Source organism: Massilia orientalis, from assembly GCF_030411975.2.
Classification (GTDB): Bacteria; Pseudomonadota; Gammaproteobacteria; order Burkholderiales; family Burkholderiaceae_D; genus Telluria; species Telluria orientalis.
On sequence record NZ_JASNRB020000005.1, the window covers coordinates 114,265 to 170,225 of the forward strand.

At 65.9% G+C, this 55,961-nt stretch carries 56 protein-coding genes and 1 other RNA gene (2 of these 57 only partly in view); 22 read left to right on the plus strand and 35 right to left on the minus strand.

Annotation, left to right across the window (positions count from 1 at the left end; all coding sequences use genetic code 11):
- The 3 genes in view from QPK29_RS08970 to QPK29_RS08980 are tightly spaced (at most 34 nt apart) and all read left to right on the plus strand, a layout consistent with a single transcriptional unit that may run on beyond the window.
- On the plus strand, positions 1-677 hold the 3' portion of the coding sequence (locus QPK29_RS08970) for an SGNH/GDSL hydrolase family protein (protein ID WP_371768672.1). 502 nt of this gene lie to the left of the window's left edge; only the last 677 of its 1,179 coding nucleotides appear in the window; the start codon falls outside the window, past its left edge; its stop codon occupies positions 675-677.
- Between the two features lie 4 nt (positions 678-681).
- Entirely contained in the window at positions 682-1,518 is an 837-nt protein-coding gene (locus tag QPK29_RS08975; protein ID WP_371768673.1) for an AraC family transcriptional regulator, read from the plus strand.
- 34 nt (positions 1,519-1,552) lie between these two features.
- On the plus strand, positions 1,553-2,449 hold the full coding sequence (locus tag QPK29_RS08980) for a DMT family transporter (RefSeq protein ID WP_371768674.1): 897 nt from the start codon (positions 1,553-1,555) through the stop codon (positions 2,447-2,449).
- Here the strand turns inward: QPK29_RS08980 and QPK29_RS08985 are convergent.
- The gene (locus QPK29_RS08985; protein ID WP_371768675.1) at positions 2,419-2,724 is read right to left on the minus strand and encodes a hypothetical protein; all 306 of its coding nucleotides are present in this window, start codon (positions 2,722-2,724) and stop codon (positions 2,419-2,421) included. The genes QPK29_RS08980 and QPK29_RS08985 overlap by 31 nt on opposite strands.
- Before the next feature lie 137 nt (positions 2,725-2,861).
- Here QPK29_RS08985 and QPK29_RS08990 point away from each other — a divergent pair, with 137 nt between their 5' ends.
- Positions 2,862-5,033 carry a putative bifunctional diguanylate cyclase/phosphodiesterase gene (locus tag QPK29_RS08990; RefSeq protein ID WP_371768676.1) on the plus strand — a complete coding sequence of 724 codons (2,172 nt, stop codon included), beginning with the start codon at positions 2,862-2,864 and terminating at the stop codon, positions 5,031-5,033.
- A 10-nt stretch (positions 5,034-5,043) separates the two neighbouring features.
- On the opposite strand, the gene QPK29_RS08995 is transcribed toward QPK29_RS08990, so the two are convergent.
- On the minus strand, positions 5,044-5,502 hold the full coding sequence (locus QPK29_RS08995; RefSeq protein WP_082577011.1) for a RidA family protein: 459 nt from the start codon (positions 5,500-5,502) through the stop codon (positions 5,044-5,046).
- Positions 5,503-5,699: 197 nt separating this feature from the next.
- Between QPK29_RS08995 and QPK29_RS09000 the strand changes: the two genes are divergently transcribed.
- From QPK29_RS09000 to yidD, 5 genes are all read left to right on the plus strand, one after another.
- Positions 5,700-6,563: a prepilin peptidase gene (locus tag QPK29_RS09000; protein ID WP_371768677.1), complete on the plus strand. Its 864-nt coding sequence runs from the start codon at positions 5,700-5,702 to the stop codon at positions 6,561-6,563.
- A 24-nt stretch (positions 6,564-6,587) separates the two neighbouring features.
- Positions 6,588-7,229 (plus strand): dephospho-CoA kinase, encoded by a 642-nt coding sequence (gene coaE, locus QPK29_RS09005; RefSeq protein ID WP_371768678.1) that lies wholly within the window; start codon positions 6,588-6,590, stop codon positions 7,227-7,229.
- Positions 7,230-7,302: 73 nt separating this feature from the next.
- On the plus strand, positions 7,303-8,058 hold the full coding sequence (gene zapD, locus QPK29_RS09010) for a cell division protein ZapD (protein WP_056122871.1): 756 nt from the start codon (positions 7,303-7,305) through the stop codon (positions 8,056-8,058).
- A 9-nt stretch (positions 8,059-8,067) separates the two neighbouring features.
- Positions 8,068-8,250 carry a DNA gyrase inhibitor YacG gene (yacG, locus tag QPK29_RS09015; protein ID WP_371763541.1) on the plus strand — a complete coding sequence of 61 codons (183 nt, stop codon included), beginning with the start codon at positions 8,068-8,070 and terminating at the stop codon, positions 8,248-8,250.
- A gap of 6 nt (positions 8,251-8,256) precedes the next feature.
- Positions 8,257-8,814, plus strand: coding sequence for a membrane protein insertion efficiency factor YidD (gene yidD / locus QPK29_RS09020; RefSeq protein WP_371768679.1), 558 nt, complete (start codon positions 8,257-8,259; stop codon positions 8,812-8,814).
- Here the strand turns inward: yidD and QPK29_RS09025 are convergent.
- From QPK29_RS09025 to argJ, 3 genes are read right to left on the minus strand one after another with little or no spacing between them, the layout of a single operon-like run.
- Positions 8,735-9,157: an NUDIX domain-containing protein gene (locus tag QPK29_RS09025; RefSeq protein ID WP_056122865.1), complete on the minus strand. Its 423-nt coding sequence runs from the start codon at positions 9,155-9,157 to the stop codon at positions 8,735-8,737. The two genes, yidD and QPK29_RS09025, sit on opposite strands and share 80 nt — an antisense overlap.
- The gene (locus QPK29_RS09030; protein ID WP_371768680.1) at positions 9,150-10,055 is read right to left on the minus strand and encodes an ATP-binding protein; all 906 of its coding nucleotides are present in this window, start codon (positions 10,053-10,055) and stop codon (positions 9,150-9,152) included. Before QPK29_RS09030 ends, QPK29_RS09025 begins: the two co-directional genes overlap by 8 nt.
- Before the next feature lie 4 nt (positions 10,056-10,059).
- Positions 10,060-11,310, minus strand: a complete 1,251-nt coding sequence (gene argJ, locus QPK29_RS09035; RefSeq protein ID WP_371768681.1) for a bifunctional glutamate N-acetyltransferase/amino-acid acetyltransferase ArgJ — start codon at positions 11,308-11,310, stop codon at positions 10,060-10,062.
- Positions 11,311-11,619: 309 nt separating this feature from the next.
- Between argJ and QPK29_RS09040 the strand changes: the two genes are divergently transcribed.
- Entirely contained in the window at positions 11,620-12,681 is a 1,062-nt protein-coding gene (locus QPK29_RS09040) for an AI-2E family transporter (protein ID WP_371768682.1), read from the plus strand.
- 56 nt (positions 12,682-12,737) lie between these two features.
- Positions 12,738-13,748 carry a MerR family transcriptional regulator gene (locus QPK29_RS09045; protein WP_371768683.1) on the plus strand — a complete coding sequence of 337 codons (1,011 nt, stop codon included), beginning with the start codon at positions 12,738-12,740 and terminating at the stop codon, positions 13,746-13,748.
- Here QPK29_RS09045 and QPK29_RS09050 read toward each other — a convergent pair.
- Both QPK29_RS09050 and secA read right to left on the minus strand, forming a co-directional pair.
- A complete protein-coding gene (locus tag QPK29_RS09050) occupies positions 13,745-14,524 on the minus strand; it encodes a COG4705 family protein (protein ID WP_371768684.1) in 780 nt (259 codons plus the stop codon). The two genes, QPK29_RS09045 and QPK29_RS09050, sit on opposite strands and share 4 nt — an antisense overlap.
- Positions 14,525-14,623: 99 nt before the next feature.
- Complete coding sequence (gene secA / locus QPK29_RS09055) at positions 14,624-17,407, minus strand: preprotein translocase subunit SecA (RefSeq protein WP_371768685.1); 2,784 nt, start codon at positions 17,405-17,407, stop codon at positions 14,624-14,626.
- 246 nt (positions 17,408-17,653) lie between these two features.
- Between secA and QPK29_RS09060 the strand changes: the two genes are divergently transcribed.
- The gene (locus QPK29_RS09060; protein WP_371768686.1) at positions 17,654-18,154 is read left to right on the plus strand and encodes a DciA family protein; all 501 of its coding nucleotides are present in this window, start codon (positions 17,654-17,656) and stop codon (positions 18,152-18,154) included.
- Positions 18,155-18,241: 87 nt separating this feature from the next.
- Here QPK29_RS09060 and lpxC read toward each other — a convergent pair whose 3' ends face one another.
- The 19 genes from lpxC to mraZ form a co-directional block, all read right to left on the minus strand.
- Positions 18,242-19,177, minus strand: coding sequence for a UDP-3-O-acyl-N-acetylglucosamine deacetylase (lpxC, locus tag QPK29_RS09065; protein ID WP_056122841.1), 936 nt, complete (start codon positions 19,175-19,177; stop codon positions 18,242-18,244).
- Between the two features lie 71 nt (positions 19,178-19,248).
- Complete coding sequence (locus tag QPK29_RS09070) at positions 19,249-20,130, minus strand: DMT family transporter (RefSeq protein ID WP_371768687.1); 882 nt, start codon at positions 20,128-20,130, stop codon at positions 19,249-19,251.
- Between the two features lie 10 nt (positions 20,131-20,140).
- Positions 20,141-20,590, minus strand: a complete 450-nt coding sequence (locus tag QPK29_RS09075; RefSeq protein ID WP_371768688.1) for a GNAT family N-acetyltransferase — start codon at positions 20,588-20,590, stop codon at positions 20,141-20,143.
- Positions 20,591-20,592: 2 nt separating this feature from the next.
- Entirely contained in the window at positions 20,593-21,096 is a 504-nt protein-coding gene (locus QPK29_RS09080) for a peroxiredoxin (RefSeq protein WP_056327962.1), read from the minus strand.
- Positions 21,097-21,307: 211 nt separating this feature from the next.
- Positions 21,308-22,507 carry a cell division protein FtsZ gene (gene ftsZ, locus QPK29_RS09085; RefSeq protein ID WP_056122832.1) on the minus strand — a complete coding sequence of 400 codons (1,200 nt, stop codon included), beginning with the start codon at positions 22,505-22,507 and terminating at the stop codon, positions 21,308-21,310.
- Between the two features lie 217 nt (positions 22,508-22,724).
- Positions 22,725-23,957: a cell division protein FtsA gene (gene ftsA, locus QPK29_RS09090; protein ID WP_056122830.1), complete on the minus strand. Its 1,233-nt coding sequence runs from the start codon at positions 23,955-23,957 to the stop codon at positions 22,725-22,727.
- 21 nt (positions 23,958-23,978) lie between these two features.
- On the minus strand, positions 23,979-24,806 hold the full coding sequence (locus QPK29_RS09095) for a cell division protein FtsQ/DivIB (RefSeq protein ID WP_056122827.1): 828 nt from the start codon (positions 24,804-24,806) through the stop codon (positions 23,979-23,981).
- A gap of 9 nt (positions 24,807-24,815) precedes the next feature.
- Entirely contained in the window at positions 24,816-25,790 is a 975-nt protein-coding gene (locus tag QPK29_RS09100) for a D-alanine--D-alanine ligase (RefSeq protein WP_371768689.1), read from the minus strand.
- On the minus strand, positions 25,787-27,184 hold the full coding sequence (gene murC, locus QPK29_RS09105) for a UDP-N-acetylmuramate--L-alanine ligase (protein ID WP_371768690.1): 1,398 nt from the start codon (positions 27,182-27,184) through the stop codon (positions 25,787-25,789). Before murC ends, QPK29_RS09100 begins: the two co-directional genes overlap by 4 nt.
- The gene (gene murG, locus QPK29_RS09110) at positions 27,181-28,263 is read right to left on the minus strand and encodes an undecaprenyldiphospho-muramoylpentapeptide beta-N-acetylglucosaminyltransferase (RefSeq protein ID WP_371768691.1); all 1,083 of its coding nucleotides are present in this window, start codon (positions 28,261-28,263) and stop codon (positions 27,181-27,183) included. Before murG ends, murC begins: the two co-directional genes overlap by 4 nt.
- Positions 28,260-29,477 (minus strand): putative lipid II flippase FtsW, encoded by a 1,218-nt coding sequence (gene ftsW, locus QPK29_RS09115; RefSeq protein WP_056122820.1) that lies wholly within the window; start codon positions 29,475-29,477, stop codon positions 28,260-28,262. Before ftsW ends, murG begins: the two co-directional genes overlap by 4 nt.
- Positions 29,477-30,973: a UDP-N-acetylmuramoyl-L-alanine--D-glutamate ligase gene (gene murD / locus QPK29_RS09120; protein WP_371768692.1), complete on the minus strand. Its 1,497-nt coding sequence runs from the start codon at positions 30,971-30,973 to the stop codon at positions 29,477-29,479. Before murD ends, ftsW begins: the two co-directional genes overlap by 1 nt.
- Before the next feature lie 15 nt (positions 30,974-30,988).
- A complete protein-coding gene (gene mraY / locus QPK29_RS09125) occupies positions 30,989-32,158 on the minus strand; it encodes a phospho-N-acetylmuramoyl-pentapeptide-transferase (protein ID WP_371763524.1) in 1,170 nt (389 codons plus the stop codon).
- A 4-nt stretch (positions 32,159-32,162) separates the two neighbouring features.
- Positions 32,163-33,626, minus strand: coding sequence for a UDP-N-acetylmuramoyl-tripeptide--D-alanyl-D-alanine ligase (locus QPK29_RS09130; protein ID WP_160409754.1), 1,464 nt, complete (start codon positions 33,624-33,626; stop codon positions 32,163-32,165).
- Between the two features lie 2 nt (positions 33,627-33,628).
- Positions 33,629-35,161 (minus strand): UDP-N-acetylmuramoyl-L-alanyl-D-glutamate--2,6-diaminopimelate ligase, encoded by a 1,533-nt coding sequence (locus QPK29_RS09135; protein WP_160409631.1) that lies wholly within the window; start codon positions 35,159-35,161, stop codon positions 33,629-33,631.
- Complete coding sequence (locus tag QPK29_RS09140) at positions 35,161-36,930, minus strand: peptidoglycan D,D-transpeptidase FtsI family protein (RefSeq protein ID WP_056122806.1); 1,770 nt, start codon at positions 36,928-36,930, stop codon at positions 35,161-35,163. The genes QPK29_RS09135 and QPK29_RS09140 overlap by 1 nt, the downstream gene beginning before the upstream one ends.
- Positions 36,927-37,199: a cell division protein FtsL gene (ftsL, locus tag QPK29_RS09145; RefSeq protein WP_371768693.1), complete on the minus strand. Its 273-nt coding sequence runs from the start codon at positions 37,197-37,199 to the stop codon at positions 36,927-36,929. The genes QPK29_RS09140 and ftsL overlap by 4 nt, the downstream gene beginning before the upstream one ends.
- On the minus strand, positions 37,196-38,170 hold the full coding sequence (gene rsmH / locus QPK29_RS09150) for a 16S rRNA (cytosine(1402)-N(4))-methyltransferase RsmH (RefSeq protein ID WP_371768694.1): 975 nt from the start codon (positions 38,168-38,170) through the stop codon (positions 37,196-37,198). Before rsmH ends, ftsL begins: the two co-directional genes overlap by 4 nt.
- 8 nt (positions 38,171-38,178) lie before the next feature.
- On the minus strand, positions 38,179-38,607 hold the full coding sequence (mraZ, locus tag QPK29_RS09155; protein ID WP_036229930.1) for a division/cell wall cluster transcriptional repressor MraZ: 429 nt from the start codon (positions 38,605-38,607) through the stop codon (positions 38,179-38,181).
- A 477-nt stretch (positions 38,608-39,084) separates the two neighbouring features.
- On the opposite strand from mraZ, the gene QPK29_RS09160 reads away from it, so the two are divergent.
- On the plus strand, positions 39,085-40,035 hold the full coding sequence (locus QPK29_RS09160; protein ID WP_371768695.1) for an AAA family ATPase: 951 nt from the start codon (positions 39,085-39,087) through the stop codon (positions 40,033-40,035).
- Here QPK29_RS09160 and QPK29_RS09165 read toward each other — a convergent pair.
- Entirely contained in the window at positions 40,032-40,937 is a 906-nt protein-coding gene (locus QPK29_RS09165) for a LysR family transcriptional regulator (RefSeq protein ID WP_056122789.1), read from the minus strand. The genes QPK29_RS09160 and QPK29_RS09165 overlap by 4 nt on opposite strands.
- Before the next feature lie 101 nt (positions 40,938-41,038).
- On the opposite strand from QPK29_RS09165, the gene QPK29_RS09170 reads away from it, so the two are divergent.
- Together QPK29_RS09170 and QPK29_RS09175 are read left to right on the plus strand one after the other, a co-directional pair.
- Positions 41,039-41,290, plus strand: coding sequence for a DUF2783 domain-containing protein (locus QPK29_RS09170; RefSeq protein ID WP_056122785.1), 252 nt, complete (start codon positions 41,039-41,041; stop codon positions 41,288-41,290).
- A 4-nt stretch (positions 41,291-41,294) separates the two neighbouring features.
- Complete coding sequence (locus QPK29_RS09175) at positions 41,295-42,284, plus strand: SLAC1 anion channel family protein (RefSeq protein ID WP_056122780.1); 990 nt, start codon at positions 41,295-41,297, stop codon at positions 42,282-42,284.
- 7 nt (positions 42,285-42,291) lie between these two features.
- Here the strand turns inward: QPK29_RS09175 and QPK29_RS09180 are convergent, their stop codons facing one another.
- The 3 genes from QPK29_RS09180 to QPK29_RS09190 all read right to left on the minus strand — a co-directional run bounded on the left by QPK29_RS09180 (position 42,292) and on the right by QPK29_RS09190 (position 45,003).
- Positions 42,292-44,007 carry a methyl-accepting chemotaxis protein gene (locus QPK29_RS09180; protein ID WP_371768696.1) on the minus strand — a complete coding sequence of 572 codons (1,716 nt, stop codon included), beginning with the start codon at positions 44,005-44,007 and terminating at the stop codon, positions 42,292-42,294.
- A 90-nt stretch (positions 44,008-44,097) separates the two neighbouring features.
- Positions 44,098-44,526 (minus strand): SgcJ/EcaC family oxidoreductase, encoded by a 429-nt coding sequence (locus QPK29_RS09185; protein ID WP_371768697.1) that lies wholly within the window; start codon positions 44,524-44,526, stop codon positions 44,098-44,100.
- Positions 44,527-44,544: 18 nt separating this feature from the next.
- Complete coding sequence (locus tag QPK29_RS09190) at positions 44,545-45,003, minus strand: hypothetical protein (protein ID WP_371768698.1); 459 nt, start codon at positions 45,001-45,003, stop codon at positions 44,545-44,547.
- A gap of 103 nt (positions 45,004-45,106) precedes the next feature.
- Between QPK29_RS09190 and QPK29_RS09195 the strand changes: the two genes are divergently transcribed.
- Positions 45,107-45,937 carry a HipA domain-containing protein gene (locus tag QPK29_RS09195; RefSeq protein ID WP_371768699.1) on the plus strand — a complete coding sequence of 277 codons (831 nt, stop codon included), beginning with the start codon at positions 45,107-45,109 and terminating at the stop codon, positions 45,935-45,937.
- A gap of 2 nt (positions 45,938-45,939) precedes the next feature.
- Here QPK29_RS09195 and QPK29_RS09200 read toward each other — a convergent pair whose 3' ends face one another.
- The 3 genes from QPK29_RS09200 to rnpB form a co-directional block, all read right to left on the minus strand.
- Entirely contained in the window at positions 45,940-46,443 is a 504-nt protein-coding gene (locus tag QPK29_RS09200; RefSeq protein WP_056122767.1) for a hypothetical protein, read from the minus strand.
- 81 nt (positions 46,444-46,524) lie between these two features.
- Positions 46,525-48,018 (minus strand): glycerol kinase GlpK, encoded by a 1,494-nt coding sequence (glpK, locus tag QPK29_RS09205; RefSeq protein ID WP_371768700.1) that lies wholly within the window; start codon positions 48,016-48,018, stop codon positions 46,525-46,527.
- Positions 48,019-48,048: 30 nt separating this feature from the next.
- An RNA gene (gene rnpB / locus QPK29_RS09210) (RNase P RNA component class A) lies at positions 48,049-48,388 on the minus strand.
- Between the two features lie 124 nt (positions 48,389-48,512).
- Between rnpB and QPK29_RS09215 the strand changes: the two genes are divergently transcribed.
- Complete coding sequence (locus QPK29_RS09215; protein ID WP_056122761.1) at positions 48,513-50,213, plus strand: thiamine pyrophosphate-binding protein; 1,701 nt, start codon at positions 48,513-48,515, stop codon at positions 50,211-50,213.
- A 53-nt stretch (positions 50,214-50,266) separates the two neighbouring features.
- Here QPK29_RS09215 and QPK29_RS09220 read toward each other — a convergent pair whose 3' ends face one another.
- Positions 50,267-50,968 (minus strand): YjjG family noncanonical pyrimidine nucleotidase, encoded by a 702-nt coding sequence (locus tag QPK29_RS09220; RefSeq protein ID WP_371768701.1) that lies wholly within the window; start codon positions 50,966-50,968, stop codon positions 50,267-50,269.
- 54 nt (positions 50,969-51,022) lie between these two features.
- A complete protein-coding gene (locus QPK29_RS09225; RefSeq protein WP_156403648.1) occupies positions 51,023-51,229 on the minus strand; it encodes a hypothetical protein in 207 nt (68 codons plus the stop codon).
- A 206-nt stretch (positions 51,230-51,435) separates the two neighbouring features.
- On the opposite strand from QPK29_RS09225, the gene ftsY reads away from it, so the two are divergent.
- The 5 genes from ftsY to rpoH form a co-directional block, all read left to right on the plus strand.
- Positions 51,436-52,575 carry a signal recognition particle-docking protein FtsY gene (gene ftsY, locus QPK29_RS09230; protein ID WP_371768702.1) on the plus strand — a complete coding sequence of 380 codons (1,140 nt, stop codon included), beginning with the start codon at positions 51,436-51,438 and terminating at the stop codon, positions 52,573-52,575.
- An 8-nt stretch (positions 52,576-52,583) separates the two neighbouring features.
- A complete protein-coding gene (locus QPK29_RS09235) occupies positions 52,584-53,249 on the plus strand; it encodes a cell division ATP-binding protein FtsE (RefSeq protein ID WP_371766186.1) in 666 nt (221 codons plus the stop codon).
- Positions 53,246-54,166, plus strand: a complete 921-nt coding sequence (gene ftsX / locus QPK29_RS09240; protein ID WP_371768703.1) for a permease-like cell division protein FtsX — start codon at positions 53,246-53,248, stop codon at positions 54,164-54,166. The genes QPK29_RS09235 and ftsX overlap by 4 nt, the downstream gene beginning before the upstream one ends.
- Positions 54,167-54,357: 191 nt before the next feature.
- Positions 54,358-55,038, plus strand: a complete 681-nt coding sequence (locus tag QPK29_RS09245) for a hypothetical protein (RefSeq protein ID WP_371768704.1) — start codon at positions 54,358-54,360, stop codon at positions 55,036-55,038.
- Between the two features lie 420 nt (positions 55,039-55,458).
- Positions 55,459-55,961, plus strand: partial view of an RNA polymerase sigma factor RpoH gene (gene rpoH, locus QPK29_RS09250; RefSeq protein ID WP_056122746.1) — the 5' portion only. 388 nt of this gene lie beyond the right edge of the window; the window shows 503 of its 891 coding nt (coding positions 1-503); its start codon is at positions 55,459-55,461; its stop codon lies off the right edge, out of view.

Consider the following 55,961-nt stretch of genomic DNA (forward strand, 5'->3'; position numbering starts at 1 on the left):
TGAGCGCCGTCCTGGTCGAGTCGGCACAACCCGCCCGCACCATCGTCGCGCTCGGCGATTCGATCACGGACGGCAACGGCTCGACGCCGGACGCCGACCGCCGCTGGCCGGACATCCTGGCCGAACGCCTGGCGCCGCACGGCGTCGCCGTCGCCAATGCCGGCATCTCGGGCGGACGGCTGGCGCGCGACGGCATGGGCGTGAGCGCCCTCGCACGCCTCGAGCAGGACGTATTGAGCCAGCCCGGCGTGTCGGATGTCATCGTACTGCTCGGCATTAACGACATCGGCTGGCCCGGCAGTCCGTTCGCGCCGGCCGAGCGCCCCGCCACGCTGGAGGAACTCGCGGCCGCGTACCGGCAACTGGTCGCAGCAAGCCACGTCCGCGGCGTACGCGTGACGGCGGCGACATTGCCGCCGTTCGAAGGCGCCCTCGCCGGCACGCCGTACGCCGGCCACTACAGTCCCGACAAGGAACGCCTGCGCCGGCAGTTGAACGACTGGATCCGCACGGCCGGCGTGTTCGATGCCGTCGTCGACTTCGACGCCGTCCTGCGCGACCCTGCCCGGCCGCGCCGCCTGCGGGCCGACTTCGACTCGGGCGACCATCTGCATCCGGGCGATGCGGGCTACCGCGCCATGGCCGGGGCGATCGACATCGCTCCGCTGGTACACTGAACGGATGCCCAAGTCCAGGAAGAACGCCGATTTCAGGATCGTCCGTGCCGCAGTGCCGGGGGTGCAGGCCGTGGAAGCGCGCAGCGACCACGTCTTCGCGCGCCACAGCCATGACCAGTACGGCGTCGGCCTCATGCTGGCCGGCGGCCAGACGTCGAGCAGCGGACGCGGCCAGGTGGAGGCGCTGGCCGGCGACATCATCACCGTGAATCCGGGCGAAGTGCACGACGGCGCCCCGCTCGGCGGCGCGCCCCGCGCGTGGCGCATGCTGTACCTGCCGCCGCAACTCGCCGATGCCGTCGCGGCCGACCTGGGCGAAGGCGCCCGCCGCGATTACGCGTTTCACCAGCCGGTCGCCCACCATGCCGCGCTGGCCGGCTGTTTCCGGCGGCTGTACGCGGCCGTCACCGGCGACGCGACCGCCCTCTTGCGCGAGCAATTGCTCCTCGAATTGCTGCATGGGCTGCAAGGCGATGCGCCGCGCAACGGGTCCGCATCGGCGACGGCCGCGATCGCGCGGGCACGGGCGATGATCGACGACGCGCCGGCCGCCGCACCCAGTCTCGCCGACCTGGCGGCGGCCTGTGGGCTCAGCCGCTTCCAGCTCGTGCGGCAATTCGCGCGGGCGACGGGGCTGACGCCGCACGCCTACCTGATCCAGCGCCGCATCGACGCGGCCCGTGCGCTGCTGGCGCGCGGGTCGACACTGGCGGACGCCGCGGCCGCCAGCGGCTTCGCCGACCAGAGCCACATGACGCGCCTGTTCATCCGCACCTATGGCATCACGCCCGGCGCGTACGCCTGCAATTTCGTTCAATACCCATTGAAAGGCGGCCGCTAACCTGCGTTCCCATGTCGATGACGAGGAGAACGCCGTGTCCGATAAGACCCTGGGTTACTGGTACCTGACGCTGGCCATGGTGCTCGTCGGCAGCACCGTCGTGGCCAGCAAGATCGCCGCCGCCGGCCTGCCGCCGTTCACGGCCACCGCCCTGCGCTTCGCGCTCGCGCTACCCTGTTTTCTGGTGCTGCTGCATGTATCCGGCGAGCGCCTGCCGCGGCCGGGCTGGCGCGACGGCGCCCTCCTCGTCGTGCAGGGGCTGGCCGGCACGGCCGGGTACACGGCGCTGTTGATGGCCGGGCTGCGCGCGACCTCGGCGCTCGATGCCGGCGTCATCCTCGGCACCCTGCCCGTCGTGTCGGCCGTCGTGGCCGTGCTCGTGCTCGGCGAGCGGCCGCGGCCCGCGCTGGTCGCGACCGTGCTGCTCGCGGGCGCCGGCCTGTTCGTGCTGCAGCCGGCGGGCCGCGGGGCCGGGTCGTTGACGGGCAATGCGCTCGTCTTCGGCGCCGTGCTGTGCGAAGCGCTGTTCATCCTGCTGAATAAACGGGTGCGGATCGCGATGTCGCCGCTCGCCCTGTCGACGCTGATGAGCGCCATCGGCCTCGCCGCGTCGCTACCGTTCGCGCTGGCCGAACGCGGTTCGATGGCGGCCGTGACGCCGGCGGCACTGCTCGCCGTCGGCTACTATGCGCTGCTGCCGACGGTCGGCGGGTTCCTGCTGTGGTATGCGGGCACGGCCCGCGTCGGCGGGACGGAGGCTGCATTGTTCACGGCGCTGGCACCCGTGGCCGCGCTGCTGCTGGCGGCCCTGCTGCTGGACGAGCCGGTGGGACCACGGCAATTTGCCGGCATCGCGTTCGTGCTCGCGGCGGTGGGCGTATCGGCACGGCCCGCGGCCCGTCAGGCGCAGGTCTTGCCGCCCACGCCGTGATAGCCCTTCGCCCTGGCGTCCGCTTCCGTCATGTACTCGCCCTTTTTGGTCTTGCCGTAGTACTTGCTGCCTTCGCAGTGATAGACCTTGCTGGCGCTGTTCGCCCACACCTTGCCCGCGCCGCCGCCGGACGCTTCTTTCTTCGGCGCGGGCTTGCTGGCCGCCGGCGCGGTCGGCGCGCCCTTGTCCGGTGCCAGCGGGTTCGGCACGGTGGTCTGGGCGAATGCGGTGGCGGCGGCGAGTGCGGTCAACAGCAGGACGAGATGACGTTTCATGGTGGCTCCAATAGGCCGGATCGAACACCGGCATGTAACTTGCATTGTACGGGTTAGTCCAATACTACGATGGCAACCAGCCCGTTTCGGTGCAAATCGACACCGCCCGTCCGGTTCTGGTGCACGCCTGACATTACATGCAGAACATCGACATCGCTCTCCTCCACGACGACGCGGGCGACCGCCTGGCCGGACTCGGCCGCTGGTGGCTCGACCCCGTGAACGGCCGCATCACGTTGTCGGCCGTGGCCGCATCGTTCTTCGGCACCGGCCGGCATCCGGATTGCCTCGCACGCATCGAGCCCGACGACCGCGCCCTCGTGCATGCGACCCTCGACCGCATCAGGAAAGGCGACGGCGGCGCCGAATGCGAATTCCGCGTGCGCACCGACGGACTCGGCCTGCGCTGGCTGCGCCTGCAGCAGACCGGCACGTCCGCCACCGGTATCCTCGTCGACGTGACGGCCGCCAGGCAGGCTGCCGCGCGCGAGCGGTTCAATTTCGCGCTCACGCAATACCTGGTGGGCACCGACAGCATCGACGACGCCGTCACCGGCATTTTGCAACTCGTGTGCGAGGAACTGGGCTGGGAATGGGGCGCATTCTGGGCGCTCGACGACCGCACCGGCACGCTGCGCTGCCGGTACGCATGGCAGGCGCCGCGGCAGGCGCTGGCGCCGTTCCGGGCCGCGAGCGCGCGCCTGGCGATGGCGCCCGGCGAAGGCCTGATCGGCACCGTCTGGGACAGCGGCGAGGCTCGCTGGATCGAGGACGCGAGCGGCACGGCCGACCTGTTGCGGGCGGAGGCGGCGCGCGCGTGCGGCCTGCAGTCGGCGTACTTCTTCCCCGTGACGTTCGTCGCGTCGGACGCGTGCCTGATGCGGCCCGGCGTGCTCGAATTCTTCAGCGTCCAGCAACGCCAGCCGGACGCGCAGTTGCCGGGCCTGGCGAAATCGATCTCCGCGATGATCGCCCAGGCCGTCGAGCGCATGACGCAGCAGGAGCGCATCCGCGTGCGCGCGCAGACGGACGAGATGACGGGCCTGGCCAACCGCGCCCATTTCTACGACCAGGTCGACCGCCAGTGCCGCGACGCGCGGGCCGGGCAGACGTTCGGCGTGCTGTTCGTCGACCTCGACCAGTTCAAGCCCATCAACGACGCCTTCGGCCACGACGCCGGCAACGTCGTGCTGACGACGTTCGCGTCACGCCTGCGCGCGCTGGCGCCGCCCGGCTGGCGCATCGGCCGCCTGGGCGGCGACGAGTTCGCGCTGCTGTCGGCGCCCGGCGTCACGCCGCAGGAACTGGAACGCGTCGCCGAGTCCGTGCTGGACGCGGCGCGGCGCCGCTTCGTCTACGGCGAGCACCGGCTCGCGGTGTCGGCCAGCATCGGCATCAGCACGTATCCCGACCACGGCGGCTGCACGCGCGAACTGCTGCACGCGGCCGATGCCGCCATGTACGCCAGCAAGCGGAACGGCCGCAACCTGGCCAGCCGCTTCAGCGGCGACGGCGCGCCGGCCGACGCCGGCCATCGCATCGGCTTGCTGACCGACCTGCATTGCGCGATCCGGCGCGGCGAATTCTTCCTCGAGTACCAGCCGATCCGCACGACCACCGACATGGACATCGCCGCCGTCGAGGCGCTGATCCGCTGGCGCCGGCCGAACGGCGAAATCGTCCCGCCGAACGTGTTCATTCCGCTGGCGGAACAGAGCCGCCTGATCGTCGACATCGGCCGCTGGGTCGTGCGCCAGGCCTGCCACGACCTCGCCCGCCTGCGCGCGGCCGGGCTGGGCGGCGTGCGCGTGCACGTCAACATGGCGGCGCCGGAATTCATCGATGCCGAACTGCCGGACCGGCTGACGGCCATCGCCGCGGCGGCCGGCGTCGATCCGCGCGGCATCTGCCTCGAACTGACGGAAGGCGTCGTGATGAAGCATGCCGACAAATCGATCGCCATCATGCGCGAACTGCGCCGGCGCGGTTTCGGCATCGGCCTGGACGACTTCGGCATGGGCTATTCGTCGCTGTCGCTGCTGAAGAACCTGCCGATCGGCTCGCTCAAGATCGACCGGCTGTTCATGGCCGGCGTGCCGTACGACCGCAACGATTGCGCCATCGTGCGCTCGCTCCTCGACCTCGGCCGGCACATGAAGCTGACGGTGGTCGCGGAAGGCGTCGAGACCGATGCCCAGCTGGGCTATCTGCGCCAGTTCGGCTGTCCCCTCGTGCAGGGCTGGCTGCCGGGCCGCCCGGTGCCGCTGGAGCGCCTGTTCGACCTGATCGCGCAGCCGCAGGCGGCCTGATCGTGCAGCGTCAGTGCACCGCGATGGCCGAGATCTCCACCGCGGCATCCTTCGGCAGGCGCTGGACCTGCACGGTGGCGCGGGCCGGCGGCTTGTCCTTGAAATACGTCGCGTACACGGCGTTCAGCTTCGCGAAGTCGTTCAGGTCCTTCACGTAGACCGTCGTCGAGACGACGTTATCGAGCGTCATCCCGGCGGCGGCGAGCACCGCCTTCAGGTTCTCGAACACCTGCGCGGTCTGCTCCTCGATCGTGCCGGTATTGGTCTGTCCCGTCTTCGGATCGATGGGAATCTGTCCCGCCAGGAACACCATGCCGCCGGACCGTATCGCCTGCGAGTACGGTCCCACCGCGGCCGGCGCGTCCTTGCTCGCGACGACTTCCTTCTGGGGCGTCGAGGCGGCGCCATGGGCTGCACCGAACGGCAGCAAAGCGGCAAAGGCAATACCCAGGCAGTGCTTCGTGTTCATGATGTTCCTTTCGTGTTGTGGACAGGACGGCAATGCCAGCCCAGTCTAGCGGCCGTATGTACGGCGTCAAACCACAGAATGGATAGGGCCGGGGACGCCACACGTGGCGGGGACGCCTCACCATGCTGCCCAAAGCGCGGGAAAACCCCTAGAATAGTTGATCCACGGAATCAGCCACCCACCGGATCATCGTACTCATGGAAACCCTGCTCTTCGCCGCCCCGGCGACCCTCGCCGCGACCCTCGCCGCCGCCTTGTTCGGCCTGTTGATCGGCAGCTTCCTGAACGTGGTCGTGTACCGCCTGCCCGTGATGGCGCAGCGCGAACTCGACAACTACATCGCGCACGAAGCGGGCAAGGACCTGCCGCACCCGGACCGCTTCAACCTGATGGTGCCCCGCTCGGCCTGCCCGCACTGCGGCCACCAGATCACGGCGCTGGAAAACATCCCCATCGTCAGCTGGCTGGCCCTAAGAGGCAAATGCAGCGCGTGCAAGGCGCCCATCTCTCCCCGCTATCCGATCGTGGAAGCCGTGACGGGCCTGCTGTCGGCCGTGCTGGTCTGGCATTTCGGCAGCGGCTGGCTGGGCCTCGCGAGCCTCGCGTTCGCGTACTTCCTGATCGCGATGACGTTGATCGACTACGACACGAAGACCTTGCCGGACGACCTCACGTACCCGCTCCTGTGGCTGGGCCTGCTCGTGAACCTGGACGGCACCATCGTCCCGCTGCGCGACGCCGTGATCGGCGCCATGGGCGGCTACCTGGCGCTGTGGGCCGTGTACTGGCTGTTCAAGCTCGCCACCGGCAAGGAAGGCATGGGCTACGGCGACTTCAAGCTGCTCGCCGCGCTGGGCGCGTGGATGGGCTGGGCGATGCTGCCGACCATTATCATCCTGTCGTCCGTCGTCGGCGCCATCGTCGGCATCTCGCTGATCGTGTTCGCCCGCCGCGACCGCAATAATCCAATTCCCTTCGGACCGTATCTCGCCGCGGCTGGTATGATCGCACTCTTGTACGGAATACCACTCACCCGCTACGCGCAGGGTTACCTGGTCTAGCCTCGCGCCGGGCCCGAGGATCGCATGGAGACAGCTTCACGTTTTGCGGTAGGGCTCACCGGTGGCATCGGCTGCGGCAAGACGACCGTGGCCGACCTGTTCGCCGCGCGCGGCGCCGCCGTCATCGACACCGACCAGATCGCCCACGGCCTCACGGCCCCGCACGGCGCCGCGATGCCCGCGCTGATCGCGGAATTCGGTTCCGACTACGCCACGCCGGACGGCGCCCTCGACCGCGCGAAGATGCGCGCGCTCGTGTTCTCCGACCCGTCCGCGCGCGCCCGCCTGGAGGGCATCCTGCATCCCCGCATCCGCGCAGCGACGGCCGCCGCCGCCCTGCTCGCGGATGGTCCTTACACGATCTTCGTCGTGCCGCTGCTGATCGAATCGGGCACATGGCGCGAGCGCGTCGGGCGCGTGCTCGCGATCGACTGTTCCGAGGCGACGCAGGTCGCACGCGTGATGGCGCGCAACGGCCTGACGGAAGACCAGGTCCGCGCCATCATGGCGGCCCAGGTGACGCGGGCGCGCCGCCTGGAAGAAGCGGACGACGTGATCCTGAACGACGCCGGCATCGACGCCCTGTTGCCACAAGTGGAACGCTTGCACCGCTTTTATCTTGACGAAGCGGCAAAATTAACAGTGCCGCCAAGCCAGCGTTTGTAATTTTGTGCATCATGGTTCAGAATCACCAGGTTACTCGCCAGCCTACATTCAGGGGAATGAGAGGAATGACATTTTGATCGTCTATGAATACCCATTCAACGAGCGGATTCGCACGTTGTTGCGGCTGGAGGACCTGTACGAGAAGTTCAAATTCTTTGTAGCCCAAGAACATCCTCTGCAGCACCATGTCGCGCTCGCGACGATCTTCGACATGCTGGAAGTAGCGGGCCGCGCGGACCTCAAGTCCGACCTGCTGCAGGAACTCGAACGCCAGAAGCAGAGCCTGCTGGGCTACCGCAGCAATCCCGCCGTCGCCAGGGACATGCTCGACGCCGTGCTGGCCGAGCTCGACACGGTCAGCAACGCCCTCGTCAACGCCCAGGGCAAGACGGGCCAGAACGTGCGCGACAACGAATGGCTGATGAGCATCCGCGGCCGCACGATCATTCCCGGCGGGGCCTGCGAATTCGACCTGCCGTCCTACCACGCGTGGCAGCGGCGCCCGACCGAACAGCGCCACGCCGACATCATGGCGTGGTTCACCCCGCTGGCCCCGCTGTTCGAGGCCCTGGCCCTCGTGCTGCGCCTGCTGCGCAATTCCGGCGGCCCCGTCAAGATGATCGCCTCGTCCGGCAGCTACCAGCAGATGTTGCAAGGTAAGATGTACCAGATGCTGCGCCTGTCGGTGGACGAATCGCTCGGCGCGATCCCTGAGATTTCCGCCAACAAGTACATGCTGTGGGTACGCTTCACGACCCAGGGCGGCGACCTGAAACCGAAGCCGCTGGAAGAAGACGTCCCGTTCGAACTCACACTCTGCAATTTTTAGAAGCACACCATGACCGTCGTATCCTGCCCCACCTGCGGCAAGAAGGTCGAATGGAAGCCGGAAAACAAATTCCGCCCATTCTGTTCCGAACGCTGCAAGCAAATCGACCTGGGCGCCTGGGCCGAAGAGAAATACACGATTCCCGGCGCGCCGCCCGGGGACGCCGACGACGAATCCGTCTCGAAAGAATAAGGGCGCGTGAAGGCCACCGCACTGGCGCTGGCCGCCATCCGCGTCTACCAGCGTTTCATTTCACCGTACAAGGGCTTTTCCTGCGCGCTGCGCGTGGCGACGGGCGGTGACAGCTGCTCGGCCTATGGTCACGCGGTCATTGCGCGCTTCGGGCTCTGGCGCGGGCTCGGGCTGCTCGACCGTCGCCTCGCGCTGTGCGGCCACGTGCACCGGCAGATACCGCGTCCGCCCGCGCCCGTGCTCCATCCGCGCGTCCGGCGCCAGCAGGGATTCTGCGACGCGCCGTGCGACGTGCCCTGCGACGGCCCCGGCCACTGCCATTTTCCGTGCGACGGCCACCACCACTGCGGCGGCGTGCCGCGGCATCTACCCTGCGACACGTTCGATCTGTGCGATGTCTGCGACGGCTGCGATGCGTGGAAACGCTGGCGCGAGCGGCGCCGCCGTCACGATACGCGTGACCTGGATGCGGCGGCGGAACGGATCAGGCGCCGGAACGCCCCGCGTACCGCACCTGATCCAGCCACTCGAGCAACGGAATCGTCGCGGGCAGCAGAGGACTGACGGCATACGCGCCCTGCCACGCGAACGCCTGCCCTTCCAGGCTTTGCGGCTCGCCTTCCCACGCGCGGCTGATGTAGAAGTAGAGCCGCACGTGCGCATGCTCGTACACGTGTTCGACGCAGCACCAGGGCTCGGCCGAGATCACCTTCACGCCCAGTTCTTCGACGAATTCGCGTTGCAGCGCGTGGAAGATGTCCTCGCCCGGCTCGACCTTCCCTCCCGGGAATTCCCAGTAGCCGGCGTACGGCTTGCCGTCCGGGCGCTGGCCCAGCAGCACGTCGCCGTTCGGGCGCATCAGCACGCCCACGGCCACGTCGACCGGCTTGTCCACGGCTTCAGACATCGACCTGTTCCTGTACCGGCGCGGGCGGCAGCTTGCCCGCGTAGTCCTTGGCGAACTGCCACGCCACGCGGCCCGAGCGCGAGCCGCGGCCCAGTGCCCAGCGCAGCGCATCGCCGCGCGCGCCTTCGATCTGCTCCGGCGTGCAGCCGAAGCTCGCCAGCCAGTGGCCGACGATGTCCAGGTAGTCGTCCTGCTTGAACGGATAGAACGACAGCCACAGGCCGAAGCGCTCGGACAGCGAGATCTTTTCCTCGACCGTCTCGGCCGGGTGCAGGTCGTCGTCGGCCACGTGCTTGTAGCCGGCGTTGTCCGAGAATTTTTCCGGCATCAGGTGACGGCGGTTCGACGTCGCGTAGATCAGCACGTTGTCCGACTGCGCCGCGATGCTGCCGTCCAGCGCCACCTTCAGCGCCTTGTAGCCCGCCTCGCCCTCCTCGAAACTGAGGTCGTCGCAAAAGATCACGAAGCGCTCCGGCCGGCCCGCGACGAGGTCGACGATGTCCGGCAGGTCGGCCAGGTCGGCCTTGTCCACTTCGATCAGGCGCAGGCCCTGCGGCGCGAACTGGTTCAGGCACGCCTTGATCAGCGACGATTTACCGGTGCCGCGCGCGCCCGTCAGCAGCACGTTGTTGGCGGGGCGCTTCGTCACGAACTGGCGCGTGTTCTGCTCGATCTGCTCTTTCTGCGGACCGATGTGCTGCAGGTCGTCCAGGCGGATGTTCGCCGTGTGCGCCACGGCCTGCAGGTACTTGATGTTGCCCGCGCCCGGGCGCCTGCGCCAGCGGTAGGCGTAACCGTGGCGAAAATCCGGATCGCGCGGCGCCGCGGGCGGCAATAAAGCCTCCACGCGCGCCAGCAGGGCTTCGGCGCGGTGCAGGAAGTTTTCCAGCGGGTTCATCGATTCAGGAACGGTAGTCGGCGTTGATCGAGACGTAGTCGTGCGACAGGTCGCAGGTCCACACGGTGGCATCCGCCTCGCCGCGCGCGAGCACGACGCGCACGAGGATCTCGGCCTTCTTCATCACGCGCTGGCCATCCTCTTCCTTGTAGTCCGGATTGCGGCCGCCGGCCTTGGCGACGAGGGCGTCGTCCAGGTACAGGTCGAGCTTGGCCGTATCGAGGTCGTCGACGCCCGCGTAGCCGATGGCGGCCAGGATGCGGCCCAGGTTCGGGTCCGATGCGAAGAACGCGGTCTTCACGAGCGGCGAGTGGGCGATGGCGTAGGCGATCTTGCGGCACTCTTCCATGTCGCGGCCCTGCTCCACGGTGATCGTGATGAACTTGGTGGCGCCCTCGCCGTCGCGGATGATCTGCTGCGCCAGGTGGCGCGAGATGCCGGTGACGGCGTCGCGCAGCGCTGCGTAGTCCGCGCTGTCGGTCGAATCGACGACGAGCGAGCCCGCGCCCGTGGCGACGAGGATGAACGAGTCGTTGGTCGACGTGTCGCCGTCGATCGTGATGCTGTTGAACGAGCGGTCGGCCGCGTACTTCACCAGTTCGTCCAGCACGGGTTGCGCGACCTTCGCGTCGAAGGCGAGATAGCCCAGCATCGTCGCCATGTTCGGCTTGATCATGCCGGCGCCCTTGCTGATGCCGGTCATCGTGACCGTGTGGCCGCCGATGGTCGCCGTCAGCGACGCCGCTTTCGGCTGCGTGTCCGTCGTCATGATGGCTTCGGCCGCGTTGAACCAGTTGTCCGCCTTCAGGTTCGCGATGGCGGCCGGCAGGCCCGCGACGATCTTTTGCACCGGCAGCGGTTCCAGGATCACGCCGGTGGAGAACGGCAGCACCTGCTGCGCGTCGAGGCCGAGCAGGCGCGCCACTTCCGCGCACGTGGCCTGCGCGTTCTGCAGGCCCGGCTCGCCGGTACCCGCGTTCGCGTTGCCCGTGTTGACGACCAGCGCGCGGATCGCTTTGCCGCCGCCGGCATTTTTCTCTTTCGCTGCCTCGAGATTCGCCTTGCAAACCTGGACCGGCGCCGCGCAGAAGCGGTTCTTCGTGAACACGCCGGCGACGGTCGCCCCTTCGGCGAGCCTCATCACCAGCACATCCTTGCGGTTCGGCTTCTTGATGCCGGCTTCGGCGTAACCGAGTTCGATGCCGGCGACGGGTTTCAGGTCGGCGGCGACGGGCAGGGGGGAATTGACGGCCATGGCGTTCTCTAATGAAAAGATGGAAAGAAGGTCCGGTATTGTAACGCCTGCAGACGACACGCACGTTCGCGAGCCTGCTGTCCGCGGCCGCCGAATACGTCATCCCCGCGCAGGCGGGGATCCAAGTTTCTATGCGCTGCCGCTGTGCATGCAAAATTGGGCCCCGCCTTCGCGGGGGCGACGGTTCATATGCGCCGAGCTCACGGACGCCTGCTGTTAATACACGCTTAAGTTGACCACTTAATAATCGGCAACACTACTTACCCGGCGATGACGCTTTGGTAAGATGGCCCATCCACTGGAGAAGCAATGACCGACAACCAACGCGATGTAATGAGCGCCGGCTTTTCGCTGGCGATCGTCCTGTGTGCCCTGTTCGTGACGCAGCGCTTCATCCTGCCGCTGCTGTGGGCCGCGATCCTGTGCATCGCCACGTGGCCGCTGTACGCGCGCGTCCGCACGGCGCTGGGCGGGCGCACGATCGCCGCGGCGGCCCTCGTCACCCTCATCGTCGCCATCGTGTTCATCGCGCCCCTCGCGCTGGGCGTCACGTCGGCCGCGCGCCAGGCGCCCGCACTGGCGCAGCTGGTCGCGAGCGCCAATACGGAAGGCCTCGCTGCGCCCGAGTGGCTGCACCGCATCCCGTTCGCCCGCGACGCCATCTACAACTGGTGGCTGGCCACGCTCGGCCAGCCGCACGGCCTTGCGCACCTGCTGCAGGACGGCTCCGTCGGCCGCATGCAGACCGCGAGCGAAGTCCTCAAGCGCGTCGGCAGCGGCGTCATGCACCGCCTCGTCGACATGCTGTTCGCCTTCCTGTGCCTGTTCTTCTTCTACAAGGACGGCGCCGCATTGCAGCGCCAGACGGACGCCATCGGCGCCCACCTGATCGGCACGCGGCGCTGGACCTTGTTCTCGCTGAAGGTGCCCGTCGCGGTGCGCGCCACCGTCAACGGGCTCGTGCTCGTCGGCCTCGCGGAAGGCGTCCTGCTGGGCATCGGCTACCAGGTCGCGGGCCTGCCGTCGGCCGTGCTGTGGGCCGCCGCCACGGGCATCCTCGCCATCATCCCGTTCGGCGCCCCGCTCGCCTTCGGCGCCGCCGCCGCGCTGCTCGCGTACCAGGGCGCGACGATCGCGGCGATCGCGATCCTCGCCTGGGGCGCCGTCATCCTGTTCATCGCGGATCACTTCGTGCGGCCGGCGATGATCGGCAACGCGACGCAGCTGCCGTTCGTCGCCGTCCTGCTGGGCATCCTCGGCGGCGTCGAGACGCTGGGTCTCATCGGGCTGTTCGTCGGGCCTGTCGTGATGACCTTGTTCGTCACGCTGTGGCATGAGGCGCGCGCGTTGCGCGAGGCGCATACCGCTTGACCCTCACCTAACGTGAGGCCCGAGACTGGCCGCACGCTGAAGAACGGAGACGAACGATGCTGAAAGTGGGAGAGCTGGCCGCGCTGGCCAACCTGACGGTGCGCACCCTGCACCACTACGACAACATCGGCCTGCTCCGCCCTTCGGCGCGTTCCGATGCCGGCTACCGGCTCTACGACCGCGACGACGTGGCCCGCCTGCACCGCATCCAGGCCCTGCGCGCGTTCGGCCTGAGCCTCGCCGACATCGCCCTCACGCTGGACAGTCCGGCCGGCTCGCCGCTGGCGATCGTCGACCGCCAGCTGGAAGCGCTCGAAACGCGCATGGCGGAAGCCAGGCGCCTGCGCGACCAGCTGCTGCGCGTGCGCGCAGAACTCGTGCGCGGCAGCGCGCCGGACCTGTCCACGTGGCTCACCACATTGGAGAACACCATGGACATGATCAACGTATATGAACGCTATTTCACCAAGGAGGAACTGGAGCGCCTGCCGATGGTCCGCAGCGACGCCGCCCAGGCGCAATGGCAGGCGATGGTCGAACAGGTGCGCGGCCTGATCGAATCGCAGGTGCCGCCGAACTCGGATGCCGCCAAGGCGTTCGCCCTGCGCTGGCTGCAGACGTTCGACCGCGACACCGGCGGCGACGCGGCGCTGCAGGCGAAGCTGAACGCGATGGTCGAGCGCGAACAGGACGCCGTCGGCATGCCGGCGCAGATTTTCGGCTACGTGAAGGCCGCCGTCGGCGAACTGAAATTCGACACGTGGGCGAAGTACCTGCGGCCGGAAGTCCTCGACCGCATGCGCCGCCACATCGCCACGCGCGGCGAGGAGTGGACGCCCCTGATCGCGCAGGTGCAGGACGAAGTCAAGGCCGATCCGGATGCGACGGGCCCGCGGGCGCGTGAACTCGGACGCCAGTGGATGGACCTGTTCCACGACATGGTCGGCACCGACCCGCAGGACGTCGACGCCTTCCGCAAGGCCACCGCGACGGAACCCCTGCTGCGCATGGGGCCGGGCATCGGCGACGCGACATTGGCCTGGCTGCGCAAGGCGCTGAGCGCCTAGTCACGCGACGGCACGAGCCGCTCGGCGCGCTGGGGCAACAGCAGCACGAGCAGCAGCATGGCGGCGACGAGTGCACCGGATGCCGTGTAGCGGCTCCACGCGAGGCCGCCGGCGGCGACGGGTTTGTCGAGGAAGTCGCCGACCGTCGCCCCCAGCGGCCGCGTGAGGATGAACGCGGCCCAGAACAGGGCCGTACGCGAGGTACGCGTCCACAAATACAGCGCGATCACGGCGGCGAGGCCCGCCGCGAACAGCACGGCGCCGCCGCCGTAGCCCAGACCCCAGCCGGCCTCCGGGTCGGCCACCCAGTCGCCGAGGGCCGTGCCGAGGGTCTGGGAAAACAGGATCGTGATCCAGTAGAAGACTTCCGCATCGCGCGTATCGAGCCGGTTGATCGACACCGAGCCGAGCGTGCGGTGCCAGCCATACAATGTCGCCGCCAGCAGTGCTGCCAGCAATGCGGAGCCGCCCAGGTAGCCGATGCCCAGCGAGCGGTCGCACAGGTCGGCCAGCGTCGTGCCGACCGTCGTCGTGGCGACGATCACGGCCCAGAACAGCAACGGGTGAAAGCGCGTGGCGCGGATCTGCGCCGTCAGCATCACGGCCAGCAGCGCCGCAAAGATCGCCGTGCCTGCCAGGTAGCCGAGTTCCATCGACATCGTCACGGCGTCGCCGGCCGTCTCGCCGAGCGTCGTCGCGAGAATCTTGATGATCCAGAAGCCGAGGGTCACGGCCGGGACCTTGGCGAAAGCGTTGTGGGAGGTCGAGATCGGCATCCCACCATCCTAGCGCACCCGGCCGGGCGCACGCATTACGAAACGCTCATAAAAAAAGGCAGTCCACTGGACTGCCTTTTTTCGTTGGGGGTTACGGCATCACGCCAGCTTGCCGTGGCAAGCCTTGAACTTCTTGCCGCTGCCGCACGGGCACGGGTCGTTGCGGCCGACCTTCACGCCCATGTAGGTGGTGGCCGGATCGTCCGCCATCGCCGTCGTGCCCGGGGTCGCCGCAAGCGGCGCCATCAGTTCTTCCGGCGCCGCCGTCGGGTCGAAGTCGGCGTGCTGGTAGTTGATGTTTTCCAGGTGTGCAGCCGCTGCCTGCATCGCCGCTTCCGCCGCCTCGACTTCCTCGCGGGTCTGGATGCGGACGGTCATGATGGTGCGGATGACTTCGTTCTTGATCTGGTCCAGCATGGCGCCGAACAGTTCGAACGCTTCGCGCTTGTATTCCTGCTTCGGGTTCTTCTGCGCATAGCCGCGCAGGTGGATGCCCTGGCGCAGGTGGTCCAGCGCGGCCAGGTGCTCGCGCCAGTGCGTGTCGATGTTCTGCAGCATGACGTTGCGCTCGAAGCCGCCGAACGCTTCCTTGCCGACGATGCCGACCTTCGCTTCGTACGAGCTTTCCGCCGCGGCCAGCACACGCTCGAGGATGTCGTCGTCGTTCAGGTTCGGCTCTTCCTCCAGCATCTTCGCCAGCGGCACCGGGAGGGCCCATTCGTCGGCCAGCACGCGTTCCAGCGACGGGATGTCCCACTGCTCTTCCACCGACTCCGCCGGCACATAGGTGCGCACGACGTCGGTGAACACGCCGATGCGCAGGCTGGCGATCAGCTCGGAGATGTCGGCCGCTTCCAGCAACTCGTTACGCTGGGTGTAGATCACCTTGCGCTGGTCGTTGGCGACGTCGTCGTATTCCAGCAGCTGCTTGCGGATGTCGAAGTTGCGGGCCTCGACCTTGCGCTGCGCGCCTTCGATCGAGCGCGTGACCATGCCCGCTTCGATCGGCTCGCCTTCCGGCATCTTGAGACGGTCCATCACGGCGCGCACGCGGTCGCCCGCGAAGATGCGCAGCAGGGGGTCGTCCAGCGACAGGTAGAAGCGCGACGAACCCGGGTCACCCTGGCGACCGGAACGGCCGCGCAGCTGGTTGTCGACGCGGCGCGATTCATGGCGTTCGGTGCCGATGATGTGCAGGCCGCCCTGCGCGACGACATGGTCGTGCAGCGACTGCCATTCCTCGCGCAGCTTGGCCGACTGCTCGGCCTTCTGCTCCGGCGTCAGCGATTCGTCCGCTTCGATGAACTGGATCTGCTTCTCGACGTTGCCGCCCAGGACGATGTCGGTACCGCGGCCGGCCATGTTGGTGGCGATGGTGATCATCTTCGGACGACCCGCCTGCGCGATGATCTCCGCCTCGCGGGCGTGCTGCTTCGCGTTCAGCACGTTGTGCGGCAGCTTGGCCTGGTCCAGGATACCCGACAGCAGTTCCGAGTTCTCGATCGACGTCGTGCCGACGAGGACCGGCTGGCCGCGCTCGTAGCAGTCGCGGATGTCGTTCACCATCGCCTGGTATTTTTCCTGCGCCGTCTTGTACACCTGGTCCTGGCGGTCCTTGCGCTGCGACGGACGGTTCGGCGGGACGACGACGGTTTCCAGGCCGTAGATCTCCTGGAATTCGTACGCTTCCGTGTCCGCCGTACCGGTCATGCCGGACAGCTTGCTGTACATGCGGAAGTAGTTCTGGAACGTGATCGACGCGAGCGTCTGGTTCTCGTTCTGGATGCGCACACCCTCTTTCGCTTCCACGGCCTGGTGCAGGCCGTCGGACCAGCGGCGGCCCGTCATCAGGCGGCCCGTGAATTCGTCGACGATCACGACCTCGTTGTTCTGCACGACGTAGTGCTGGTCCTTGTGGTACAGCACGTGTGCGCGCAGGGCGGCGTACAGGTGGTGGATCAGCGTGATGTTGGCGGCGTCGTACAGCGACGCGCCTTCCGGCAGCAGGCCCATCTTCGTCAGGATGGACTCGGCCTTTTCGTGGCCGGCCTCGGTCAGCAGCACGGTGTGCGCCTTCTCGTCCTTCGTGTAGTCGCCCGGGACTTCGATGTTGCCCTTGCCGTCCGGGGTCTCCTCGCCGATCTGCCGGGTCAGCAGCGGCGGGACTTCATTGATCTTGTGGTACAGCTCCGTGTGGTTCTCGGCCTGGCCGGAAATGATCAGCGGGGTACGCGCTTCGTCGATCAGGATCGAGTCCACCTCGTCGACCACGGCGAAGTTCAGGCCACGCTGCACGCGCTCGCGCATCTCGTAGACCATGTTGTCGCGCAGGTAGTCGAAGCCGTATTCGTTGTTGGTGCCGTACGTGATGTCGGAACCGTAGGCTTTCTGCTTGCTGTCGTGATCCATCTGCGACAGGTTCACGCCCGTCGTCAAACCGAGCCAGCCGTACAGGCGGCCCATCTGCTCGGCGTCGCGCTGGGCCAGGTAATCGTTGACCGTCACGACGTGCACGCCCTTGCCGGACAGCGCGTTCAGGTACACGGGCAGGGTCGCCATCAGCGTTTTACCCTCGCCGGTGCCCATCTCGGCGATCTTGCCGTAGTGGAGGACCATGCCGCCGATCAGCTGCACGTCGAAGTGGCGCATCTTCATGACGCGCTTGGCGGCTTCGCGGCAGACGGCGAAGGCTTCCACGAGGATGTCGTCCAGGGTGGCGCCCCCGGCCAGGCGTTGCTTGAATTCGTTTGTCTTTGCCTGGAGATCGGCATCGGACAGCGCTTCCATCTGCGGCTCGAGCGCGTTGATCTCGCGTACGGATTTTTGGTATTGCTTGAGCAGACGCTGGTTACGGCTGCCGAAAATCTTGGTCAGGAATGACATGCTGTGTTCTTCAAAAGTACGCCGCGAAAAAGGTCCGAGGAGCCCAGGATGATAGCAAAAACATATCTCCCCGAGAGCGCCAATGGCAAAAAGCCACCGATTTTATCATGCGATCCGGCCACACTTGGGGGTCGCCCGGCGGATCACAAGTGCGGCTGGCAAAAAATGTTATCAAACTGCATTCGATTTCACACAGGCGCACACGATTCTTCGCGACAGGGGGCGCGGCTGTGGTATGTTCCAAGCATGCAGTCCTCTTCGAACCAGCGTCCCTTCCACATCTACGGCACCCGCGACCGCAAGACGTCGTTCGTGGCGACCGACTTCCTGCGCGCCAACGACCGCCTCGCCGCCCTGATGCCGACCGCCCTGCGCGTGGGCAATTTGCAGCGCGACGTCAAGGTGATCCTGCCGCCGATGTACGCCGGCTGCGACGTGCTGTCGTTCCAGGATGCCGTGCTGACCCTCGCCGTGCCCTCTTCCGCCGTCGCGGCCAAGCTCAAGCAGCAGCTGCCCAAGCTGCAGGCGGGTTTGCAGAAAAAGGGATGGCAGGTGGAGAACGTGCGCATCAAGATCCAGATGCGGCCGAACGTGCCCGTGCGCGAGGAGCTGAAGCCGTCCTCGCTGACCTTGCCGCCGACGGCGGTGGATGCGTTCGAGCAGTTGGGGGAGACGTTGCCGGAAACACCGCAGAACGCGTCTCTGATCGCGGCAATCAAGAGGCTGGCGGAGAGACGCAAGAAATAACATCGTCATTCCCGCGCACGCGGGAATCCATGCTGAGTCAGCCTGCACGCGACGTATGGATTCCCGCTTTCGCGGGAATGACGGCCGTTACGTCAGCGCCCACTCCCGCTCCATCTGCGCGCCGTAAGACACCGGCGCCCGCTCCTGCGCATCGAACGTCACGATCTCGTACGAATCCGGATGCGCCAGCAGCTCGCGCAGCAGCAGGTTGTTCAGGCCGTGGCCCGACTTGTGCGCCTCGTAGCTGGCCAGCAGCGGCGAGCCGACGAGATACAGGTCGCCGATCGCGTCGAGGATTTTATGGCGCACGAACTCGTCGTCGTAGCGCAGGCCGTCCGCATTCAGGATGCGGTACTCGTCCATCACGATCGCGTTTTCCAGCGAGCCGCCGCGCGCCAGGCCCATGCCGCGCAGGCTTTCCACGTCCTGCATGAAGCCGAACGTGCGGGCGCGCGCCACGTCGTGCACGTACGAGACCTTGCCGAAGTCGACGATCGCGCGCTGCGTCGTGCCGTCCACGGCCGGGTGGTTGAATTCGATAAAGAAGTCGAGCTTGAAGCCGTCGTACGGGCTCAGGCGCGCCCATTTCTCGTTGGCACCGCTGCCCTGGCGGACTTCCACGGGTTTCAGCACGCGGATGAATTTCTTGGGTACGGCCTGCTCCTGCACGCCCGCCTGCTGCAGCAGGAAGACGAACGACGACGCGGAACCGTCCATGATCGGGATCTCTTCGGCCGTGACGTCGACGTACAGGTTGTCGATGCCGAGGCCGGCGCAGGCCGACATCAGGTGCTCGACGGTCGAGACGCGCGCATCGCCCTGTGTGAGCACCGACGCCATGCGCGTATCGCCCACGATATCGGCATTCGACGGGAACTCGACGATGGGATCGAGATCGACGCGGCGGAACACGATACCCGTATCGGCGGCCGCCGGACGCAGGGTCAGCTCGACCTTGGTGCCGGAGTGCAAACCAACGCCTGTCGTGCGCACCAGTTGTTTGATGGTTCGTTGTTTGAGCATCGTTCGATTATATCGTAGCGTTTACAGCCTTGCCGGCGACCGCCGCCCCCGGTGGCAGGAACACCACGTTTTCAAGGATGCTCGGCTTCCGCGTGGATGGTTTCGTGGCGGATCAGGTACAGGCCACTGCCGACGATGATGGCGGCGCCCAATAAAGTGTATTCATCTGGCAAGGTTTTCCACATGAGCCAGTCGATGGCCACGCCCCAGGCCAGCGCCGTGTACTCGAACGGCGCCACCACGGACGCCTCGCCGTGGCTGAACGCCTCCGTCAGCGCCAGCTGGCCGAAAAAGCCGCTCACGGCCAGCATCAGGATCAGCAGCCAGTGCTCGGCCTGCACGGGCACCCACGCGGGCGCGGCCATGGGCGTTGCACCGATGGCCATCAGCACCATCAGCCAGAACATCATGTGCTCGCCCCGGTCCGTGCGCGCGAGCACGCGTCCGGCGACGGCCGACACGGCATAGCACACGGCCGCGGTCAGCACGGCGAGTCCGCCCATCGAGAAAAAGCCGGCGCCGGTCGGCCGCAGCACGACGAGCACGCCCGCCATGCCGACGCCGATCGCGATCCAGCGCGCGCCGTTCACGCGCTCGCCCAGCACGAACACGGACAGCACGGTGATCAGGATCGGGCCGATGAAGAAGATCGAATACGCCTCGGCCAGCGACAGCGTCTTGAGGCCGTACGTGAACAGCGCCAGCATCGCGATGCCGATGGCGCCGCGCAGCAGGTGCAGCGGCCAGCGGATGCGCAGCAGCGACCGCTGCCCGCCGCGCCAGAACAGATACGCACCGACGAGCGGCAGCGCGGACAGCGCGCGGATCGCCGCCACCTGCAGCGCCGGGAAGTGCGCGGACAGCAGCTTCATCGTCATGTCCATGATGGAGAACATGGCGACGCAGACCAGCATCGCGCGGATGCTGCGCATGTTGCCGGCGAGGCGACTCATGGACGATCTCTCACAGCGGCATCTCCATGAACAGCGACAGCGGATCCTCCCGGTAATCGCCGAACGGCGCACGGCGCTCGAAGCCGAGACGCTCGTACAAACCGATGGCTTCCGGCTGGTGAATGCCCGTCTCCAGGCGCAACACCGACAGGCCGGACATCCGCGCGAACATCACGAGGTGCTCGAGCAGTTTGCGGCCCGTGCCCAGCCCACGCTTGCGCTCGTCCACGAACATGCGTTTGACCTCGCCGTACTCCTGCCGGTTGACGAGGGCCGCGCACCCGACCGGCGCGCCGTCCACGTCGCGCGCGACGAGGAACAGCACGTCGCCCTGCATCAGCGACGCGATGTCCATCAGGTGGTTGCTCTCGGCCGGATACAGCGCGGCGCAGTAGGCGTCGAGACGCGCGAGCATATCGCGCACCTCGGGCTGGTCCGGCGTTTCGGCGTTGACGATCAAGATCAGCCCAGTTGCTTCAGGAGCGTTTCGGCCGACGACACGTCGAAGCCGCCGCTCTCGACGTTCAGCTGCTTGACGACACCGTCCTGCACCAGCATCGAGTAGCGCTTGGAGCGCACGCCGAAGCCCTTGGCGACGAGGTCGAATTCCAGGCCCAGCGCCTTGGTGAACGTGGCGCTGCCGTCGGCCATCATGCGGACGATGCCGGTGGCCTTCTGGTCGCGGCCCCATGCGCCCATCACGAACGCGTCGTTTACCGAGATGCACCAGATCTCGTCGACGCCCTTGGCTTTCAGCTGGTCGGCCAGCTGGATGTAGCCGGGCAGGTGCTGCGCGGAGCAGGTCGGGGTGAAGGCGCCCGGCAGGCCGAAGATGGCGATGGTCTTGCCCTTCACCAGGTCGGCCACGTTGAACGTGTTCGGACCGAGCGCGCAGCCTTCGGTTTCGATGTCGATGAATTCTTGCAGGGCGCCTTCCGGCAGGCGGTCGCCGATCTGGATCGTCATGGTGGTATTCCTTTCAGGTTTCAAGAACCCGCAAGTATGCCCGATCCAGACCAAACCGGGGTCAGAGCCCTTATTTTGGCAAGTGCCTGGGAGCTGTTTCCAAAAATCGGGCTCTGACCCCGGTTCTCAAAAACGAAAGGCCAGGCTGCTTGGAACAGCCTGGCCCCGCATCATGGAGCGCCGGTGGTCAGCCGGCGTTGGAGTCTGCTACTCAGTCGGCCTGCTTGCGCAGGAACGCCGGGATGTCGTAGGTCTCGACACCGTTGTTCTGCATCGCGCGCACCTGCTCGGAGGCCTGCTCGCGGCGCCAAACGGCCGGCTGCTTCATGCCGTCCATTGCGCCGGCGGTCGCCGTACCCATGGTCACGCCGGCCGTCACGCCCGGGGTGCCCGACATCATCGGCGCGCCGTACGTGCCGGTGCGCAGCACCTGCTGCGGCTGCACCAGCGAGATGTTGGCCTTGTTCTTGCCCAGGCCCGTCGCGACGACGGTCACGCGCAGTTCGTCGCCCATCTCGTCGTCGTAGGCGATGCCTTGTGCGATCGCGGCGTCCGGTGCAGCGAAGGCGCGCACGGCGGCCATGACTTCCTTGATCTCCTTGCCTTTCAGGCCGCGCGATGCGGTGACGTTCACCAGCACGCCCTTCGCGCCCGACAGGTCGATGCCGTCCAGCAGCGGCGAAGCGACGGCCTGTTCGGCGGCGATGCGTGCGCGGTCGACGCCCGACGCGGTCGCGGTGCCCATCATGGCCTTGCCCTGCTCGCTCATGATGGTCTTCACGTCGTTGAAGTCGACGTTGATGTGGCCCGGGACGTTGATGATCTCGGCGATACCGGCGACGGCGTTGTTCAGCACATCGTCCGCATGCTTCATCCAGTCCAGCATCGATTCGTCTTCATAGATGTCTTCCAGCTTCTCGTTCAGGATGACGATCAGGGAGTCGACGTGCTTGGTCAGTTCGTTCAGGCCGTTTTCCGCGACGTCCATGCACTTCTGGCCTTCGTACGAGAACGGCTTCGAGACGACGGCCACGGTCAGCGCGCCCAGGCTCTTGGCGACTTCCGCGACGATCGGCGCGGCGCCGGTGCCCGTGCCGCCGCCCATGCCGGCGGCGATGAAGACCATGTGCGCACCGCGCAGCGCGTCTTCGATGCGCATGCGCGATTGCTCGGCCAGCTGGCGGCCGATTTCCGGACGCATGCCCGCACCCAGGCCGGACTCGCCGATCTGGATGATGTTGTGGGCGCTGGATGCGGCCAGCGCCTGGGCGTCCGTATTCGCCGCGATGAACTCCACGCCGGCGACGCCCTTGTTGATCATATGCTGGACCGCATTGCCACCCGCGCCGCCAACGCCGACGACCTTGATGACCGTGCCCAATGCTGCGTTATCGACCATATCGAACTCCATGATGAACTCCTAATCTCGATGAGCCGTTTCCAAGCCCGAATCCTCGCACAAGAAGCCAGGGCTCGAGATTGGAAACGCGCCACTATTTTAAAAATGTTTCGTGTCCGTTACCAAGCAAATCTGCTACTAGCTGTTACAACAACTCCGAAAAACCCGCCACCCGTTGCGTTTACGTTGTTCCCATCCTGGCTCACGCGCGCTGCGGTCCTCCGCCGCCTCAGAAATTCCCGAGGAACCACTCTTTCATTCGTTGCCACACTGCCTTCACCGACCCGTCCTGACGGGTGACGATATGACCGCGCAGGTACTGTTTTTTCGCTTCCAGCAGCAGACCGAGGACCGTCGCGTAGCGCGGGCTGCGCACGACGTCCGCCAGTTGGCCGCGGTATTCCGGCGTGCCGAGGCGCGCCGGCTTCAGGAAGATGTCTTCCGCCATTTCGATCATGCCCGGCATGATCGACGAACCGCCCGTCAGCACGATGCCCGACGAGAGCACGCCTTCGTAGCCGGACTCGCGCACGACCTGGTGCACCATCGCGAACAGTTCTTCCACGCGCGGCTCGATCACGGCAGCCAACGCCTGGCGCGACAGCGAACGCGGACCGCGGTCGCCGAGGCCCGGCACTTCCAGCGACTCGCCCGGATCGGCCAGCACCTGCTTGGCCACGCCGTAGCGGATCTTGATCTCTTCCGCCTCGCCCGTCGGCGTGCGCAGCGCCATCGCGATGTCGCTCGTGATCTGGTCGCCGGCGATCGGCAGCACGGCCGTGTGGCGGATCGCACCGTCGGAAAAGACCGCGATGTCGGTGGTGCCGCCGCCGATGTCGATCAGCACGACGCCCAGTTCCTTCTCGTCGTTCGTCAGCACGGAATCAGCCGACGCCATCGGCTGCAGGATCAGGTCCGAGACCTCGAGGCCGCAGCGGCGCACGCACTTTACAATATTCTGGACCGCGGACACCGCACCGGTGACGATGTGCACGCGCACCTCGAGGCGGATGCCGCTCATGCCGATCGGCTCGCGCACGTCTTCCTGGTTGTCGACGATGAATTCCTGCGGCACCGTGTGCAGCAGCTGCTGGTCGGTCGGGATGTTCACGGCCTTCGCCGTCTCGATCACGCGCGCCACGTCCGTGGCCGTCACTTCCTTGTCCTTGATGGCGACCATCCCACTCGAGTTGAACGAGCGGATATGGCTGCCGGCGATCCCCGCATACACGTTGCGGATCTTGCAGTCGGCCATCAGCTCGGCTTCCTCGAGCGCGCGCTGGATGGATTCGACGGTCGCTTCGATGTTGACGACAACGCCCTTCTTCAAACCCTTGGACTCGTGCTGGCCCAGTCCGATCACCTCGTGGCGCCCATCGGCCATTACCTCGGCCACCACCGCCACTACCTTCGAGGTACCGATGTCGAGGCCGACGATCAGGTTCTTCGCGTCTTTTGTCATGTTTGCTGTCGCCTGCTTAAATTAGATCTGCTTTGTAGTTTTGGTATTTGTTTTTTTCTTCACTGCCGCCTTCACGGGCTTGGTCGCATCCGCCGGCACGGTCAATGCCGCCGAGGACAGCGCCAGACCGTTCGGATAGCGCATGTCGATCGTATCGATGCGCCCCTCCTGCAGTCTAGCCACCAGCTGGGGGTAAATGCTCACCAGCCGCTGCACGCGCCCGTGCAGCGTGTCCTTGTCCTTCTCGCGTCCCAGCTCCACGCTCATGCCGTTGTTCAGCTTCACGGTCCAGGCGTAACGGTTCGACAGGTTGATCGACTCCGGCACCAGGCGGATCGGCGCGAACCAGCGGCGCAGTTCCGCGAAGCGCGTGAGCACTTCCTTCTCGCTGCCGGGAGGACCATCGAACGCAGGCAGTGCGTGGTCCTCGTCGGTCTCGGCCTCGCCAAGGTTGGCCGTGAACACATCGCCCTTCACCGACAACAGCTTGCCGTCCTCGCCCCAGGTGCCGAGCGCCTCGTGCTCTTCCACCTGCACGATCAACTGGTTCGGCCACTCGCGGCGTACGCTCGCCTTGCGCACCCACGGCACGGCCTCGAAGGTGGTGCGTACCTGTTCGAGGTCGGTCGTGAAGAAGTTACCGCTGATCTTCCCGAGCACCCCGTTACGCACCGTCAGCTCGTTCACGTGCTGCAGGTCCAGCCCGTACATGCTCTCGACCCGCACCGCGCGCAAGGTGAACATCGGGCGCTGCGACAGCCACCACAATCCCGACGCCACGCACGCGAGCGCCACCAGCGCGGTGAGCGCGCTGGCGGTTGCATTCAGAGCTCGCACGTCATGCCACATTTTGCTTCCTTATCCCTTCTTCACCTGACCAGCTTTCAAGCTGGCGGAGCGCAGGATGTCCACGCACAGGTCTTCGTAGCTCGTGCCCTCGGCGCGCGCCGCCATCGGCACGAGCGAGTGCGTCGTCATGCCCGGCGACGTGTTCACCTCCAGCAGGAACGGCGCATTGTCCGACGCGCGCAGCAGCACGTCGATGCGGCTCCAGCCGTCGCAGCCGAGCGCGCGGTACGCGTTCACCACGTGCGCCTGGATCGCGGCCGTCGTCGCCGCGTCGAGCGGCGCCGGGCAGTGGTACTTGGTGTCGTCCGTGAAGTACTTGTTCTGGTAGTCGTAATTGCCCTCGGGCGCGACGATCTCCACGATCGGCAGCGCGCGCGCGGTCGGGCCGCTGCCCAGCACCGGAACAGAAAATTCGCGGCCCTGGATGAACTGCTCGACCAGCACCACCTTGTCGTACTGGCGCGCCAGGTCGACGGCGGCCTGCAGGCCGGCCGCATCAAGCACCTTGGTGATGCCGATGGTGGAACCTTCCAGCGGCGGCTTGACGATCAGCGGCAGGCCCAGTTCGGCGACGATGGCGTCGGTGTCGACGTTTGCACCGGCCGCGATGGTGACGTAACGCGGCGTCGGCACGCCGGCCGCCAGCCACACGATCTTGGTCGTGACCTTGTCCATGCCGACGGAGGATGCCATCACGCCGCTGCCCGTGTACGGGATCCCCAGCAGTTCCAGCGCGCCCTGCAGCGTGCCGTCCTCGCCGTAGCGGCCGTGCAGCGCGATGAACACGCGGTCGAATTTTTCCGCGGCCAGTTCGGCCAGCGAGCGCTCGGCCGGGTCGAACGCGTGCGCGTCTATGCCTTTCGATTTCAGCGCCTGCAGCACGCCGTTGCCCGAAATTAGCGAAATCTCGCGCTCGGCGGACCGGCCGCCGAACAGCACGCCGACCTTGCCCAGGGCTTTTGCGTCGGTTTCCGTAATGCTCACGATGTTACCTTTTGATTCGATGTCAGTTGATGGGGGACGCCGCCGATGGAGCCCGCGCCCATGGTGAGCACGACGTCGCCGTCGCGCGCCACCTTGAGGATCGTCGCCGGCATGTCGGCGATCGCTTCCACGAAAATCGGTTCGACCTGGCCACCCGCGCGCAGCGCACGCGCGAGCGCGCGGCCGTCCGCCGCCACGATCGGGGCTTCGCCGGCCGGATACACCTCGGCCAGCAGCAGCACGTCCGGCGCCGCCAGCACCTTGACGAAGTCCTCGAACAGGTCGCGGGTGCGGGAATAGCGGTGCGGCTGGAACGCCAGCACGAGGCGGCGGCCCGGATACGCGGCGCGCGCGGCGGCCAGCGTGACCTGGGCTTCCACCGGGTGGTGGCCATAGTCGTCGACGAGCGTGAAGCTGCCGCCCTGCGGCAGTTCGATCTCGCCGTAGCGCGTGAAGCGGCGGCCGACGCCGTTGAATTCGCGCAGGCCCTGCGCCGTCGCCTCGTCCGGCACGCCGATCTCGCGCGCGATCGCGATCGCGGAGCAGGCATTCAGCACGTTGTGCATGCCTGGCTGGTTCAGCACGAAGTCCGTGTCCGGATAGCCCTGCTGGCGCACCGTGAAATGCATCTGGATGCCCTGGGCGCGCGCGTTCAGGGCGCGCACTTCGGCGTCTTCCGAGAAGCCGTAGGTCGTCACCGGTTTCGTTACCTGAGGCAGGATCGCGCGCACGTTCGCGTCGTCGATGCACATCATGGCGCGGCCGTAGAACGGCAGGCGGTGCGTGAAGTTGACGAACGCGCCCTTCAGCTTCTCGAAGTCGTGCTCGTACGTGTCCATGTGGTCGGCGTCGATGTTCGTGATCACCTCGATCATCGGCGACAGGTTCAGGAAGGACGCATCCGATTCGTCCGCCTCGGCCACGATGTAGTCGCCCGTGCCCAGCTTCGCGTTGGCGCCGGCGCTGTTCAGGCGCCCGCCGATGACGAACGTCGGATCGAGGCCGCCCTGCGCGAGCACGGAGGCGACGAGACTCGTCGTCGTCGTCTTGCCATGCGTGCCGGCGATCGCGATGCCGCGCTTCAGGCGCATCAGCTCACCCAGCATGATCGCGCGCGGGACGATGGGGACTTTCGCGGCGCGCGCGGCGACGACTTCGGGATTCGCTTCGTTGACGGCGGTCGACGTGACGACGGCGTCCGCGCCGGCGATGTTGTCCGCCGCGTGGCCGATGCGCACGTCGGCGCCCAGCTGCTGCAGGCGCTGGCTGGCCGCGTTCGACGCGAGGTCCGAGCCCGACACTTTATAGCCGAGGTTCAGCAGCACTTCCGCGATGCCGCTCATGCCGCTGCCGCCGATGCCGACGAAGTGAATGTGTTTGATCTTGTGTTTCATTGTCCGCCGTTCGCCAGTTCTTCAAGTACGCGCGCGATCTCCGCATTGGCGTCGCGCCGTCCCACGGCCTGCGCCGCCTCGGCCATCGCCAGGCAGTCGTCGCGCGTGGTGGTTTGCAGCAGCCTTGCCAGCTGCTGCGGATTCAGTTCGCCTTGCGGCAGGTGCACCGCCGCCTTCTGCCCCGCCATCCAGGCCGCGTTGTCGCGCTGGTGACTCGTCGTGCTGGCGACGAACGGCACGAGCACGCTCGCGACACCGGCCGCCGTCAGTTCCGACACGGTGATCGCACCGGCGCGGCAGATCACGAGGTCCGCGTTCGCGTATTCCGCCGCCATGTCGTCGATGAAGTCGACGACGTTCGCCTGCACGCCCGCCTGCGCGTACGCGGCGCGCAGCGCATCGATGTTTTTCTTGCCCGACTGGTGGGTCACGGTCGGGCGCAGGCCTTCCGGGATCAGCGCCAGCGCGGCCGGCACGCTGTCGTTGAGCACCTTCGCACCGAGGCTGCCGCCCACGACGAGGATGTTCAGCGGACCGGTGCGGCCGGCGAAGCGGTGGCCCGGCGACGGCATCTCGAGGATTTCCTTGCGCACCGGGTTGCCGGTGACGACCGCTTTACCCGCCGCCTTGCCGAAATCGGCCGGGAAGCCGAACAGCACGCGCTGCGCGAGCGGGCTCAAGGTCTTGTTCGACAGGAGTAGCGCGGCATCCGCGTTCACGAGCGCGAGCGGAATGCCGCGCGAACGCGCCATCATCCCGCCCGGCACCGTCACGTAGCCGCCCATGCCCAGCACGACGTCGGGCTTGCGGAGCGCGAGATACTTGCGGACCGATGCGAAGCTCGCGACGAGCTTGAACGCGCCCGACACCGTGTGCGCGATCCCCTTGCCGCGCATGCCGGCGAAGTCGATGGAATCCATCGGGATGCCGTGCTTCGGCACGATGTCCTTCTCCATGCCGTGCATCGTGCCCAGCCACGAGACCTCCCAGCCGCGCTCGCGCATCGATTGCGCGATGGCGATGCCGGGGAAGATGTGGCCGCCGGTGCCGGCGGCCATGATCATCAAGCGCTTTGTCATTGTCGGCCTCCCCGCATGCGTACCCGGTTTTCGTAGTCGATGCGCAGCAGGATCGCGAGACCGACGCAGTTGAACAGCACGCCGGAACCGCCATAGCTCATCAGCGGCAACGTCAGGCCCTTGGTGGGCAGCAGGCCCAGGTTCACGCCCATGTTGATGAACACCTGCACGCCGATCCAGATACCGATGCCTTTCGCGGTGAGGCCGGCGAAGTGCTGTTCCAGCGCGATGGCCTGGCGGCCGATGTCGAACGCGCGCTTGACGAGCCAGTAGAACAGGCCGATCACGACGAGCACGCCGACGAGACCCAGCTCCTCGCCGATGACGGCCATGATGAAGTCGGTGTGCGCTTCCGGCAGGTAGTGCAGCTTTTCGACGGAACCGCCCAGGCCCACGCCGAAGAACTCGCCGCGGCCGAATGCGATCAGCGAGTGCGTCAGCTGGTACGCCTTGTCCAGCGCATTGCCCTCTTCCCACGGGTTCATGTACGCGAACATACGCGCGCGGCGGAACGGCGACAGCGCGATGATGGTCGAGAACACGAGTACCAGCACGGCGCCGATGCCGCCGAACCAGATCATGTTGAAGCCGCCGAGGAACAGGATGCCCATCGAGATGCAGACGACGACGCCGAACGCGCCGAGGTCGGGTTCCAGCATCAGCAGCGCGCCGACGAGCGCCATCGCGGCGGCCATCGGCATGAAGCCCTTTGTCAGCTTGTGCATGTACTGCTGCTTGCGCACCGTGAAGTCGGCCGCGTACAGCACGGACACCACCTTCATGATCTCGGACGGCTGCAAATTGAAGATCTTCAGCGACAGCCAGCGGCGCGCGCCGTTGACGACGACGCCGACGCCGGGGATCAGCACGAGCGCCAGCAGGACCAGCGTGGCGACGAACATCAGCGGCGCGAAGCGCTGCCACGTCGCGACGGGAATACGGAAGACGAACAGGCCCGTCACCATCGAGATCACGATGAACATGGCCTGGCGCACCAGGAAGTAGTTGTTCTTGCCGGCGAGGTAGGCGAACTTGGGCGAGTCCGGCAGCGCGATCGACGCCGAGTACACCATCACCATCCCGAACAGCATCAACAGCAGCACGACCCACACGAGCGGCTGGTCGTATTCCATCATGCGCGACGGGCGTGCGCGCGTCGCGATGGTCGCGTCGCTGGAACTGCCGCCGAACTTGAAGGGAATCTGGAAAGCCATCAGAGCTCCTGTCCCTTCTCGAGCGCGATGTCGCGCACGGCGTCGACGAAGACCTGGGCGCGGTGCGCGTAGTTCGTGAACATGTCCAGGCTCGCGCACGCGGGCGACAGCAGCACGACGTCACCGGATTTCGCCAGACCGCTCGCGCGGCGCACGGCTTCCGGCAATCCCGGCAGGTCGAAGCACGGCACGCCGGTGGAGGCCAATGCGGCGCCGATGGCGGGGCCGTCGCGGCCGATCAGCAGCACGGCGCGCACGTAGCGCGCGCACGGGCCGGCCAGCGGGCTGAAATCCTGGCCCTTGCCGTCGCCACCCGCGATGAGCAGGATCTGGCGGTCCGTCTCGCCGAACGTTTTACCGAGACCCTCCAGCGCGGCGACGGTGGCGCCCACGTTCGTGCCCTTGGAGTCGTCGTAGTACTCCACGTTGTCGATGCTGGTGACCAGTTCGACGCGGTGCGGCTCGCCCTGGTAGTCGCGCAGGCCGTGCAGCAGCGGCGCCAGCGGCAGGCCACAAGCGCGGCACAGCGCGAGCGCGGCCAGTGCGTTGGAAGCGTTGTGCAGGCCGCGGATGCGCAGCGCGTCGGCCGGCATCAATCGATTGACGATCACGTCGATCGGCTCTACCGGCTCGTTCTTCTTTTTCTTCTTCTCGGGTTCTTCACCCGGATTCGCATTCGCAAGCCACAGCACGCCGCGCTCGTTCACGAGGCCGAAGCTGCCCGGCGCATCCGGTTCGCCCGTGCCGAACGTGGTGATCGTCGCGCCCGGCGCCGTCATGCCCATCACGACGCTGTCGTCGCGGTTCAGCACGCGGACGGTGTCGGCGCCGAAGATGCGGGCCTTGTCGGCGGCATAGGCGGCCATGCTGCCGTGCCAGTCGAGGTGATCCTGCGTGATGTTCAGGACGGTCGCCGCGTCCGGGTTCAGGCTGTACGTCGTGTGCAGCTGGAAGCTGGAGAGTTCCAGTACCCAGGCCTGCGGGAGCGCATCCGCATCAAGCACCTCGCGCAGCACGTCCAGCGCGGCGGGGCTGATGTTGCCTGCGACCTTAGTCGTGAGACCGGCGCGGCGGCACAGCAGACCGGTGAGGCTCGTCACCGTCGTCTTGCCGTTGGTGCCCGTGATGGCGATGACCTTCGGCGCGTAGTTCCGGTCCGCCTTCAGCGCCGACAGCGCCTGCGCGAACAACTCGATCTCACCCCACAGCGGCACATGGCGTGCGGCGGCGGCAGGCGCGATCTCGGCCAGTTCGCGGTTCGGGGCGAGGCCCGGGCTGACGGCGACGAAGTCCACGCCGTCCAGCAGGTTCGCGGCGAACGGGCCGGCGACGAAGTCCGCATCCGGCACCGCAGCGCGCAGCGCGGGCAGGCGCGCGGGTTCGGCGCGCGTGTCGGCCACGCGCACGCGCGCGCCGCAGCGCGCGAGCCACAGCGCGATCGCCAGGCCCGATTCGCCGAGTCCCAGTACCAGTGCGGTTTTGCCGTCGTAGTTCATCTCGGTTACCCGTTATCAGCGCAGTTTGAGGGTGGAGAAACCGATCAGGACCAGGATCATCGTCACGATCCAGAACCGCACGACGACCTTGGTCTCCTTCCAGCCCTTCTGTTCGAAATGGTGGTGCAGCGGCGCCATGAGGAACACGCGGCGCCCAGTGCCATAGCGCTTCTTGGTGTACTTGAACCAGCTGACCTGGATGATCACGGACAGCGTCTCGGCCACGAACACGCCGCCCATGATGAACAGGACGATCTCCTGGCGCACGATGACGGCGATGGTGCCGAGCGCGCCGCCCAGCGCCAGCGCGCCCACGTCGCCCATGAACATCTGCGCGGGGTGCGCGTTATACCAGAGGAAAGCCAGGCCCGCGCCCGCCATCGCGCCGCAGAAGATCAGCAGTTCGCCGGCGCCCGGGATGTGCGGGATGAACAGGTATTTCGAATACGTCGCGTTACCGGTGAGATAAGCGAACAGGCCCAGCGCGCCGCCCACCATCACGGTCGGCATGATGGCGAGGCCGTCGAGACCATCGGTGAAATTGACGGCGTTGGAGGCACCCACGATCACGCAGTACGTGAGCGCGATGAAGCCCCACACGCCCAGCGGATAGCTGATGGTCTTGAAGAACGGGACGATCAGGTCGGCCTTCGGCGGCAGGTCCATCGAGAAGCCGGACTGCACCCAGGCGAAGAACAGCTGCCACACTTCCCACGGCGTCGCGGCCGACACGGAGAACGCGAGGTACAGCGACGAGGTGATGCCGATCAGCGACATCCAGAAGTATTTTTCGCCCGAGCGCATGCCCTCGGGGTCCTTGTAGACGACCTTGCGGTAATCGTCGACCCAGCCGATGGCGCCGAAGCCCAGCGTGACGACGAGGACCGGCCAGATCAGGCGGTTCGAGAGGTCGCACCACAGCAGCGTCGACACGCCGATCGCGATCAGCACGAGCACGCCGCCCATGGTCGGGGTGCCGTGCTTGGACAGGTGCGTCTGCGGGCCGTACGTGCGCACGGCCTGGCCGACCTTCATCTCGGTGAGCTTGCGGATCACGGCCGGACCGCACAGCATGCCGATGCTGATCGCGGTGATGGTCGCGAACACGGCGCGGAACGTGATGTAGTTAAAAACGCGCAGCGGACCGAGATAGTCCTGAAAATATTGTGCGAGCCAAAGCAGCATAAGTCTAGTGGGCTTCCTTGCCGGTGTTGGTTGATGCGGTCAGGTGTTGGACCACGCGTTCCATCTTCATGAAGCGCGAGCCCTTCACCAACACAGTTGCGTCAGATTTGCTGCCCAGTTTTTGATCCAGTGCTGCCAATAATTCGTCGAACTGCTCGTGGTGTTGCGCTCCCGATCCGGCCATGTGGCGAGCCAGTTCGCCGGTCGCGAGCACGGTGTCGATGCCGCGACTTGCGGCATACGCACCGATTTCCTGGTGAAACTCAGGTCCTTGCGTGCCAACCTCGCCCATGTCGCCCAGCACGAGGATGCGCGGCGACGGGTATTGCGCGAGCACGTCGATGGCGGCGCGCACGGAGTCGGGGTTGGCGTTGTACGTATCGTCGATGATCGTGGCGCCGTTCGCGGCCTGCTTGCGCTGCAGGCGGCCGCTCACGGGCGCGAAGGCTTCCAGGCCGCGCACGACGGCATCGGCGGGGATGCCCGCCGCGAGCGCGCAGGCGGTGGCGGCCAGCGCGTTGCGGACGTTGTGGACGCCGGCGGCGTTCAACTTGATCGTGAACTCAGCCACGTCGCCCCCGTGGAAACGGGGGCCCATGCTGACGTCGCGTTGAGGCGCATTTTGCTGGTCCTGCGCGCTCGGCATGGGTTCCCGCTTCCGCGGGACCGACGTAACTGTGAGTTCGCTGCCGAAATCTGTCGTCGTGTACGTCGCGCGCACATCGCAATCGTCGGTCAGGCCGAACGTCAGCACTTCACGCTCGCCTGCCAGTCCGCGCCACAGGTCGGTGTATTCATCATCGCCCGGGAACACGGCCACGCCGTCCGCCGGCAGCGCCTGCAGCACGGCGCCGTTCTCGCGCGCCACCGCTTCCACGGTGTGCATGAATTCCTGGTGCTCGCGCTGCGCGTTGTTGACGAGGGCGACGGTCGGCTCGGCGATGGCGGCCAGGCGCGCGATCTCGCCCGGGTGGTTCATGCCCAGTTCCACGACGGCGGCCTTGTGCGCGTCCGTCAGGCGCGTCACCGTCAGCGGCACGCCGATCTCGTTGTTCAGATTACCCTGCGTGGCCAGGCGTCCCTCCGCGCCGAAGGCGGCGACGAGGATGGACGAGATCATTTCCTTGACCGTCGTCTTGCCGTTGCTGCCGGTGACGCCGATGACGGGAATGGCGAAGCGGCGGCGCCAGAAGTTGCCGATGCGGCCCAGCGCGACGAGCGTGTCCGGCACGACGATGGCCGGCAGCGGATAGTGGTCGGGGAGCTTTTCGACGACGACGGCGGCGACGGGCTTGTCGACCAGCTGGCCGAGGAAGTCGTGCGCATCGAAGCGGTCGCCGCGCAGGGCGACGAACAGCGACCCCGGCATCACCTGCCGGCTGTCGGTCGACACACCCTGGAAGTACGCGTCGCGCGTGACGCGCGCGCCTTCGATCGATGCCAGCACTTGCTCGAGCGAGCCACGAATCATCAGACAGTCCTCATCATGGTGAGCCGCGCGGTCAGCGCCAGCGCGGCGTGGTCGGCATCGGAAAACGGAATCTTCCGGCCCTTGATTTCCTGGTACGGCTCATGGCCCTTCCCCGCCAGCAGGATCACGTCCGGCTTGGCGGCATGCTTCACGGCCGACAGGATCGCGGCGGCGCGGTCCTCGATGGCCTGGTGCGTCGACGTCGGATGATGCGGGTCCATGCCGGCCACGATCTGCTCGATGATCGCGCGCGGCTCTTCGCTGCGCGGATTGTCGCTCGTCACGAGCACGTGCTCGGCCATCTGGGCGATGCGGCCCATCTGCGGACGCTTGCCCGGATCGCGATCGCCACCGCAGCCGAACACGCACCACAGCTGGCCGCCCCGCTCCTGCGCGACCTGGCGCAGCGCTTCGAGCGTCTTGTCCAGCGCGTCCGGCGTGTGCGCATAGTCGATCACGACCATCGGCGCATCGTGGCCGCCGAGTTGCTGCATGCGGCCCGGCGCGGGCACGAGCGCCTCGACGGCGTCGAGCGCGGCGCGCAATTCGACGCCTTTCGCCAGCAGCGCGCCCAGCACGGCCAGCACGTTGCTCGCGTTGAAGTGGCCGACCATGTGCGTGCGCGCGACCGCGCTGCCGTATGGCGACTCGATGTGGAATTCGCTGCCGTTCGGGCGGCTGCGCAGGTTAGTTGCGCGCAGCACGGCCACGCCGTCGAGCACGGGCTGTTCGTGCACCGCGCGCAAGGTGTAGCCGAGGACGGCGACTTCGGGACGCGCGCAACGCAGGTGCTGCGCGATGCGCACGCCCGCTTCGTCGTCCAGGTTGACGACGGCCGTTTTCAGGCCCGGCCAGTCGAACAGCTGGCGCTTGGCCGCTTCGTACGCCGCCATGTCGCCATGGTAGTCCAGGTGGTCGCGCGTGAGGTTCGTGAACACGGCCACGTCGAAGTGCATGCCGGCCGTGCGGTGCTCCACGAGGCCGATCGACGACACCTCGATCGCGAGCGACGTCGCGCCCGCGTCGCGCAGCCGGGCGAGTTCCGTCGCCAGCAGCACGGCGTCCGGCGTCGTGTAGCCGGTCGCGTCGAATTCCGGCTCGGCGCGGCCGCGCACGAGGCCCACGCCCAGGGTGCCGATGACGGCCGCCGTCTCGTTCAAGTGAGCGAGCGCCTGCGCGGTCCACAGCGCGCACGAGGTCTTGCCGTTGGTGCCCGTGACGCCGACGGTGAACATGGCCGCATCCGGCGTGCCGTAGACCGCGTGCGCGATCGGGCCGGCATTCTTTTTCAGGTCCTGCGCAGCGAGATGCGGCACATCCAGCGCGGGATCCCAGGCGAAATCGCGGCCGTCGTACACGACGGCGGCGGCACCGTTCTCGATGGCGGAGCGGATGAAACGGCGGGCATCAAAGGCCTCGCCCGGATAGGCGAAGAACACGTCGCCGCTGCGCACGCGGCGGGAGTCGGAAACGAGACGGCCGCCTGGGGCGGCGGCCTGAATCCACTGGACGATGTTCGGCGTCTCGGCCATCAATTACTCTCCTCGAGAGGATGTTCGGGAATGATGATGTCGGTGACCGTGGAGTCGGGCGGCACGTTGGCGGCCCGTAGTGCATTCGCGGCCAGCGCCGCGAACGTCGGCGCCGCGACCGCGCCGCCGGTGTGGAACGGTCCGGACGGATCGTCGATCATCACGGCGATGACGAAGCGCGGGTTCGACATCGGCGCGATGCCGACGAAGTTGCCGACGTAGTGCGTCTGCGAATAGCGGCCGTTGATGACTTTCTGCGCCGTGCCGGTCTTGCCGCCGACGCGATAACCGGCCACCTGCGCCTGCGACGCCGTGCCTTGCGGGCTCACCACGGATTCCACCATCGTCCGGACCTGGGCCGCGGTCTTCGGCGAGATGATCTGCTGGCCGACCGGCTTCTCGGTCACCTTCTGGAACGACAGCGGGATGACGTCGCCGTCGCGCGCGAAGATCAGCCAGGCATGCGCCAGCTGCAGCAGCGACATCGAGATGCCCTGGCCGAACGACATGTTGGCCTTGGCGACGATCGGCCACGATTTGTAGGGACGCACGCGGCCGGCCGCGGCGCCCGGGAAACCGTAGCGCGGCGCCTGGCCGAAGCCGACCTTGGTGAACATCTCCCACATCTCCTGGGCCGACAGCAGCTCGGAGATCTTGGTCGTGCCGATGTTGGACGACTTCTGGATGATCGTGGTGACGTCGATGACGCCGTGCGGGTGCGTGTCGCGGATCGTGTGGCCGCCGGTCTGGTAACGGCCATTGCCCGTGTCGAATAGCGTGGTCGGCTTGATCAGGCCCTTGTCCAGCGCCAGCGCGACGGTGAACGGCTTCAAGGTGGAACCCGGCTCGAAGGTGTCGGTGATGACGCGGTTGCGCAGCTGCTCGCCGGTTAGGTGCGAGCGGTCGTTCGGGTTGTACGTGGGCCAGTTGGCCAGCGCCAGCACCTCGCCCGTGTGCACGTCCAGCACGACGGCGGCGCCGGCCTTGGCGTGGAACTTCTCCACCGCGTCCTTGATGCTGTTGAAGGCGATGTACTGCAGCTTGGAATCCACGGACAGCGTGATGTCCTTGCCGTCATGCGGCTCGCGCGACAGGCCCACGTCCTCGACGATGCGGCCCAGGCGGTCCTTGATCACGCGCCGGCTGCCCGTTTGGCCCACGAGGTTCTTCTGCTGCGCGAGTTCGATGCCTTCCTGGCCCGCGTCCTCGACGTTCGTGAAGCCGACGATGTGCGCCATCACCTCGTTCTGCGGGTAATAGCGCTTGTATTCCTTGCGCGTGTCGATGCCGTCGATGCCGAGCTTTTCGATCTTGGCGATGACGTCCATCTCCACCTGGCGCTTCAGGTAAACGAAGGTGCGGTCCGAGTCGAGCTTCTTGAGCAGGTCGGCTTCCGGCAGGTCGAGCAGCTGCGCCAGTTCGCGCAGCTTGGGCCGCGGGGAATCCAGCACGTCCTCGGGGATCGCCCACACGGCCTTCACCGGCAGCGACGACGCGAGCACGATGCCGTTGCGGTCGAAGATCTTGCCGCGCGTGGCCGGCAGTTCGAGCGTGCGCTCGTAGCGGCTCGCGCCCTGCTTCTGCAGGAAGCGGTTGGAGACGCCCTGCAGCCACAGCGCGCGTCCGGCCAGCGCGAGGAACGCGGCGAACAGCACGAACAGGACGACGCGCGAGCGCCAGTCCGGCAGGCGCACGGCCAGCACGGGGCTCTTGGAAAATGCTACGCCCTTGGCGGCGGCGACGCGGGATCCGTTGGTGCCGGCCTTCATTTACCGCCTTCCGTCAGGTATTGGGTACGCGCCGGAGACAGCGGTGCCATGTCCAGCTGCGAGCGCGCGATCTGGTCGATGCGCTCGTTCTTGCCGAGGGTGGATTGGTCGAGCTGGAGCTGCGCCCAGTCGATCTCGAGCTGGCGCTGCTGCTGCTGCAGCTTTTCCTGGTCGATGAACAGGTGGCGCGCCTGGTAGCGCGCGTTCACGACCGACAGCGCGCAGCCGACGAGGAGCACGGTCAGCACGACGTTCAGCTTGCCGCTCATCGGGTCCCCTCCGGCGCGTCGACTGCCAGCCGCTCGGCCACGCGCAGCACCGCCGAACGGGCGCGCGGATTGGCGCCGACTTCCACGTCGGAGGGTTTCGTCTTGCTGATCAACTTCATCAAGGGCTTGGGCAAATCGACGGCGCGGATCGGCAACCGGCGATCCGGTTGCTCGACCTTGGCCTTCGACGCCAGGAACTGCTTGACCATGCGGTCTTCCAGCGAGTGGAAGCTGATCACCGACAGGCGAGCGCCGGGCTTCAGCAGTTCGAAGGCGGCGTTCAGACCTGCTTCAAGGTCCTCAAGCTCTTGATTGATGAAAATCCGGACAGCCTGAAAGGTGCGGGTTGCCGGATCCTTGCCTTTCTCCCGGGTTTTGACCGCGTTTGCCACGATTGCGGCAAGCTGTCGTGTGCTTGAAATTGGTTCGACTGCCCGGCCAGCAACAATCGCCTTTGCAATCTGAAAAGCAAACCGTTCTTCCCCATAATCCCGAATCACCTTTTCCAGTTGTCTCTCCGGCACTTCGGCCAGCCAGGCGGCGGCGGAAATGCCCCGTGTCGTATCCATCCGCATGTCCAGGGGACCATCGTTGCGGAAGCTGAACCCACGGCTCGCATCGTCGACCTGGGGCGAGGAGATGCCCAGGTCCAGCAGGATGCCGTCGACCTGGTGCACACCCCGTGCCGCCAGCGCTTCGCGCATCGTCGCGAAGCTGTCGTGCACGATCGAGAAGCGCGGATCGTTCATCTGCTCGGCCGTCGCGATCGCCTGGGGATCCTTGTCGAAACCGATCAGGCGCCCCTCGGGCGCCAGTTTCGACAGGATCAGCCGGCTATGACCGCCGCGGCCGAACGTGCCATCTATATAAGTACCCGCAGCGCGCTCGCCTTCGAGGGCGAGTGCATCGACTGCTTCATCCAGCAGCACCGTACGATGCTGCAAACCGGGCACCGGCTGAGTCACATTCATGCGGCGCCTTAGAAGGAGAAATTGGAAAGGACATCGGGCATGCCACCCGCGACGGCTTGGGCCTCGTTTTCTGCCAGCTTGGCGGCGTCCCAGATCTCGAAATGGGTCCCCATCCCAAGCATCATCACTTCCTTCTCCAAACCAACTGCATTGCGCAGCTCGGGCGAAATGAGCACCCGACCCGCGCCGTCCATCTCGACATCGCAGGCGTTCCCCAGGAAAATGCGTTGCCACGCCCGCGCCGACATCGGCCAGGCGGCGATCTGTTCGCGATGCTCTTCCCACACCGGGCGCGGGAAGAACAACAGGCAACCATGTGGGTGTTTCGTGAGCGTCATACGGCCTTCACATTGCTGCATCAAGGCGTCGCGATGCTTGGCCGGTATTGACATCCGTCCTTTGGCATCGAGATTGATCGCTGACGCGCCCTGAAACACGTTGTACCTAGTTTTGGAGAGTTATCAGTCTGATTATTTTTAGGCGCCGGGAGATACACCGATCTCCCACAAAACTGCACTTTTTGCCACCGTTTCCCACTTTAGAGGAAGCGTTGTCTGTGGTCAAGCGAATTCACGTTTTGAAAACGGCGAAATTGCCAATGAAACCAATGACTTAGCGAACTTACTTGACGGAACCTCAAGTAAAAATGTTGAGCAAAATTAGGTACTTAGGTAAAACAATGCATGTGCCACCTCATCTGCACACATGTGTTTTACCCTTGATAAAAGACAAGACCTGACTATCGGTAGGTTGCCATATGGCAACATAAGCAACACGGCCGGAACGACGATTTCATCCCGTGCGCGTTAGAATGAAGACGAGGCGATCACCCGGCCGTTTCCGGCTCGCTTGACGGTTTTTTCGGGGAGCCCAGTAGTATAAGTGAGTCCGTACTATCGCGCAGGAGTTTTGCCATGAGCATTACCTTGGCCCGCAGCCGTGCCGTCTACGATCTCAATGAAGTACAGGGCGCGCTCGACCGTAGCCGCGGACGTTCGCCCGAACTCGAAGCGTTCTACGAACGCATGCTCGAGACCGGCGCCGAACGTTTCGTCACCACTCCCTCTTCCACCGACGCCCTCGACCCGCTGTTCGAGGAATGTCCGAATTTCGACGAAGTGCTGGACGACCTCGCGCGCTATTTGCGCCTGGCCCATGCCGGCGATAAAGGCTTCAACGTCATGCCGATCCTGCTGCTGGGCGGCCCGGGCGTGGGCAAGACCCATTTCGCCAAGCGCCTGGCGAAGGTCATGCACACGGACTGCGAGCTGATCAGCATGAATGCGCTGTCGGCCGGCTTCGTCATCACGGGCAGCTCGGCCAGCTGGCGCGGCGCCAAGTGCGGCAAGGTGGCCGAACGCCTCGTGCGCGGCCAGTTCGCGAATCCGGTGATCGTGCTGGACGAGGTGGAAAAGGCGACGGGCTCCTCGCAATCCGATCCGCTCGCGGCGCTGTATCAATTACTGGAGCCGGAAACGGCCAGCGCGTTCCGCGACGAATTCATCGACGTCGTCATCGACGCCTCGCAGATCTTCTGGGTGCTGACGGCGAACTCCACCGAAGGCATCCCGCACCCGCTGCTGAACCGGATGGCCGTCTACGAAGTCCCGGCACCGACGCCGGAACAGGCCGCCGGCATCGCCCAGCGCATGTATGCCGGGCTGCTGCGCGAGCTGAACCTGGCGGCGTTCGATCCGTTCCTGGGCGACGTCGTGCTGGACAAGCTCGCGGGCGTGTCGCCGCGCGACCTGCGCAAGACGTTACTGGATGGGCTTGGCTATGCGGTCGCGGATGGGCGCGCGCACGTGAAGGTGGACGACATCCGCCTCAAGCCCACGCCGGGCAAGGGGCGGATCGGGTTCTAGCCGGGCGCCTGCGTGATGCGGGCGCGCAGGCGTGGCGCCGCGAAATCGAGGAAGACCCGAAGCTTGCGCGGCAGCGGCGTCTGCCCCTTGTGCACCAGGCTGACCGGCAACGGCGCCGGCTCGTAGTCCCGCAGAATGACGCCGAGCGCGCCGTTGCCGACGGCGTCCGCCACCTGGTAGGACAGCACCCGTATCAATCCCACGCCCAATGTCGCCGCGGCGATCGCCGCCTCCGCCGTGTTGACCTCGAGACGCGGGATCACCGGCACCGACACCGTGGACTTGCCGTCGCCAAATACCCAGGCGCGCCGGGATTCCAGCACATCGAAACCGATGCAGTCGTGCCCCGCCAGTGCCTCCGGCCCGGCCGGCACGCCGCGTTGCGCCAGATAGGCAGGGCTCGCGCAGACAACCGAGCGCACCGTGCCCACCCGACTCGCCACCAGGGTGCTGTCGGGAAGTTCGCCGATGCGCAGCGCGACATCGATCTGCTCTTCCATCAAGTGGACGACGCGGTCCGTAAGCAGCAGCTTGATCCTGATCTCCGGATACTGCGCGAGGAATTCCGCCACCACCGGGACGATGTGCAGCCGTCCAAAAACGATCGGTGCCGTTACCGCGAGCTCACCCTTGGGTGCACCGTACTCGCCGGTCGCGATCCGCTCGGCTTCACCGACGTCGTCGAGGATGCGCCGGCACGCCGCGACGTAGGCAGCGCCTGCTTCGGTCAGCGACAACTGCCGGGTCGTCCGGTGCAGCAGGCGCGCGCGCAGATGCGCTTCCAGCTCCGCGACCTTGCGACTGACCGTAGGGAGCGGCATGCCGAGACGGCGTGCCGCAGCCGACAGGCTACCGGCATCGACCACGGCCAGCAGAATGGACATGGCCTCGAGGCGATCCATCGATACTCTCGATTATTGAAAGAATGACTTTCAATACTATGGGATTCTCTTTACGGCTGCAACTTCATAGACTCTCATTTCACCAATCCCGAGGAGAGATTATGAACACCCTGCCCCTGATGCAGCTACGACAGAACCTGGACGACTTCGAGACTTTCTACAGCATGCTGGACGACTCCCACGCCGGGCTCGACCCGGCCCGGCGCCGAATTCTCGATAGCCAAGTCGTACTACTGCTCGCCAACCAAATTGGCGATATGGCGGTATTACGGGAGGTCTTTGCGCTGGCGCGCGTCAAGCTGGACATGATACGGCCGGCATCGGAAAACGCTGATTCATCACGACCGGGATAACCGAATGGAAACCAGTATCGACAAACGGCCGGCACTGACCGCTCCATGGGGTTCGCTCAAGCACCTGCCCGTCAATCTGTTCGGCGCCGTGATGGGCCTGGCAGGCCTGTCGCTGGCGTGGCGGGTCGCCTCGACTGTGTTTGGCGCCGGGACGATGATTGCGGACGCCGCCGGGATGACGGCAATCGTCGTGTTCATTGCGCTTGCACTTGGCTATGGCGCAAAGTGGGCAAAATATCCGTCCGCCGTGAAAGATGAATTCACCCATCCAATCGCCGGCAATTTCTTCGGCACGATTACGATCGGCATCTTGCTGCTGTCAACCGTGGTGGCAACCTACAGCACATTGCTGCAGGAGATCGTTTGGGCGATTGGCACGATCTTGACAATCGCATTGAGCTTTATCAGTCTGACTCGACTTCTCAAGGGAAATATGGATGTCGCCCACGCGACGCCCTCCTTGCTCATCTCTGGCGTTGCCACACTCGATATCGCGGTAGCAGGCGGGACCTTGCCGATGGCCTGGGCGCATGAGGTCAATCTGTTCGCTGCAAGCGCCGGTGCGGTCGTGGCCATCGTATTCTTCACGATGATCTTTTCCCGGCTCGTCCACCAAGCGCCGCTCGCATCGGGGATGATGCCGTCGATGATGATCCTCATCGCACCGTTCGAGGTCGGGTTCCTCGCTTATGTCAACGTCGTACACCGCATCGACGCATTTGCGGCCTTGCTGTTCTATGTCGGCCTGTTCTTCTTCGCGATCCTGGCCACCCGGATTTTCCGGCGTTCGATCGCGTTCGCGACCGCGTGGTGGGCCATCAGCTTCCCCATGGCTGCGCTGTCGAACGCGGCGTTGAAATATGCGGCGGCACGACAAACAATCGTCCTGGAGTACCTGGCGGGTGCGCTCCTGGCCATCGTGACGATTGCCATTGTCGTGCTGTTCGTGCGTACGCTGCGTATCCTGGTGAATGGCAAACTGCTGGGCGGCTGAAGGCCGGTCAAAACTCTTGCCACTCCTCGTCCGCGCCGGCACTGGCCAGATGCCTGGCGCGCGGCGGCTTCGCTGGCGCCCGGGCCGGCGCGGCAGGTGTTTTCCGCACCGGCGGCGCGATGGCCGGCGCCGCCTGTTTCGGCTGCGCGGCGGGTACGGTCGCGGCCCGGTCGTGCGCACCGCCCAGCCGGAACACGGCGACGGTCTGCGACAGCTTGGATGCCTGCTCGCGCAACTGCTCGGACGCGGCGGCCGCTTCCTCGACGAGCGCGGCATTCTGCTGCGTGGTCTGGTCCATCTGGGAAATCGCGAGCTGTACCTGACCGATGCCAGCGGTCTGTTCCTGGCTCGCAGCGCTGATCTCGCCCATGATGTCGGCCACGCGGCGGATACTCTCGACGACGTCGCGCATCGTCGTGCCGGCCTGGTCGACAAGCCTGCTGCCGTCGTCCGCCTTCTGGACAGAGTTGTCGATCAGCGCCTTGATTTCCTTCGCGGCCGCCGCGCTGCGCTGCGCCAGGCTGCGCACTTCCGACGCCACCACCGCAAAGCCCCGTCCCTGCTCGCCGGCGCGCGCCGCTTCGACGGCCGCGTTCAGCGCGAGGATATTGGTCTGGAAGGCGATGCCGTCGATGACCGCGATGATGTCGACGATCTTGCGCGCCGATTCGTTGATCGCGCCCATGGTGTCGACCACTTCCGCCATCACCGCGCCGCCCTTCTCCGCCACTTCCGATGCGGACACGGCGAACTGGTTCGCCTGGCGCGCATTGTCCGCATTCTGTTTCACCGTCGACGTCAGTTCTTCCATCGACGACGCCGTTTCTTCCAGCGACGACGCCTGCTCCTCGGTGCGCGACGACAGGTCGGCGTTGCCAGACGCGATCTGCTGCGACGCGGACGCGATGGTCTCGGTGCCGCTGCGCACCTCGCCGACGATGCCCACCAGCGCTTCGTTCATGTCGCGCAGGGCTTGCAGCAACTGGCCGGTTTCGTCCGCCGAGTGCACCTCGATCCGCGTGCCGAGGTCGCCGGTGGCCACGGTGCGCGCCACGTCGACGGCTTGCCGCAGCGGCCGCGTGATCGAACGCGTGATCCAGACGGCCACGATCGAGCCGAGCACGAGCGCGACGGCCGCCAATCCCATCAGCCACGCAACCGTCGCCTGATATGTCTCCTCGGCCCGGTGGCCGCTGTCGAGCACGCGCCTATCCTGAAACTTGATCAATTCCCGCACGGCATCGACATAGCCGCGCTGGTCCTTGCGCACCTGGGTCAGCAGAAAGGCCGCGGCTTCCGGTTTTTTACCGGCATCCATCATGTCGAGAAAGGCCTGCTGCGACGTGCGGTACACCTCCCGCGCATCCTGCACGGCTTTCAGCTTGACCTTGCCTTCGTCGGATTTGATCAGTGCCGCCAGCTTGTCGAGATTGACGGTGTTTTCCTGCCTGTTCTGGAGCACGGCCTGCCGTTCCCGCGCCACTTCCTCCGGTTTGTCCCACAACAGCATGTTGCGCATGGCGCGGGCATTGCGGTTCACGACATCCAGGCTTTCGTAGGCAAGGACCGTTTTCGGATAATCCTCGTCGACGATCTTCGACGTTCCATCGTTCAGCCGGTGCAGGCTGGCGATACCGAACCAGATGCATGCCGCCAGCAACACGAGCAGCAGCCCGAACGCGCCGCCCAGCCGGGTACCGATTTTCCAGTGTTTGATGTTCATGCCGCCTCCATTCATGGAACCAGCGGGCAGCTTACGTGATTGCACCGGAGCATTGTTTGATGTCGGTCGATGTTGCGGGCACGAAAGTCTTCAGACGCCGTCCCTCAAGACCGTTTCTCCCGTCCTGGGATTCGTCAGCGTGACGTTCTCCAGCGCTTTGATGCGCCAGGCGCCGGCCTGCCGCGTCAGCACGGCAAGAATCAGCGTGTCGACGGCGTGGGGACCGGCCGGATGCGCCGGACCGGCCGCGAGGCGGCTCCAGAAGTGCACGACCGCCGCATCGGCGCCGATCGGGATCACGTCGATCAACGCGTTGTCGAGCGTGGAATCGCTGTAGACAGTGGCGTGGATAGCCTCATGCATCTCGACGATCGCGTCGATGCCGCGTACGTAGCGGCCGAACCGGTTCACGAAGGTCGCATCGTCGTGGAACAATGTGCGCAAGGCTTCCATGTCGTGGCGGTTCCAGGCGGCCTGGAACGCCAGGGGCGCATCCTCGGGGCGGGTCATGATCGTCATCGGGTCCTCATCGATTTTTCACACCGAGGCCATTTCCTCGACGCGCAGATAATTCACCAGTTCATCGCGCTCGAACGATCCATCCCATTGTTTTTCGCCGAGCAGTTGCGGCAATGCGCTATGGGTCAGCAACGCGTGGAATCTGTCCTTGATGAGTTGCGGCCGGATGTCGCGCACGCGCACCCGCGACACCTTGCGCGATAAATCCATCACGATCCCGAACAGGATCCAGTCGAGCTGCAACAGCAGCATGCTGGCCGACTGGATCGCCCGCGGCGCAATGCTCGTTTCGTACAGCCGGGCCACCGACGATTGCCGCGCCTTGGCGTCGTCGCCGGCATCTCCCGTCAATTCCTCCGGCCACCAGGCGAGTACCTGGTTCAGCAGGCACGCGAAATCGGCATGTTCGGGAAGGATGATTTGCCCATCAAACATAAAAGAAAGGTAAGAAATATTACCGGGCAGTATATCGATCAAAGTGAACGAAAAGCTCTCACAATTTCACATTAAAAGGAATCGCACTGTTCAGATCGCATACGGAGCCCCCCGGTTTTCCGGCGCGGCGCTGAACAGTCCCCCCTTGCCCCTGCTCGACCAGCTGGTCGAGGAACTGGCCGCGCTGGCGGAACACCGGCCGCCGGTCCGGCCCGCCATCCGGCGGCGGCTGGTGCAGACGGCCAGCATCGGCGGCGCGCGTCCGAAGACGACCGTACGCGACGCCGCCGGCGCCTTCTGGCTGGTCAAGCCGCGGATGCTCATGAACCCGGCCGACATCCCGCGCCTCGAACACTTCGCCCGCGAATGGGGCGCGGCGAGCGGGCTGGATGTGGCGGAAACCGTCCTGCATCCGGGGCCGGGCGGCCGCAGCGTCCTGCGCGTGCGCCGCTTCGATCGCGACGGCGACCGGCGCTTCATGTGCGCCAGCGCGGCGTCCCTGCTGCAGGCGGAATATCCGGACAATCCGGCGCGCACCGACCGCTGGAGTTACCCGCGCCTGGCCGAGGAACTGCGCCGGGTCGGCGCACCGCCGGAGGATGGTATCGAACTGTTCGGCCGCATGGTCTTCAACGCCGTCTGCGGCAATGACGACGACCATGTGCGCAACCACGCGATCGTCCATGGGCAAGGCCGCAAGGGCTGGCGCCTCGCACCGGCGTTCGACGTCGTGCCGAATCCGGCAGAAACGCCGCGCCGCCTGGTCATGCAACTGTCCAGGGCGCGCTTCGACATCGCGCGGGACGCCGTCCGCTTCGGCTTCACAGCACGCGACGCCTGCGCGGCGTATCTCGACGCGCTGCTGGCGCGCATCGAGGCGGCGTTTCCGCTGGCCGCCGCGTGGCTCACGGACGACTGGCGCGCGACGCTGCACGCGCGGATGACGGCGAACCTCGCGATCCTGCGCGGCACGTAGCCCTACTCGTCCACCTTCGCATCCTCGCTCTTGGCCGCTTCCATCGCCTCCGGCTCGAGCACTTCCGCCGATTTATTCATGCGGATGAACACGCCCCAGCCGGCCATCAGCAGCCCCGCCGCGACGAGCACCGACGCCGCATGCGGCAGCAGTTCCGGTTCCTCGTGCAAGGCCTTGAACGTGCCGACCAGCCCTTCGATCGACAGTGCGACCACGACAACGACCATGAAGCGCGACAGGTAGCGGCGCACGCGCGTGGGTGCGCTGATGTGGGCGTCGCGCACGACTTCTTCCTCGGTGATGGTCTGGGCGATCTGCAGCGAGACGACGGCGATGGCCAGCAGGCCGATCGCCTCGATGGCCAATTCGGCGCTCTCTTCGGCCTCGACGCCGACCGCCTGCCAGCCGGTCTGCACGGCCAATACCGTGATCAGCACGGACACGAGCACGAACAGGAAGCCGAGCACCGCGTGCGCGGTCGAAAAGAAAAACTTCAGGAGTTTCAAGGACGCCTCCGGTCGCAACGCATCGATGACAATATTGCATCGATTGTGCCCGAACCGCGCCGGCGCGGCCGCACGCGAGCGTCAGTGGTGTTCCGGCACCGCCCACGCGCGCGCATGCGCGACCGCGCGCGACCAGCGCGCCATCATCTCGTCGCGCCGCGCGGCCGGCAGCTGCGGCTCGAACCGGCGCTCGCTCTTCCACTGCGCCGCGATCTCGTCGCGCGACGACCAGAAGCCGACAGCGAGGCCCGCCAGGCAGGCGGCGCCGAGGGCCGTCGTCTCCGTCACCTGCGGCCGCACGACGGGCACGCCCAGCAGGTCGGCCTGGAACTGCATCAGGAGGTCGTTGCGCGCGGCGCCGCCGTCGGCGCGCACTTCGTGCACGACGCAGGCGGCGTCCTTCTGCATGGCGGCCAGCAGTTCCGCGCTCTGGTAGGCGATGGCTTCGACGGCGGCGCGCGCGATGTGCGCGGCGGTCGTCCCGCGCGTCATGCCGACGATGGTGCCGCGCGCGTACGCATCCCAGTGCGGCGCACCGAGGCCGACGAAGGCCGGCACGAGCATCACGCCGCCGCTGTCCGGCACCGACAGGGCGAGCGCCTCGACGTCGGCCGACTGCTTGATGATGCCGAGGCCGTCGCGCAGCCATTGCACGGTGGCGCCGCCCATGAACACGCTGCCTTCGAGCAGGTAGTCGGTGTGGTTGCCGACGGTCCAGCCGACGGTGGCGAGCAGGCGGTTGTGCGACTGCGGCGGCGTATCGCCCGCGTGCATCAGCATGAAGCAGCCGGTGCCATACGTGTTCTTGACCATGCCGCGCCGGTGGCAGGCCTGACCGAACGTGGCCGCCTGCTGGTCGCCCGCGATGCCCGCGATGGGGATCGCGCGGCCGAACCAGGCCGGGTCGGCGTCGGCGACGATGCCGGAACTGGGCACCACTTCCGGCAGCATCGATGCCGGCACCCCGAACAGGGACAGCAGTTCCGGGTCCCAGCGCAGGCTGTTGATATTGAAGAGCATCGTGCGCGCCGCGTTGCTCGCGTCCGTGACGTGGCGCCCCGTCAATTTATAAGTGAGCCAGCTGTCGACGGTGCCGAACGCGAGCTCGCCCCGCTCCGCGCGCGTGCGCGCGCCCGGCACGTGCGTGAGCAGCCATTGCAGCTTGGTCGCGGAAAAATAGGCATCCAGTTCGAGACCCGTCTTGCGCTGGACAAGCGGGGCCTTGCCCGCCGCGCGCAGGTCGTCGCAGAGCTCGGCCGTGCGCCGGTCCTGCCAGACGATGGCGTGGCACAGCGGTTCGCCCGTGCGGCGGTCCCACACGACCGTCGTTTCCCGCTGGTTCGTGATGCCGATGGCGGCGACGTCGGCCGCATCGGTGCCGGCCTCCGCCAACACCTGGCGCGCGCACGCGAGCTGGCTGTTCCAGATGTCGAGCGGGTCGTGCTCGACCCAGCCGGGCTGAGGGAAATGCTGGGGATATTCCTGCTGGGCGATGCGCACCACCTGGCCCTGGCGGTCGAACACGATGGCGCGCGAACTGGTGGTGCCCTGGTCGAGGGCGAGGATGTAACGCATCGTCGTCGAGCTCCCCGGGCCGTGAATCATGTGTAAAGCAGGCCGATAGGCCGGATTCTGTGTAACGTCCTTGCGGACGCTATGACAGCCATTCCTCTAGGCGCCGAATTACTCCGGCGCTCAAGCTTCCTACCCGCACGCTCCGCGAGCAACCTCAACGCGTGCCTATTTGGAATTGCTCCAGGTGGAGGTTACCGCGTTTCACCGTAACTTAATACGCTCGTCTCTGTGGCCCTATTCCTCGCCTTATACCCGGCTTGCGCCGGGCTTTCGGCGGACGGCCGTTAACCGTCACCCCGCTCTGTGGAGTCCGGACCTTCCTCCCGCCCACGACCTTGCGGCGTGGACCAGCGGCTGTCTGGCCTGCTTCACGGGCTGCATTGTACAGGATACGCCGCTGCCTTTTGTGAAAGGTCGTGTCGCTATTTGAAAAGCCAGCTCAGGGCGAGTTGCATAGAATGCCCGGATTCCATCGTGATAAGGATGACCTCACCATGACGCACCCCTCCCGCAGCGGCGGCCAGATCCTGGTCGATGCGCTCCAGGTCCACGGCGTGGACACCGCCTTCGGCGTGCCCGGCGAAAGCTATCTCGACGTGCTCGACGCGCTGCACGACTCGAACATCCGCTTCGTCATCAATCGCCAGGAAGGCGGCGCGGCGTTCATGGCCGAGGCCTACGGCAAGCTGACGGGCAAGCCCGGCATCTGCTTCGTCACGCGCGGCCCCGGCGCAACGAACGCCTCCATCGGCGTGCACACCGCGTACCAGGATTCCACGCCGATGATCCTGTTCATCGGCCAGGTCGGCACTGACTTCATGGACCGCGAAGCCTTCCAGGAAATCGACTACCGCCGCATGTATGGCCAGATGGCGAAGTGGGTCGCGCAGATCGACCGCGCCGAGCGCATCCCCGAATACATGGCGCGCGCGTTCCAGGTGGCGACGAGCGGCCGTCCCGGCCCCGTCGTCCTCGCGTTGCCGGAAGACATGCTCGTGGCCCGCGCGGAAGTGGCGGATACGCGCCGCTACCAGCCCACGCAGGGCGCGCCGTCGTCTGCGCAAATCGACCAGCTGCGCGCCATGCTGGCACAAGCGAAAAAGCCGCTGCTGCTGCTGGGCGGCGGCACGTGGACAGACCAAGCGTGCGCAGACGTGCAGAGGTTCGCGGAGGCGAACGCCCTGCCCGTCGCGTGCGCATTCCGCTTCCAGGACCTGCTGGACAACGAGCACCCGCACTACGTGGGCGACGTCGGCATCGGCATCAATCCGAAGCTGGCCGCGCGCGTCAAGGAAGCCGACGTGCTGATCGCGTTCGGCCCGCGCCTGGGCGAGATGACGACGAGCGGCTACTCGCTGCTGGCAGCGCCCGTGCCGCGCCAGCGCCTCGTGCACATCCATCCCGATCCGGAAGAACTGGGCAGCGTCTACCAGGCCGAGTTGATGATCGCGAGCGGCGCGCCGCAGGCCGCATCGATGCTGGCGGCGATGGAACCGGTCGATGCATCGGCATGGCGCCACACGGTCGAGGAAGCGAAGGCCGAGCTGCGCGCGTGGCAGGAACAGCCGCCGATCTTCAAGGACGGCAGCGCGCCGCTCGATTTATGGCAGATGGTGCAGGACCTGCAGGCCGCCCTGCCGCGCGACACGATCATCACGAACGGCGCCGGCAACTACGCCACGTGGGCACACCGCTTCTGGCGCTACGGCGCCATGCGCACGCAGCTCGCCCCGACGAGCGGCGCGATGGGGTATGCGGTGCCGGCCGGCGTGGCAGCCAAGATCGTGCGGCCGGAGCGCACCGTCGTCACCTTCGCCGGCGACGGCGAATTCATGATGACGGGCCAGGAACTGGCGACCGCGGTGCAATACGGCGCCGGCGTCATCTTCCTGGTCTTCAACAACGGCATGTTCGGCACGATCCGCATGCACCAGGAACGCGAATATCCTGGCCGCGTGTCGGGCACGCAGTTGCACAATCCGGACTTCGCCGCGCTGGCGCAAGCGTACGGCGGCCACGGCGAGGCGGTCGAGACGACGGCCGATTTCGGCCCGGCGCTCGAACGCGCCATCGCGTTCACGCGCACGCACAAGCTGCCGGCGCTGATCGAGCTGCGCTACGACGGCAACCTGATCACGCCGGGCGCCACCCTGGACACGATCCGCCGCAACGCGCAGGCGGCGAAAGGCGGCTGAAGCTCGGCGCGACGCGGGCGGGCTGCTCACATCGATATGTGACGGCCTGTTCGTCAGGCAATAGCGAGGCCGCGCAGCGCGGGGACGACGTCGAGCAGTCGCGCCACTTCGAAGGTGGGTAGCGCATGCGTGTCGTTGGCGAGGCCGCCGGGATTGAACCAGCAGCTTTCGATGCCGAAGCGGTTGGCGCCGAGGATGTCGGCATCGAGGCGGTCGCCCACGATGATCGTTTCCGCATGCGTGAACGCGCGCGCCATCCTGACGGTGTAGTCGAAGAAGCGGCTGTCCGGCTTCGCATGGCCGCACGCCTCCGACGTCGCCACGAACGACACATGGTCGCGCAGCCCGGCACTGACGATGCGGCGGTGCTGGATCTGCTCGACACCATTGGTGATGATGCCCACTTCGCCGATGGCGGCCAGCGTCGCGCAGAGTTCCTTCGCGCCGTCGATGAGGACGACCGTGTCCGACAGCGATTCGAGGTACAGGCGGCTGGCCGCTTCGGGATCGAGGTCGAGACCGCTGGCGGCGAAGGTCTGGCGGAAGCGGTCCACCTTCAGGAAATCCTTCGAGACAGTGCCCGTCTCGAAGCTTCGCCACAGTGCCGTGTTGATGGCCTGGTAGCGGGCAAACAGCCCGTCGGGAAGCGCGGCCAGGCCCAGGGCGCGCATCGTGCGGTCGAACGATAATTGTTCGGAAGCTTTGAAGTCGAGCAGGGTGTCGTCGAGGTCGAAAAGAAAAAGTCTGTGTTTCATGGCGCTGCAACCGCAAGGTGTCCTTCGGAAATAACAGGATACCAGCAGCGCGGATTACATGCCGAGGTTGGTGTCGAGTCCCAGTTCGGCCGGCCACGGCACGGGCGCGTCGAAGGCGCTGGCGGGACTGGATGGATGGGTCAGGAACAGGGCGACAAGGGCGATGAAGAGCCAGACGATGACATTGCGCAGCGATGGCGCCGAGCTGCCCACCACGTGATCGCCGGCGATGAGCCTCTTGATAAACCTGGATACGTTCACGATCGTCCCTCGGTGACGCGTCTTCTTATCGATGCTCACAATCTACACCCGTTACGTACTAAATTCCAGCACGATGAGCGGATTGGCATTGTTGAGCTGTATTCTAGCCACAATATGGTCGAGCAGGCGCACCTCAGAAGTGTGTTCCCGCTCTGGTAGAATACGCGCGACCCTATCCGGCATACCGCCGCCCTCCCGAATACACAATGTTTAGTTTCTTCAAAAAGAAAAAACCTGAAGCCGAGACGCCGGCTGCGGTCGAACCCGCAGTGCCTGCGGCCCCGGAGGCTGAAGCACAAGCCGAGCAGCCGGGTTTCCTGCGCCGCCTGTTCGGCGGCGGCGATGAAGCACCGGCCGCGCCCGAGGAAGTTGTTGCGGGCGCGTCGACGGCCTACGAAGGCCAGCTGTTCCCCGAAACCGCCGAACGTCCCGTCAGCGAAGCGGAAGCCAGGCGTTCCTGGATGTCGCGCCTGAAGGCCGGCCTGGCCAAGACGTCGAGCAACCTGTCGCTGCTGTTCGTCGGCGCGCGCATCGACGAAGACCTGTACGAGGAACTCGAATCCGCCCTGCTGATGTCCGATGCCGGCATGGATGCCACGCAATTCCTGCTGGACAACTTGCGCCGTAAGGTGAAGGAAGACAAGCTGCTCGACGCGGCCGCCGTCAAGGTGGCGCTGAAGGGCCTGCTGGTCGACCTGCTGCGTCCGCTGGAAAAGCCGCTCGAGCTGGGCCGCCATGAGCCGCTCGTGATGATGATCGCGGGCGTCAACGGCGCCGGCAAGACGACGACCATCGGCAAGCTGGCCAAGCACATGCAGCGCCATGAACAATCCGTGCTGCTGGCCGCCGGCGACACGTTCCGCGCCGCCGCGCGCGAGCAGCTGATGGTCTGGGGCCAGAGAAATAACGTCACCGTGATCTCGCAGCAGTCGGGCGACCCGGCCGCCGTCGCGTTCGACGCCGTCCAGTCGGGCAAGGCGCGCGGCGTCGACGTCGTCATGGTCGACACCGCCGGCCGCCTGCCCACGCAGCTGCACCTGATGGAAGAGCTCAAGAAGATCAGGCGCGTGATCGGCAAGGGCATGGAAGACGCGCCGCACGAAATCCTGCTCGTCATCGACGGCAACACGGGCCAGAACGCGCTGGCGCAAGTGAAGGCGTTCGACGACGCGCTGCAGCTGACCGGCCTCGTGATCACGAAGCTGGACGGCACGGCCAAGGGCGGCATCCTGGCCGCCATCGCACGCACCCGTCCGGTGCCGGTGTACTTCATCGGCGTGGGCGAAAAGCTGGAGGACCTGCAACCCTTCAGCGCCGACGAATTCGCCGAGGCGCTGCTGGGATAACACACACGATGATCGAATTCCAGTCCGTCTCCAAGAAGTACTCGGATTCCGCCGACACGCTCGCGCTGTCCGACGTATCCCTGAACATCGCCAAGGGCGAGCTGGTGTACCTGGCCGGCCCGTCCGGCGCCGGCAAGTCCACGCTGATGAAGATGGTGGCCGCCATCGAGCGCCCGACGTCCGGCCGCGTGATCGTGAACGGGCAGGACGTCGGCCGCATCCGCAAGGCCGGCATCCCCTTCCTGCGCCGCAACCTCGGCCTGATCTTCCAGAACCAGCGCCTGCTGAACGACCGCCACCTGCTGGCCAACGTGATGCTGCCGCTGATCGTCACCGGTGCACCCAGGGCGCAAGCCGAACAGCGTGCCCGCGCGGCGCTGGACAAGGTCGGCCTGCTCGACCGCGCCCTCGCCCTGCCGATGGAACTGTCCGGCGGCGAACAGCAGCGCGTGGCGATCGCCCGCGCCATCGTCAACCGCCCGCAGATCATCCTGGCCGACGAACCGACCGCGAACCTCGACCGCGCCGCGGCCGACAAGGTCATCGACGCGCTGCACGCATTCCACGCCGTGGGCGTCACGTGCGTCATCTCGACCCACGACGACCAGATCCTGGACAGCGCCGCCCGCGTGATCCGCCTCGAACACGGCCATGTGACGGGAGGTGGCGCATGAACGTCTGGTTCCGCCAGCACCGCTTCGCCTTCGGCGCCGCGCTGTCCCACGTGCGCAAGGCGCCGGGCAGTTTTTTGTTCAACGTGCTCGTCGTCGCCGTCGCGCTGGCCCTGCCCTTCGCGGGCGTCACCCTGCTCGACAACGCGCGCCCGTTATCGGAAGAACTGTCCGTCGATCCGGAAATCAGCCTGTTCCTCAAGACCGACACCCCGCGCGACCAGGCCCAGGCCCTCGCGCCGCAGCTGCAGCAGATCCTGCACGGCAGCCATGCGAAAGTCAGCTTCGTGCCGCGCGAACAGGCGCTGGCCAGCCTCAAGGAAAAGAGCGGTCTCACCGACGTGATCGAAACGCTGGGCGACAACCCGCTGCCGGACAGCTATGTGATGAAGCTGGAAGGCTTCGCCAGCGGCGCCGACGCCGCGCGCGTGGACGGCCTGGCCGAGCAGATGCGCGCCCTGCCGGATGTCGACTCCGTGCAGGTCGACTCGGCCTGGGTCAAGCGCCTCGCCGCCCTGCTGGGCGTGCTGCGCCTGGCGCTGCTGCTGCTCGCGATCACGCTGGGCGTCGTCGTGATCGCCGTCGTGTTCAACACGATCCGTTTGCAGGTGCTGACGCAGCGCGAGGAAATCGCCGTGTCGAAACTGCTGGGCGCGACCGACAACTTCATCCACCGCCCGTTCTACTACACGGGCGCCTTGCTGGGCCTATGCGCGGGTGCGGTGGCGCTGGGGGCCGTTGCGCTGGCGCTGCGTCCGCTGAACACGGCCATCGCCGAGTTTGCCCGGCTGTATGCGTCGGAATTCCAGCTGACGCCCCTGCCGCCGATGGGCATGGCGGCCTTGCTGGCGATCAGTGCCGGCCTGGGGCTGGTCGGGGCCATGTTGTCGGTGCAGAGGCATCTGGCGCGTCTGAAATAACTCCTCGACGCTGGGCCAAAAACAAAACCCGCCACGAAGGCGGGTTTTGTTTTGAATTCGGGGTGGTCCCGCGGAACGGGACCGAAAACTGACCTAGCGTCATCACCAGTATGGAGGCTGGGAGAGGACAAAACCCAGGGCTGCGTTCAGAGTATATCATCGTGAGCATGCCTGATCAAAAATGATGCGCGATGGACTGGAGCGACCTCGAAAAGCACTTTTCCGCAGCACGGTTGGGCCGTTATCGGGCCTCGTGCAATGGCGACGTCGCCAGGGCAGCAAAAGCATATGTGAACAACATGCTTCTGGCAGAAGCGACAATGCCGATGTTGAACGTGCTTGAAATCGCTCTGAAAAATGGCGTACATCAACGCCTGATTACCCTGTACAAACGATCCGACTGGTGGGACTCTTGGGTGAGCGACCCATCGTTTGCCTGGCAGGTTCGTGAGGTAGTCAGTGCGAAAGCAAAACTGCAACGCCGAGCCGAAGCGCTTACCCCGGACAAGATTATTGCCGAACTACCCTTCGGCTTCTGGAGTTCGTTATTCAACGTCCAGTTCCAGACCAACCTTTGGAAAGACCTGCGGCTGATTTTCCCGCGCTGCCCGAAGCCACAGCGTCAGCGCCATACTGTCTCGTCGGCACTTAACCAGATACGGGAACCGCGCAACCGTGTTTTCCATCACGAGCAATTACTTTGGCTAAGCCCTTCTCTCATTGACTTGCACGGTAAAGCTATCGAGGTCGTCGGGTGGATCGATCCAAAGCTACCGCCGTGGCTTGCCAGTTATGATCGTCTTCCCACTACCTGGGCCGCCATCCAGCCGATCCAAGTCAACCATTCAGGAATATCGAGGCCCGTTCCGTGAACCCGTCCGCTGCTGACCAGTCAAATCCGGCAGCGGACGCGAGGCATTCACCTACATGGCAACGTGCGCCAGCCAACAGAAAGCGCAGCACGTGTCGCCTAACCTGTCTTCTACCGATTTCAAACGATACGAACGCCACATTTGAGCCGCATCAACTGAACCGCTCGTACCTGCTCTACAGTTGAATCGAACCCGTTTTTCTGATTCCTGCGGGCAATACTTTAATGAAACTTAAACCCATCGTAAGGGATATGGTGGCGCCTAGCACTCACCTCAAGAGAGTGCTAATATTACGTCAGACTATCGCGGGAAATGGTTTTGATAGCACCGTCAGCATCCCGACAACAAGCCAGCCAGCTGCGCCTTCGGGGCTCTGGAGATGGCGAGACGATGCAGCAGTTTATCTACGAGGGAGTGACTATGTCCGCACAATCCGCATTGGTTCCGGCCGGCAATCGTGCACTGGGACTGGGTTTCAGTGGCAATCTCGGTAATATCGACGCCTATATCTCGGCGGTGAACCGCCTGCCGATGCTGTCCCACGAGGAAGAAGTTTCCCTGGCTACGCGTTTGCAGGAAAAGAATGACCTGGACGCGGCCCAGAAACTGGTGCTGTCGCACCTGCGCCTGGTCGTGTCGATCGCGCGCGGCTACCTGGGCTATGGCCTGCCGCACGCCGACCTGATCCAGGAAGGCAATATCGGCCTGATGAAGGCAGTCAAGCGTTTCGACCCGAACCAGGGCGTCCGCCTGGTGTCTTACGCCATGCACTGGATCAAGGCCGAGATGCACGAATATATCTTGAAGAACTGGCGTCTGGTCAAGGTTGCAACGACCAAGGCGCAGCGCAAGCTGTTCTTCAATCTGCGCAGCAACAAGCAGGGCCTGGATGCCATGTCGCCGCAGCAAGTCGACGACCTGGC

Bases quoted from the DNA above. Each gene is read 5' to 3' on its own strand.
- QPK29_RS09000 (WP_371768677.1), top strand. From the start codon at position 5,700: ATGGAAACCCTGCTCTTCGCCGCCCCGGCGACCCTCGCCGCGACCCTC.
- QPK29_RS08990 (WP_371768676.1), top strand. From the start codon at position 2,862: ATGCAGAACATCGACATCGCTCTCCTCCACGACGACGCGGGCGACCGC.
- QPK29_RS09080 (WP_056327962.1), bottom strand. From the start codon at position 21,096: ATGACGATCCAGATCGGCGACCGCCTGCCGGAAGGCGCCCTGCAAGAA.
- QPK29_RS09135 (WP_160409631.1), bottom strand. From the start codon at position 35,161: ATGGCCGAGACGCCGAACATCGTCCAGTGGATTCAGGCCGCCGCCCCA.
- ftsW (WP_056122820.1), bottom strand. From the start codon at position 29,477: ATGGCTTTCCAGATTCCCTTCAAGTTCGGCGGCAGTTCCAGCGACGCG.
- QPK29_RS09045 (WP_371768683.1), top strand. From the start codon at position 12,738: ATGCTGAAAGTGGGAGAGCTGGCCGCGCTGGCCAACCTGACGGTGCGC.
- ftsX (WP_371768703.1), top strand. From the start codon at position 53,246: ATGAACGTCTGGTTCCGCCAGCACCGCTTCGCCTTCGGCGCCGCGCTG.
- QPK29_RS08975 (WP_371768673.1), top strand. From the start codon at position 682: ATGCCCAAGTCCAGGAAGAACGCCGATTTCAGGATCGTCCGTGCCGCA.
- ftsA (WP_056122830.1), bottom strand. From the start codon at position 23,957: ATGACAAAAGACGCGAAGAACCTGATCGTCGGCCTCGACATCGGTACC.
- QPK29_RS09060 (WP_371768686.1), top strand. From the start codon at position 17,654: ATGCAGTCCTCTTCGAACCAGCGTCCCTTCCACATCTACGGCACCCGC.
- murC (WP_371768690.1), bottom strand. From the start codon at position 27,184: ATGAAACACAAGATCAAACACATTCACTTCGTCGGCATCGGCGGCAGC.
- QPK29_RS09030 (WP_371768680.1), bottom strand. From the start codon at position 10,055: ATGAACCCGCTGGAAAACTTCCTGCACCGCGCCGAAGCCCTGCTGGCG.
- murD (WP_371768692.1), bottom strand. From the start codon at position 30,973: ATGAACTACGACGGCAAAACCGCACTGGTACTGGGACTCGGCGAATCG.
- ftsL (WP_371768693.1), bottom strand. From the start codon at position 37,199: ATGAGCGGCAAGCTGAACGTCGTGCTGACCGTGCTCCTCGTCGGCTGC.
- ftsY (WP_371768702.1), top strand. From the start codon at position 51,436: ATGTTTAGTTTCTTCAAAAAGAAAAAACCTGAAGCCGAGACGCCGGCT.
- coaE (WP_371768678.1), top strand. From the start codon at position 6,588: ATGGAGACAGCTTCACGTTTTGCGGTAGGGCTCACCGGTGGCATCGGC.
- lpxC (WP_056122841.1), bottom strand. From the start codon at position 19,177: ATGCTCAAACAACGAACCATCAAACAACTGGTGCGCACGACAGGCGTT.
- glpK (WP_371768700.1), bottom strand. From the start codon at position 48,018: ATGCGTTACATCCTCGCCCTCGACCAGGGCACCACCAGTTCGCGCGCC.
- argJ (WP_371768681.1), bottom strand. From the start codon at position 11,310: ATGGCCGTCAATTCCCCCCTGCCCGTCGCCGCCGACCTGAAACCCGTC.
- yacG (WP_371763541.1), top strand. From the start codon at position 8,068: ATGACCGTCGTATCCTGCCCCACCTGCGGCAAGAAGGTCGAATGGAAG.
- QPK29_RS08995 (WP_082577011.1), bottom strand. From the start codon at position 5,502: ATGAACACGAAGCACTGCCTGGGTATTGCCTTTGCCGCTTTGCTGCCG.
- mraY (WP_371763524.1), bottom strand. From the start codon at position 32,158: ATGCTGCTTTGGCTCGCACAATATTTTCAGGACTATCTCGGTCCGCTG.
- QPK29_RS08985 (WP_371768675.1), bottom strand. From the start codon at position 2,724: ATGAAACGTCATCTCGTCCTGCTGTTGACCGCACTCGCCGCCGCCACC.
- murG (WP_371768691.1), bottom strand. From the start codon at position 28,263: ATGACAAAGCGCTTGATGATCATGGCCGCCGGCACCGGCGGCCACATC.
- QPK29_RS09175 (WP_056122780.1), top strand. From the start codon at position 41,295: ATGGAAACCAGTATCGACAAACGGCCGGCACTGACCGCTCCATGGGGT.
- QPK29_RS09220 (WP_371768701.1), bottom strand. From the start codon at position 50,968: ATGAAACACAGACTTTTTCTTTTCGACCTCGACGACACCCTGCTCGAC.
- rsmH (WP_371768694.1), bottom strand. From the start codon at position 38,170: ATGAATGTGACTCAGCCGGTGCCCGGTTTGCAGCATCGTACGGTGCTG.
- QPK29_RS09095 (WP_056122827.1), bottom strand. From the start codon at position 24,806: ATGTGGCATGACGTGCGAGCTCTGAATGCAACCGCCAGCGCGCTCACC.
- QPK29_RS09235 (WP_371766186.1), top strand. From the start codon at position 52,584: ATGATCGAATTCCAGTCCGTCTCCAAGAAGTACTCGGATTCCGCCGAC.
- QPK29_RS09245 (WP_371768704.1), top strand. From the start codon at position 54,358: ATGGACTGGAGCGACCTCGAAAAGCACTTTTCCGCAGCACGGTTGGGC.
- QPK29_RS09070 (WP_371768687.1), bottom strand. From the start codon at position 20,130: ATGAGTCGCCTCGCCGGCAACATGCGCAGCATCCGCGCGATGCTGGTC.
- QPK29_RS09140 (WP_056122806.1), bottom strand. From the start codon at position 36,930: ATGAAGGCCGGCACCAACGGATCCCGCGTCGCCGCCGCCAAGGGCGTA.
- QPK29_RS09185 (WP_371768697.1), bottom strand. From the start codon at position 44,526: ATGACGATCATGACCCGCCCCGAGGATGCGCCCCTGGCGTTCCAGGCC.
- QPK29_RS09170 (WP_056122785.1), top strand. From the start codon at position 41,039: ATGAACACCCTGCCCCTGATGCAGCTACGACAGAACCTGGACGACTTC.
- secA (WP_371768685.1), bottom strand. From the start codon at position 17,407: ATGTCATTCCTGACCAAGATTTTCGGCAGCCGTAACCAGCGTCTGCTC.
- QPK29_RS09180 (WP_371768696.1), bottom strand. From the start codon at position 44,007: ATGAACATCAAACACTGGAAAATCGGTACCCGGCTGGGCGGCGCGTTC.
- QPK29_RS09050 (WP_371768684.1), bottom strand. From the start codon at position 14,524: ATGCCGATCTCGACCTCCCACAACGCTTTCGCCAAGGTCCCGGCCGTG.
- ftsZ (WP_056122832.1), bottom strand. From the start codon at position 22,507: ATGGAGTTCGATATGGTCGATAACGCAGCATTGGGCACGGTCATCAAG.
- QPK29_RS09040 (WP_371768682.1), top strand. From the start codon at position 11,620: ATGACCGACAACCAACGCGATGTAATGAGCGCCGGCTTTTCGCTGGCG.
- QPK29_RS09165 (WP_056122789.1), bottom strand. From the start codon at position 40,937: ATGGATCGCCTCGAGGCCATGTCCATTCTGCTGGCCGTGGTCGATGCC.
- QPK29_RS09160 (WP_371768695.1), top strand. From the start codon at position 39,085: ATGAGCATTACCTTGGCCCGCAGCCGTGCCGTCTACGATCTCAATGAA.
- QPK29_RS09215 (WP_056122761.1), top strand. From the start codon at position 48,513: ATGACGCACCCCTCCCGCAGCGGCGGCCAGATCCTGGTCGATGCGCTC.
- QPK29_RS09025 (WP_056122865.1), bottom strand. From the start codon at position 9,157: ATGTCTGAAGCCGTGGACAAGCCGGTCGACGTGGCCGTGGGCGTGCTG.